Source organism: Thalassococcus profundi (assembly GCF_003344785.1).
Taxonomy (GTDB): domain Bacteria; phylum Pseudomonadota; class Alphaproteobacteria; order Rhodobacterales; family Rhodobacteraceae; genus Puniceibacterium; species Puniceibacterium profundi.
In genome coordinates this window covers 372472-430142 of record NZ_QPMK01000001.1, presented here as the reverse complement: position 1 = coordinate 430142, position 57671 = coordinate 372472, and the positions used below count along the sequence as shown (strand labels likewise).

General features: G+C 65.8%; 52 protein-coding genes (2 of these 52 only partly in view). 41 read left to right on the top strand and 11 right to left on the bottom strand.

Going from position 1 to position 57671, the window contains the following annotated elements; translation table 11 throughout:
* Positions 1-985: the 3' portion of a 15-cis-phytoene synthase gene (crtB, locus tag DU478_RS01955; protein ID WP_114509237.1), read on the top strand. 59 nt of this gene lie to the left of the window's left edge; only the last 985 of its 1044 coding nucleotides appear in the window; its start codon lies beyond the left edge, outside the window; the stop codon is at positions 983-985.
* Between the two features lie 5 nt (positions 986-990).
* On the top strand, positions 991-1449 hold the full coding sequence (tspO, locus tag DU478_RS01950) for a tryptophan-rich sensory protein TspO (protein WP_114509236.1): 459 nt from the start codon (positions 991-993) through the stop codon (positions 1447-1449).
* Here tspO and crtC read toward each other — a convergent pair.
* Both crtC and crtD read right to left on the bottom strand, forming a co-directional pair.
* Positions 1446-2315, bottom strand: coding sequence for a carotenoid 1,2-hydratase (gene crtC / locus DU478_RS01945; RefSeq protein WP_114509323.1), 870 nt, complete (start codon positions 2313-2315; stop codon positions 1446-1448). The genes tspO and crtC overlap by 4 nt on opposite strands.
* Entirely contained in the window at positions 2282-3856 is a 1575-nt protein-coding gene (gene crtD / locus DU478_RS01940) for a 1-hydroxycarotenoid 3,4-desaturase CrtD (protein ID WP_114509235.1), read from the bottom strand. The genes crtC and crtD overlap by 34 nt, the downstream gene beginning before the upstream one ends.
* A gap of 103 nt (positions 3857-3959) precedes the next feature.
* Here crtD and DU478_RS01935 point away from each other — a divergent pair, with 103 nt between their 5' ends.
* From DU478_RS01935 to dxs, 13 genes are all read left to right on the top strand, one after another.
* Complete coding sequence (locus DU478_RS01935) at positions 3960-4832, top strand: polyprenyl synthetase family protein (RefSeq protein ID WP_114509234.1); 873 nt, start codon at positions 3960-3962, stop codon at positions 4830-4832.
* 4 nt (positions 4833-4836) lie between these two features.
* A complete protein-coding gene (locus DU478_RS01930) occupies positions 4837-5988 on the top strand; it encodes a methyltransferase (protein ID WP_114509233.1) in 1152 nt (383 codons plus the stop codon).
* Between the two features lie 125 nt (positions 5989-6113).
* Complete coding sequence (gene bchC / locus DU478_RS01925) at positions 6114-7055, top strand: chlorophyll synthesis pathway protein BchC (RefSeq protein ID WP_114509232.1); 942 nt, start codon at positions 6114-6116, stop codon at positions 7053-7055.
* Positions 7052-8053 (top strand): chlorophyllide a reductase iron protein subunit X, encoded by a 1002-nt coding sequence (locus tag DU478_RS01920; RefSeq protein WP_114509231.1) that lies wholly within the window; start codon positions 7052-7054, stop codon positions 8051-8053. The genes bchC and DU478_RS01920 overlap by 4 nt, the downstream gene beginning before the upstream one ends.
* A gap of 74 nt (positions 8054-8127) precedes the next feature.
* The gene (gene bchY / locus DU478_RS01915) at positions 8128-9705 is read left to right on the top strand and encodes a chlorophyllide a reductase subunit Y (RefSeq protein WP_114509230.1); all 1578 of its coding nucleotides are present in this window, start codon (positions 8128-8130) and stop codon (positions 9703-9705) included.
* Positions 9699-11162 (top strand): chlorophyllide a reductase subunit Z, encoded by a 1464-nt coding sequence (gene bchZ, locus DU478_RS01910; RefSeq protein ID WP_114509229.1) that lies wholly within the window; start codon positions 9699-9701, stop codon positions 11160-11162. Before bchY ends, bchZ begins: the two co-directional genes overlap by 7 nt.
* Positions 11159-11389: a cytochrome PufQ gene (gene pufQ / locus DU478_RS01905; protein WP_114509228.1), complete on the top strand. Its 231-nt coding sequence runs from the start codon at positions 11159-11161 to the stop codon at positions 11387-11389. The genes bchZ and pufQ overlap by 4 nt, the downstream gene beginning before the upstream one ends.
* 127 nt (positions 11390-11516) lie before the next feature.
* Positions 11517-11666: a light-harvesting antenna LH1, beta subunit gene (pufB, locus tag DU478_RS01900; protein WP_114509227.1), complete on the top strand. Its 150-nt coding sequence runs from the start codon at positions 11517-11519 to the stop codon at positions 11664-11666.
* Positions 11667-11680: 14 nt separating this feature from the next.
* Positions 11681-11836: a light-harvesting antenna LH1, alpha subunit gene (pufA, locus tag DU478_RS01895; protein ID WP_114509226.1), complete on the top strand. Its 156-nt coding sequence runs from the start codon at positions 11681-11683 to the stop codon at positions 11834-11836.
* Positions 11837-11991: 155 nt separating this feature from the next.
* The gene (gene pufL / locus DU478_RS01890; RefSeq protein WP_114509225.1) at positions 11992-12831 is read left to right on the top strand and encodes a photosynthetic reaction center subunit L; all 840 of its coding nucleotides are present in this window, start codon (positions 11992-11994) and stop codon (positions 12829-12831) included.
* 3 nt (positions 12832-12834) lie between these two features.
* Positions 12835-13821 carry a photosynthetic reaction center subunit M gene (gene pufM, locus DU478_RS01885; protein ID WP_114509224.1) on the top strand — a complete coding sequence of 329 codons (987 nt, stop codon included), beginning with the start codon at positions 12835-12837 and terminating at the stop codon, positions 13819-13821.
* Between the two features lies 1 nt (position 13822).
* Positions 13823-14938 carry a photosynthetic reaction center cytochrome PufC gene (gene pufC / locus DU478_RS01880; RefSeq protein WP_114509223.1) on the top strand — a complete coding sequence of 372 codons (1116 nt, stop codon included), beginning with the start codon at positions 13823-13825 and terminating at the stop codon, positions 14936-14938.
* A 187-nt stretch (positions 14939-15125) separates the two neighbouring features.
* Positions 15126-17051 (top strand): 1-deoxy-D-xylulose-5-phosphate synthase, encoded by a 1926-nt coding sequence (dxs, locus tag DU478_RS01875; protein WP_114509222.1) that lies wholly within the window; start codon positions 15126-15128, stop codon positions 17049-17051.
* Between the two features lie 107 nt (positions 17052-17158).
* On the opposite strand, the gene idi is transcribed toward dxs, so the two are convergent.
* Genes idi through DU478_RS01845 form a run of 6 tightly spaced genes read right to left on the bottom strand, consistent with a single transcriptional unit; the run spans position 17159 to position 23321 of the window.
* Entirely contained in the window at positions 17159-17695 is a 537-nt protein-coding gene (idi, locus tag DU478_RS01870) for an isopentenyl-diphosphate Delta-isomerase (RefSeq protein ID WP_114509221.1), read from the bottom strand.
* The gene (locus DU478_RS01865) at positions 17692-18867 is read right to left on the bottom strand and encodes a geranylgeranyl diphosphate reductase (RefSeq protein WP_114509220.1); all 1176 of its coding nucleotides are present in this window, start codon (positions 18865-18867) and stop codon (positions 17692-17694) included. The genes idi and DU478_RS01865 overlap by 4 nt, the downstream gene beginning before the upstream one ends.
* Before the next feature lie 2 nt (positions 18868-18869).
* Positions 18870-20150 carry a BCD family MFS transporter gene (locus tag DU478_RS01860; RefSeq protein WP_114509219.1) on the bottom strand — a complete coding sequence of 427 codons (1281 nt, stop codon included), beginning with the start codon at positions 20148-20150 and terminating at the stop codon, positions 18870-18872.
* Positions 20150-21055: a chlorophyll synthase ChlG gene (gene chlG, locus DU478_RS01855; RefSeq protein ID WP_114509218.1), complete on the bottom strand. Its 906-nt coding sequence runs from the start codon at positions 21053-21055 to the stop codon at positions 20150-20152. The genes DU478_RS01860 and chlG overlap by 1 nt, the downstream gene beginning before the upstream one ends.
* A gap of 47 nt (positions 21056-21102) precedes the next feature.
* Positions 21103-22530 carry a transcriptional regulator PpsR gene (ppsR, locus tag DU478_RS01850; protein ID WP_114509217.1) on the bottom strand — a complete coding sequence of 476 codons (1428 nt, stop codon included), beginning with the start codon at positions 22528-22530 and terminating at the stop codon, positions 21103-21105.
* On the bottom strand, positions 22530-23321 hold the full coding sequence (locus DU478_RS01845; RefSeq protein WP_114509216.1) for a cobalamin-dependent protein: 792 nt from the start codon (positions 23319-23321) through the stop codon (positions 22530-22532). Before DU478_RS01845 ends, ppsR begins: the two co-directional genes overlap by 1 nt.
* Positions 23322-23624: 303 nt before the next feature.
* Between DU478_RS01845 and bchF the strand changes: the two genes are divergently transcribed.
* The 14 genes from bchF (at position 23625) to hemA (ending at position 39342) form a co-directional block, all read left to right on the top strand.
* Complete coding sequence (gene bchF / locus DU478_RS01840) at positions 23625-24113, top strand: 2-vinyl bacteriochlorophyllide hydratase (protein ID WP_114509215.1); 489 nt, start codon at positions 23625-23627, stop codon at positions 24111-24113.
* Positions 24110-25396: a ferredoxin:protochlorophyllide reductase (ATP-dependent) subunit N gene (locus DU478_RS01835; protein ID WP_114509214.1), complete on the top strand. Its 1287-nt coding sequence runs from the start codon at positions 24110-24112 to the stop codon at positions 25394-25396. The genes bchF and DU478_RS01835 overlap by 4 nt, the downstream gene beginning before the upstream one ends.
* 142 nt (positions 25397-25538) lie before the next feature.
* Positions 25539-27107, top strand: a complete 1569-nt coding sequence (gene bchB, locus DU478_RS01830; protein ID WP_114509213.1) for a ferredoxin:protochlorophyllide reductase (ATP-dependent) subunit B — start codon at positions 25539-25541, stop codon at positions 27105-27107.
* Positions 27097-30666 (top strand): magnesium chelatase subunit H, encoded by a 3570-nt coding sequence (locus DU478_RS01825; RefSeq protein WP_114509212.1) that lies wholly within the window; start codon positions 27097-27099, stop codon positions 30664-30666. Before bchB ends, DU478_RS01825 begins: the two co-directional genes overlap by 11 nt.
* A 256-nt stretch (positions 30667-30922) precedes the next feature.
* Complete coding sequence (gene bchL, locus DU478_RS01820; RefSeq protein ID WP_233501087.1) at positions 30923-31741, top strand: ferredoxin:protochlorophyllide reductase (ATP-dependent) iron-sulfur ATP-binding protein; 819 nt, start codon at positions 30923-30925, stop codon at positions 31739-31741.
* Positions 31741-32415 carry a magnesium protoporphyrin IX methyltransferase gene (gene bchM, locus DU478_RS01815; RefSeq protein WP_114509210.1) on the top strand — a complete coding sequence of 225 codons (675 nt, stop codon included), beginning with the start codon at positions 31741-31743 and terminating at the stop codon, positions 32413-32415. The genes bchL and bchM overlap by 1 nt, the downstream gene beginning before the upstream one ends.
* Positions 32412-33848, top strand: coding sequence for a PucC family protein (locus DU478_RS01810; protein WP_114509209.1), 1437 nt, complete (start codon positions 32412-32414; stop codon positions 33846-33848). The genes bchM and DU478_RS01810 overlap by 4 nt, the downstream gene beginning before the upstream one ends.
* A 25-nt stretch (positions 33849-33873) precedes the next feature.
* Entirely contained in the window at positions 33874-34638 is a 765-nt protein-coding gene (puhA, locus tag DU478_RS01805) for a photosynthetic reaction center subunit H (RefSeq protein ID WP_114509208.1), read from the top strand.
* Positions 34639-34668: 30 nt separating this feature from the next.
* Positions 34669-35304: a photosynthetic complex putative assembly protein PuhB gene (gene puhB / locus DU478_RS01800; protein ID WP_114509207.1), complete on the top strand. Its 636-nt coding sequence runs from the start codon at positions 34669-34671 to the stop codon at positions 35302-35304.
* A 10-nt stretch (positions 35305-35314) separates the two neighbouring features.
* Positions 35315-35776: a photosynthetic complex assembly protein PuhC gene (puhC, locus tag DU478_RS01795; RefSeq protein ID WP_114509206.1), complete on the top strand. Its 462-nt coding sequence runs from the start codon at positions 35315-35317 to the stop codon at positions 35774-35776.
* A gap of 18 nt (positions 35777-35794) precedes the next feature.
* Positions 35795-36091 carry a hypothetical protein gene (locus DU478_RS01790; protein ID WP_114509205.1) on the top strand — a complete coding sequence of 99 codons (297 nt, stop codon included), beginning with the start codon at positions 35795-35797 and terminating at the stop codon, positions 36089-36091.
* Positions 36088-37212, top strand: coding sequence for a magnesium-protoporphyrin IX monomethyl ester (oxidative) cyclase (gene acsF, locus DU478_RS01785; protein ID WP_114509204.1), 1125 nt, complete (start codon positions 36088-36090; stop codon positions 37210-37212). Before DU478_RS01790 ends, acsF begins: the two co-directional genes overlap by 4 nt.
* A 110-nt stretch (positions 37213-37322) precedes the next feature.
* On the top strand, positions 37323-38138 hold the full coding sequence (gene puhE / locus DU478_RS01780; RefSeq protein ID WP_114509322.1) for a putative photosynthetic complex assembly protein PuhE: 816 nt from the start codon (positions 37323-37325) through the stop codon (positions 38136-38138).
* A complete protein-coding gene (hemA, locus tag DU478_RS01775; RefSeq protein ID WP_114509203.1) occupies positions 38128-39342 on the top strand; it encodes a 5-aminolevulinate synthase in 1215 nt (404 codons plus the stop codon). Before puhE ends, hemA begins: the two co-directional genes overlap by 11 nt.
* A gap of 67 nt (positions 39343-39409) precedes the next feature.
* Here hemA and DU478_RS01770 read toward each other — a convergent pair whose 3' ends face one another.
* Complete coding sequence (locus DU478_RS01770) at positions 39410-40528, bottom strand: polysaccharide biosynthesis/export family protein (RefSeq protein WP_114509202.1); 1119 nt, start codon at positions 40526-40528, stop codon at positions 39410-39412.
* Positions 40529-40782: 254 nt separating this feature from the next.
* Here DU478_RS01770 and DU478_RS01765 point away from each other — a divergent pair, with 254 nt between their 5' ends.
* Together DU478_RS01765 and DU478_RS01760 are read left to right on the top strand one after the other, a co-directional pair.
* Complete coding sequence (locus tag DU478_RS01765) at positions 40783-41481, top strand: NAD-dependent epimerase/dehydratase family protein (protein WP_158545725.1); 699 nt, start codon at positions 40783-40785, stop codon at positions 41479-41481.
* Positions 41478-42089 carry a sugar transferase gene (locus DU478_RS01760; RefSeq protein ID WP_114509321.1) on the top strand — a complete coding sequence of 204 codons (612 nt, stop codon included), beginning with the start codon at positions 41478-41480 and terminating at the stop codon, positions 42087-42089. Before DU478_RS01765 ends, DU478_RS01760 begins: the two co-directional genes overlap by 4 nt.
* Positions 42090-42107: 18 nt before the next feature.
* Here the strand turns inward: DU478_RS01760 and DU478_RS01755 are convergent, their stop codons facing one another.
* Positions 42108-42785 carry a YjbF family lipoprotein gene (locus tag DU478_RS01755; protein ID WP_114509200.1) on the bottom strand — a complete coding sequence of 226 codons (678 nt, stop codon included), beginning with the start codon at positions 42783-42785 and terminating at the stop codon, positions 42108-42110.
* The gene (locus DU478_RS01750; protein WP_114509199.1) at positions 42782-44950 is read right to left on the bottom strand and encodes a YjbH domain-containing protein; all 2169 of its coding nucleotides are present in this window, start codon (positions 44948-44950) and stop codon (positions 42782-42784) included. The genes DU478_RS01755 and DU478_RS01750 overlap by 4 nt, the downstream gene beginning before the upstream one ends.
* Before the next feature lie 247 nt (positions 44951-45197).
* Between DU478_RS01750 and DU478_RS01745 the strand changes: the two genes are divergently transcribed.
* From DU478_RS01745 to DU478_RS01700, 10 genes are all read left to right on the top strand, one after another.
* The gene (locus tag DU478_RS01745) at positions 45198-46037 is read left to right on the top strand and encodes a flagellar motor protein MotB (protein ID WP_114509198.1); all 840 of its coding nucleotides are present in this window, start codon (positions 45198-45200) and stop codon (positions 46035-46037) included.
* Positions 46038-46145: 108 nt separating this feature from the next.
* Positions 46146-47447: a flagellar hook protein FlgE gene (locus DU478_RS01740; RefSeq protein WP_114509197.1), complete on the top strand. Its 1302-nt coding sequence runs from the start codon at positions 46146-46148 to the stop codon at positions 47445-47447.
* A 39-nt stretch (positions 47448-47486) separates the two neighbouring features.
* Positions 47487-48935: a flagellar hook-associated protein FlgK gene (flgK, locus tag DU478_RS01735; RefSeq protein ID WP_114509196.1), complete on the top strand. Its 1449-nt coding sequence runs from the start codon at positions 47487-47489 to the stop codon at positions 48933-48935.
* A gap of 9 nt (positions 48936-48944) precedes the next feature.
* Entirely contained in the window at positions 48945-49949 is a 1005-nt protein-coding gene (locus tag DU478_RS01730) for a flagellin (protein ID WP_114509195.1), read from the top strand.
* 8 nt (positions 49950-49957) lie between these two features.
* On the top strand, positions 49958-51061 hold the full coding sequence (locus tag DU478_RS01725) for a flagellar basal body P-ring protein FlgI (RefSeq protein ID WP_407703142.1): 1104 nt from the start codon (positions 49958-49960) through the stop codon (positions 51059-51061).
* A gap of 101 nt (positions 51062-51162) precedes the next feature.
* Positions 51163-52032, top strand: a complete 870-nt coding sequence (gene motA, locus DU478_RS01720) for a flagellar motor stator protein MotA (RefSeq protein ID WP_114509193.1) — start codon at positions 51163-51165, stop codon at positions 52030-52032.
* 62 nt (positions 52033-52094) lie between these two features.
* Positions 52095-54194 (top strand): hypothetical protein, encoded by a 2100-nt coding sequence (locus DU478_RS01715; protein ID WP_147276311.1) that lies wholly within the window; start codon positions 52095-52097, stop codon positions 54192-54194.
* Positions 54195-54380: 186 nt separating this feature from the next.
* Entirely contained in the window at positions 54381-56405 is a 2025-nt protein-coding gene (gene flhA, locus DU478_RS01710) for a flagellar biosynthesis protein FlhA (protein ID WP_233501080.1), read from the top strand.
* On the top strand, positions 56402-57175 hold the full coding sequence (locus DU478_RS01705) for a flagellar biosynthetic protein FliR (protein ID WP_114509190.1): 774 nt from the start codon (positions 56402-56404) through the stop codon (positions 57173-57175). Before flhA ends, DU478_RS01705 begins: the two co-directional genes overlap by 4 nt.
* A protein-coding gene (locus DU478_RS01700) for an EscU/YscU/HrcU family type III secretion system export apparatus switch protein (RefSeq protein ID WP_114509189.1) crosses the window boundary here: on the top strand, positions 57175-57671 show its start. It continues 592 nt past the right edge of the window; only the first 497 of its 1089 coding nucleotides appear in the window; the start codon lies at positions 57175-57177; the stop codon falls past the right edge of the window. The genes DU478_RS01705 and DU478_RS01700 overlap by 1 nt, the downstream gene beginning before the upstream one ends.

Genomic DNA, 57671 nt, shown 5'->3' with positions numbered 1-57671 from the left:
GTCCTTTCACGCGGCGTCGAAGTTGCTGCCGGCCAAGGTCCGCAATCCGGCGCTGGCGCTCTATGCCTTTTGCCGCCTCGCCGATGACGCCGTGGATCTGCAGGCGCAGAAGGCGGCCGCCGTTCTGTCGTTGCAGGAGCGTCTGGATCTCGTCTATCGCGGGCAGCCCCGCGACACCGCCCCCGACCGGGCCTTTGCCGCCGTGGTCGAGGACTTCGACATGCCGCGCGCCCTGCCCGAAGCCCTGCTCGAAGGTCTCGCCTGGGACGCGATGGGGCGGCGCTATGCGACCTTGCCGGAGCTTTACGGGTATTGCGCCCGCGTCGCCTCTGCCGTGGGGGCGATGATGTGCGTGCTGATGCGGGTGCGCGATGCCGATGCGCTGGCGCGGGCCTGCGACCTTGGCGTGGCGATGCAGCTGACCAACATTTCGCGGGATGTGGGCGAGGATGCGCTGGAACGGCGGCTCTATCTGCCGACCGACTGGCTGGACGAGGCCGGGATCGACGTCGATACATTCCTCGCCAATCCGAAACCCACCCGCGCCATCCGCAAGATGACCAAGCAGCTGGTGATGGAGGCGAACCGGCTCTACATCCGCTCCGAAGCCGGGATCGCAGCGCTGCCGATCTCCTGCCGTCCGGGCATCTTCGCCGCGCGGCACATCTATGCCGGGATCGGCCGCGAGGTGCAGCAAGTGGGCTACGATTCGATCTCGACCCGCGCGCATACTTCGAAGGCGCAAAAAATCGGCTGGCTGATGCTGGCCGCGACGCGCACGGCGACGACGGCGGTGATGCCCCGGTCCGCGGTGCTCTATGCCCGACCCATTGACGAGGTGGCGTTCCTTGTCGATGCCGCCGCGACGCGTGAACCGAGGCGCTGGACGCGGCAGGACGGCCTTATCGACGCTCTTGGGCGCCTTGCGGAAATGGATCGGGAAAGACGCGAGGCCTTGATGACACCACAGGCGCGCTCTAACTGATATCCATGTTCTGGATCCTGTTCCTCATCTTCCTCGGCGCCTGTTTCGCGGCCGGGTCTACCGGCGGGCTGTTCCCGCCCGGGGAGTGGTATCGTAAGCTGGACAAGCCGTCCTGGACGCCACCCGACTGGGTGTTCCCGGTCACCTGGACAACGCTCTACATCTGCATGGCGACGGCGGGAGCGCGCGCCGCGCTGGCGCCGGACAGTAGCATCGCCATGGCGCTCTGGTCGTTGCAGATCGCGCTCAACGGATTGTGGACGCCGGTCTTCTTCGGCCTGAAACGTCTGAAACTGGGTCTGATCGTGCTGTCGGCGCTGTGGCTGTCCGTGGCCGCCACACTGCTTGCGTTGTGGCAGGTGGACTGGATCGCCGGTGCGCTCTTCGTGCCCTACCTTGTGTGGGTCAGCATTGCCGGCGCGCTCAACGCCTCGGTCCTCCGGCGCAACCCGGACAAAGCCTAGAACGTCCACCGCGCCCGCCGGGGCACCCGCACCGCCAGCATCGGCTTCAGCAGGGGCGAGGCGAAGCGGCGCAGGTCCAGCGCTTCGAACACGCCCGTTGTTTTTTCCCCGTCCAGCGTCGTTTCCACCATCGCGCGGGAATAGAACGGCGCATCCAGCATGCTCATCACCTGCCGCGGTTGTGTGCCCGGATCGCCGCGCGTCACGCGCCGCACGGTCCAGAGCGACCGGGGCAGGGGGCGTTTGTCGGGCAGGGGAGTTTCTTCTGCCGTGCCATCCGCGCCGAAGTGTATGCCCGCGCCCAGTTCGGTGCCGTCACGCCGCACGGCATCGTAGAAACAGGTGCTGCCGCCGCGCGCCGGGTAGCGTCCCCAGGTCCAATAGGCGAAATCCTCTTCCAGCGCCCGGGTGCCGAAATTGGCGTCGAAATACCCGTGGCCGTCCCATTGCCAGCCGGGTGCCGCGAGATCGACCGAAATCGACGACACCGGTGCGAAGGGCCGCCAGACATGCGCGCCGTCGGGTGTCAGCAACAGTTCGCGGTCGGTCACGGCGCTGGGCGTCACGCGAATCTGGCCGCGGACGCGGGAAATGATCGGCGGGGCCGACACCTCGTCGATGTCGATCACCAGTTGTCTTCCGTCCCAGTGCAGGCCCGACGGCCCGACTGTCATGCTGTCCTGCGTCTGGCGCAAGGCAGATCGGCCACGGTCGGTCATGGTGAACCGTCCGCCGGGTCCGTAGGTGGCGACGTTGATGCAGACGTGGTTCTCCGGGTCGCGCCGCCCGGACCAGCGATACCAGGGCGAAAACACCGACCCGATGAAGGCGATCACCGAGACGGCGCGCTTTCCGTCTGCACTGATCCCGTCGATGTACCACCAGGCATAGCCGTTGGGCGGGACGGCGAGGGCGAAGTTCGGCCCGCCAAAATCGCCGCGGCCGCGTGCCTGCCGGAAAGCGCCGCCATCGGCACCCCCGCGCCCGGATGCACCCCGCCGCCCGCCAGCACCAGGCCCGGAATGGCCGTTTCCGCCACCGGTCGGGCCAGTGCGGCGGTCATCCCGTGCGGGCTCTGCCCGTAAAGCGATCCGGCGCTCGCCGGAAACAGCGCCTCGAACATCTCCGGCGTCGTGAGCGTGCCGGCCGCCGGCGAGGGGTCGAAGTGCAGCCCGAAACGGGCCAGCGTCCGAAAGGTCTGACGGTGGCATCTGTCTGTCTCCTCGGCGGTTTGCCGATGTCGGGTGAGGGGAGGCGCGTTGGCGATGATCTCGAATCTCTCCGCGCCGGGCGGCGACTGCGGTTTGCCGCGATCTTCCGCGCAGAGGTAGAGCGTCGGATCGGCGGGCAGGCGGCCCCTGGCAATGGCGTCGAATTCGGCTCTCGGGTCGGCGCAGAAAAACACGTTGTGATGCGCCAGTTCCGGCCCGGTCGGCCGGGCGGCGAAGGCCCAGACATTGGCCGAGAGGCTGCGCGGCAGGCGCACGGTCTGTGGCGCGACCGAAGCCACTTCGCGCCCGAGCAGACCTTTGGCCAGTGCACGCGGATCGCCGTTGAAGATCACGTGGCGGGCAGAAAGGACGGCGCCATCGGCCAGGGTCACACCGGCGATGCCGTGACCGTCGGTGAGAATATTTTCGACCTGCGCGTTCAGCCGTATACGCCCGCCGCGCGCCTGGATCAGCGTGGCGATGGCACGGGGCAGCGCCTGCATCCCGCACTCGACACACCAGACACCGGCAGCCTCGGCCTGCCAGATCAGCGCCAGCAGCGCCGGTGATCGGTAGGGCGACCCTCCGACATAGGTGGCGTAACGCCCGAAAAGCTGCCGCAGGCGCGGGTCGGAAAAGCTGTGATCGAGTAGCCCCGCGAGGCTGCGCATCGGCGCCATCGCGCGCAGCAGTCTCGGCGCGCGCAGGACCTGCGCGGCAAGGCCGCTGAAAGCCGGGCGCGGGTTGTGCATCACCGGATCGCGGAACCCGTCGAACAGTGTCTCCGCCTGTTTGCAGAAGGCCGCAAAGGCGCGGGCGTCATGCGGGCCTGACAGTTTCCCGATGGCCTCGGCATTGACGGCCCGATCGGCGCAGAGATCGAGCGTGCCGCCATCCGGCCACCAGTGCCGCGCCAGGATATCCTGCCGAAACAGGGTCACATGCGCCTCGAGCCTTGTGCCTGCCACGGCAAAGAGGTCGTCGAAGACGTCGCGCATGGTCAGAACCGTCGGTCCCGCGTCGACGCCGTTCACCTGGCGCATCTTGCCGCCGACATGCCCGTGCCGGTCCAGCACCGTGACGTCATAGCCGGCATGGGCCAGCGGAAGCGCAGCGCACAAACCTCCGATGCCCGCGCCGATCACTACGATCGGCCCGGCGGGACGGTCTCGGTCGGATGCCGTCGGCGTTGCCATGTCTGGATTGTTGACTCGCGAAGGCAACCTGTCCAGTATGATTTACACTTAGCTGTCTAACAATACTTACATTGCGCCAGGCCCGGCGTGAAGGAGCGACCACATGGATATGCACAAGCGGATCAATGCGGCGGTCGCCCGCGCGGTGGCGTTGGGCCAGACCGGCAAGGCGCCGTCGCAGCTTTCGACCGCGCTGGGATATGCGACCACGCCCGGCGGCGCGCGCATCCGCCCGACAATTCTCATGTCGGTCGCCCTGGCTTGTGGCGACGACCGGCCGGAGCTGTCAGACGCGGCTGCCGCGGCGCTCGAGCTCATCCACTGCGCCAGCCTCGTGCATGACGATCTGCCGTGTTTCGACGATGCCGATTTGCGGCGCGGTAAACCGTCGGTGCACCGCGCCTATTCCGAACCGCTTGCTGTTCTGACCGGCGATTCGCTGATCGTCCTCGCATTTGAAGTGCTCGCCCGCGCCGCACCCCATGCGCCGGATCGCGCCATGCAGCTGGTGCTGACGCTCGCCCGCCAGACCGGGATGCCCAACGGCATCTGCGCCGGGCAGGGGTGGGAAAGCGAAGCGCGGATCGACCTGTCGGCCTATCACCAGTCCAAGACCGGCGCGCTTTTCATCGCGGCGACCCAGATGGGCGCCGTGGCTGCCGGGCAGGAGGCCGAGCCCTGGCACGAGTTGGGTGCCCGCATCGGCGAGGCGTTCCAGGTGGCCGACGACCTGCGCGATGCGCTTTACGATATCGAAACGCTGGGCAAGCCCGCCGGACAGGACGACCTTCACGGGCGTCCCAATGCCGTGGCGTCGCTGGGTGTCGACGGTGCGATCCGGCGGCTCAAGGACATCCTGTCCGGCGCCATCGCCTCGATTCCGTCCTGTCCCGGAGAGGCGAAGCTGGCCGAGATGGTGCGGTTGCAGGCCGAACGTCTGACCCCGGTTGTCGAGCCTGTTCAGGCCAAGGCCTGATCCTATGACCGTGACGGCCGATCCGCCCCCCGTCCCGCGCGCCAAGGCGCCGGGCCTGGGCACGCGGATCGCGCGACTGATCGCCCGGCCCGGATTTCAAAGCTGGGCGGCGCGCAATATTCTCACCCGCCGTATCGCGCGCCGCGAAGGCGCAGAGCTTTTCGATCTCGTGCAGGGCTTCGTCAAATCGCAGGTTCTGTACGCGCTGGTCGAACTGCGGGTGCTGCATCGTCTGATGTCGGGACCACAGACCACGGGCGCGCTCGCCCAGGGCACCGGTATCACCCCCGACCGCATGCTCCGCCTGTTGCAAGCAGGTGCGGCGCTGGGCCTGCTCAAACGCCGGCGCGGCGGAGATTTTGCCATAGCTCGGAAAGGCGCGGCACTTCTCGGTGTGCCGGGTCTCGAGCAGATGATCCGCCATCACGACGTTCTGTATCGAGACATGGCCGATCCCGTGGCGCTTTTGCGCGGCGAGGTCGAGACCGAGCTGGCGGAATTCTGGCCTTATGTCTTCGGTGCGCAGGGTGCCAACGATCCGGACGTGACCTCCACATATTCCGACCTGATGGCGCAAAGTCAGGGACTGGTCGCGCAGGACACGCTGAGGGCCGTGTCGCTTTCAGGCGTGCGCCACCTGCTGGATATCGGCGGCGGCTTTGGCGCCTTCGCGACGGCCGCGGCCCGCGCGGAACCCGGGATGAAGGTGACGCTCTTCGACCTGCCGCACGTTGTCGACGCTGCGCGGCCACGGCTGGTTGAGGCCGGGCTTTCGGACCGGATCATCACGGCAGCAGGATCCTTTCGGGACGACCCGCTGCCCTTGGGCGCCGATGCCGTTTCGCTGATTCGCGTTCTTTACGACCACGAGGACGACACCGTCTCGGCCCTGTTGTCCAAAACCTTTGACGCACTGCCCGACGGCGGGCGGTTGATCGTCTCGGAACCGATGTCGGGAGGAGCGATGCCGGAGCCGGCGGGCGACGTCTATTTCGCCTTCTATACGCTCGCCATGCGGACCGGAACGGTGCGCTCTGCCAGTCGTATCGCCGAGATGTGCAAGGCTGCGGGTTTTGACCAGATCGCGTCGCCACGGCCCGCGCGGCCCTATGTGACCTCCACCCTCACGGCCCGCAAAACTGTCCGCTCCGCATGATCCAGACTGTCCATTTATGTTGACACATAGGTGTGTAAGCTTAAACTGACAGAAGGACAAACCGCCGCGTACAAGGGGAATCGCCCCGTAAACCAACGCTGCGCTCGAACCGGGGGAGGGTCGAAATGCAAACCAAAGCTGTCCTTCTCAATGGACCAAAGGATCTGGCGGTCGCGGATCTTGCGCTGACCGACCCGGCGCAGACCGATCTCGTGATCGAGGTGCGCCACTCCGGCATCTCCACCGGCACGGAAAAGCTGTTCTGGTCCGGTGACATGCCGCCGTTCCCCGGCATGGGGTATCCGCTGGTTCCCGGCTACGAAGCCGCGGGCGAGGTGATCGAGGCGGGCGCGCAGACCGGGTTCAGCCCGGGCGATCATGTCTTCGTTCCCGGCGCCAATTGCTACGATGGCGCCTTCGGACTTTTCGGCGGGGCGGCAAGCCACATCGTGACCGGAAGCGACCGGGTGTGCCGAATCGATTCGGGTCTCGGCGCGCAGGGTGCCTTGCTGGCGCTGGCCGCCACGGCGCGCCATGCAATGGCCGGGTTCAACAAGACCGTGCCGGACCTGATCGTCGGACACGGGGTCCTGGGCCGATTGCTGGCCCGGCTGACCCTGGTCGCGGGTGCGCCCGCGCCGACGGTCTGGGAAATCGACCCGGCGCGCCGCTCCGGGGCCGATGGATATGACGTCATCGACCCCGAAACCGACACGCGCCGCGATTACCAAAGCGTCTATGACGCCTCGGGCAACGGCGCGCTGCTCAACGACCTGATCGGCCGCATCGCCAAGGGCGGCGAGATCGTGCTGGCGGGGTTCTACGCCCAGCCGCTGCAATTCGCCTTTCCGCCCGCCTTCATGAAGGAGGCGCGGTTCCGCGTCGCCGCCGAATGGACGCCCGCGGACCTGACCGCCACCCGGGCCCTGATCGACCAGGGCGCGCTGAGCCTGGCGGGGCTGATCACACATGACGCACGGGCCATCGATGCCCCGGAGGCGTATCGAACCGCCTTCGAGGATCCGGCCTGCCTGAAGATGATACTCAACTGGAAGGACGCCGCGTGAAGGACGATGTACCGAACCTCAAGGATTTCGACCAGCGCCTGCGGGACGAAGCAGGCGAGGATCTGGCCGACGTGATCCCGACCGAGGCCACGAAGAAAACCCAGATCATCGCGATCTACGGCAAGGGCGGGATCGGCAAGTCCTTCACCCTCGCCAATCTCAGCCACATGATGGCCGAACAGGGCAAGCGCGTTCTGCTGATCGGCTGTGACCCGAAATCCGACACGACCTCGCTGCTGTTCGGCGGCAAGGCGTGCCCGACGATCATCGAAACCTCGACTCGCAAGAAACTCGCCGGCGAAGAGGTTGCCATCGGCGACGTCTGTTTCAAGCGCGGCGGCGTCTTTGCCATGGAGCTTGGCGGGCCGGAAGTCGGCCGCGGCTGCGGCGGGCGCGGGATCATCCACGGCTTCGAGCTGCTGGAAAAGCTGGGCTTCCACGACTGGGACTTCGACTACGTGCTGCTGGACTTCCTGGGCGACGTGGTCTGCGGCGGCTTCGGCCTGCCGATCGCGCGGGACATGGCGCAGAAGGTGATCCTGGTTGCGTCAAACGACCTGCAGTCGCTGTATGTCGCGAACAACGTCTGCTCTGCCGTGGAGTATTTCCGCAAGCTGGGCGGCAACGTCGGCGTCGCGGGTCTTGTCGTGAACAAGGACGACCTGTCGGGCGAGGCGCAGGCCTTTGCCAAGGCGGTCGACATCCCCATCCTGGCCGCGATCCCGCAGGACGACGACCTGCGCAAGAAATCCGCCAACTACCAGATCGTCGGCACGGCGAAATCCCCCTGGGGGAGCCTGTTTGCCGAACTGGCCGATGCCGTGAGCCTCGCTCCGCCGGTACGGCCGACGCCGCTGGACCAGGACGGGCTGCTGGGTCTCTTCGACGCCAAGGATACCGGCGGCGATTACCAGCTGGTGCCCGCGACCGATGCCGACATGCGCGGCAAGCATGCCAAGCCGAAAGCCTCTCTTGAGGTGGTCTACGACGACGCCTGAGGGAACGCCGGAGCGGGGGCCAGCCCCCGCACCCCCGAGGGTTATTTTGAACCAGAGAAGAAGACAGGACCGACTTGACTGATGAAGTGACATACGACGCCGCCGCTCAGGCAGAAGTGACCCAGGGCCATCCGCGCGATGCGGAGGTGCCGCAGGATGCCATGTCCGCCGACGGTCTGGGCTGCCATTCCGGGGCGGAGATGCAGAAGGCCGCGCGCCTCGCCGGCAATGCCGAGATGCTGGACAAGTTTGCCGCCGATTACCCGCAAGGCCCGCATGACAAGCCGCAGAGCATGTGCCCGGCCTTCGGCAGCCTGCGCGTCGGCCTGCGGATGAAACGGGTGGCGACGGTGCTCTCGGGATCCGCCTGCTGCGTCTATGGCCTGACCTTCGTGTCGCATTTCTACGGCGCGCGCCGGTCGGTGGGCTATGTGCCGTTCAATTCCGAAACGCTGGTGACCGGCAAGCTCTTCGAGGACATCCGCGAGTCCGTGCACGAGATGGCCGACCCGGATCGGTTCGACGCCATCGTGGTCACCAACCTGTGCGTTCCGACCGCCAGCGGCGTGCCGCTGCGATTGCTGCCCGAGGAAATCAACGGCGTGCGCATCGTCGGGATCGACGTGCCGGGGTTCGGCGTGCCGACCCATGCCGAGGCCAAGGACGTGCTGGCCGGGGCGATGCTGAATTACGCCCGGAAAGAGATCGAGGCCGGGCCGGTGGCGCGTCCCGAAAACGGCCAGTCCGACCGCCCGACCGTGAGCCTGCTGGGCGAGATGTTCCCGGCCGATCCGATGATGATCGGCGCGATGCTGGCGCCCCTGGGCCTGGCCGCTGGTCCGGTCGTGCCGTGCCGCGAGTGGCGCGAGCTTTATGCGGCGCTCGATTGCGGCGCAGTGGCGGCAATCCATCCCTTCTACACCGCTGCCGTGCGCGAATTCGAAGCTGCCGGGCGGACCATTGTCGGATCGGCTCCCGTGGGACATGACGGCACCGCGGCCTGGCTCGCGGCTATCGGCGAAGCCTTTGGCATCTCGAAAGAGCAGGTGGCGGCGGCGCAGAACGCGTTTCTGCCCGCGATCAAGGGTGCGCTGGCCAATGCGCCGATCAACGGCACGATCACCCTCTCGGGCTACGAGGGTTCCGAGCTCCTGGTGGCGCGGCTGCTGGTCGAAAGCGGCGCGGATCTGCGCTATGTCGGCACGGCCTGCGCGAAGTCGCCCTGGTCCGCCGACGATGCCGCCTGGCTCGAGGCGAAGGGCATCAAGGTCAAGTACCGGGCCTCGCTGGAAGACGATTGCGCCGCGATGGAAGCGGTACAGCCGGACCTCGCCATCGGCACGACGCCGGTGGTGCAGAAGGCCAAGCAGCTGGGCATTCCGGCGCTCTACTACACCAACCTCATTTCCGCGCGGCCCCTGATGGGACCGGCGGGGGCCGGGTCGCTGGCCGAAGTCATCAACGCCGCCATCGCCGGGAAAGAGCGGATGGGCAAGATGAAGGCCTTTTTCGAGGGCGTCGGCACAGGTGACACCGCCGGCGTCTGGGAAGGTGCACCGAACCTGCGCCCCGATTTCCGCGCCCAGAACCTCAAGAAGCTCGAACGCGCCGAAAAGGCCCGGGTCGCGGCCAACGGGGGTGTGAAATGCTGATCCAGGACCACGATCGCGCGGGCGGATACTGGGGGGCGGTCTATGCCTTCTGCGCCGTCAAGGGATTGCAGGTGGTGATCGACGGCCCCGTCGGCTGCGAGAACCTGCCGGTCACCTCTGTGCTGCACTATACCGACGCGCTCCCCCCGCATGAATTGCCCATCGTCGTCACCGGCCTTGCTGAGGACGAGATGGGCAAGGGGACCGAAGAGGCGATGGAGCGGGCGTGGAAAGTGCTCGACCCGGCGCTGCCCGCGGTGGTCGTCACCGGGTCCATTGCCGAGATGATCGGCGGGGGCGTCACGCCGCAGGGCACCAACATCCAGCGCTTCCTGCCGCGAACCATCGACGAGGACCAGTGGCAGAGCGCCGACCGCGCGATGACCTGGATCTTTACCGAATTCGGCATGACCAAGGGCCGGATGCCGCCCGAAAAGAAGCGCGAAGAGGGCGCCGCCCCCCGCGTCAATATCCTTGGCCCGATGTACGGCACGTTCAACATGCCCTCGGACCTCGCCGAGATCCGCAGGCTGGTCGAGGGCATCGGCGCCGAGGTCAACATGGTGATGCCGCTGGGCGCGCACCTGGCCGAGATGCGCAACCTGGTGAATGCCGACGTCAACATCTGCATGTACCGCGAATTCGGCCGCGGCCTTTGCGAATGCCTGGGCAAGCCGTACCTGCAAGCGCCCATCGGGGTGGAGAGCACGACCAAGTTCCTGCGCACCTTGGGCGAGATGTTGGACCTCGATCCCGAGCCGTTCATCCAGCGCGAGAAACATTCGACGCTGAAGCCGGTCTGGGACCTTTGGCGGTCGGTGACTCAGGATTTCTTCGCCACCGCGAATTTCGCCATCGTTGCAAACGAGACCTACGCGCGCGGCATCCGCAACTACCTCGAGAACGACCTTGGTCTGCCCTGCGCCTTCGCCGTCGCGCGGACCGCCGGAAAGAAGACCAACAACGAAGAGGTCCGGGCCATGCTGCACAGCAAACGCCCGCTCGTCGTCATGGGGTCGATCAACGAAAAGATGTACCTCGCCGAGATGAAGGCGGGCCACGGGCCGCAGCCGACGTTCATCCCGGCCAGCTTTCCGGGCGCCGCGATCCGGCGGCATACCGGCACGCCGATGATGGGCTACGCGGGTGCCACCTACCTGCTGCAAGAGGTGTGCAACGGGCTGTTCGATGCGCTGTTCCACATCCTGCCGCTGGGCACGGAAATGGACAAGACCGACGCCACGCTCACGCCGCTGCGCCGGGATTTCCCGTGGGACGCGGATGCCCAGGCCGAGCTGGATCGCATCGTCGCCACCCATCCGGTGCTGACCAGGATTTCAGCCGCCAAGAACCTGCGCGACGCAGCAGAGGCGGCGGCACTGAAACAAGGGGACGAACGGGTCGTGATCGAAACCGTTCGCCAGCTTTCGACGTCAACAGGAGGACCGACATCATGACGGACTTTACCTCGAACGGGCCGCGCACCAGTGGCCACCGGACCACGCAGAAGCGCGGCACCGAATTCCTTTTCTACTTCACGCTCATCTTCCTCGTGGCGATCCCCTTCGCCACGGCGTTCTGGGCGCTGGAGGTGTTCCAGAAGCAGACGCTCAACCTGCACGGCCCGCTGGCCCGGGCCTGGGCCGAAGCCGACCGGATCACACCGCTCATTTTCCAGGCCTGACCGCCTGGAATCCGAAACTGACTGTTCGGGGGGCGACCCCCGCGCAGACAGGCCCGAGGGGGCGCGCCTCCGAAGGACCCAGCCGCAGGGGTTGCGGCGTCAGCAATAACATTCCGGAGGAAAGTTCATGGCTGATAATTCCGACCTGTCCTTCACAGGTCTTACCGACGAGCAGGCCCAGGAGCTGCATTCCGTCTACATGAGCGGCCTTTGGCTGTTCTCGGCGGTTGCAGTGGTCGCACACCTTGCGACCTTCATCTGGCGTCCGTGGTTCTGAGGGAGAGATAGAAAATGGCAAAGTTCTACAAGATCTGGCTCGTCTTCGACCCCCGCCGCGTGTTCGTGGCACAGGGTGTCTTTCTCTTCCTGCTGGCAGCAATGATCCACATGGTCGTGCTCGCCAATGGTGTGAACTGGTTCGAAACCGCCGCATCAGCAGGCATGTAAACCGACCCTGCAAGGGGAGGTTCGACATGACCCAAGAGCATCGCTGCGGGCAGCTGACGGCATTCGCCGGTTGCCCGCGGCAAACCAAGCAAAAGTAATTGAAATGACGGTCGCTGTCTCGACAGGACGCACCGCCAAACGCGGAGATCAAGAAGATGGCCTTGCTCAGCTTCGAGAAAAAATATCGCGTCCGCGGAGGGACGCTGATCGGCGGCGATCTGTTCGACTTCTGGGTTGGGCCCTTTTTCGTGGGCTTCTTCGGAGTCACGACCGCCTTCTTCGCCTTGTTGGGAACCATCCTCATCTTCTGGGGCGCGGCTCATCAGGGCACATTCAATCCCTGGCTCATCAATATCGCGCCGCCTGACCTGAGCTATGGTCTGGGTGCGGCCCCGCTGATGGAGGGCGGCCTTTGGCAGATCATCACGATCTGTGCCACCGGCGCGTTCATCTCGTGGGCGCTGCGCGAGGTCGAGATCTGCCGCAAGCTGGGCATCGGGTATCACGTACCCTTCGCCTTTGCCTTCGCGATCCTGGCCTACGTCACGCTGGTGATCTTCCGCCCGCTACTGATGGGCGCCTGGGGGCATGGCTTTCCCTACGGCATTTTCAGCCACCTCGACTGGGTCAGCAACACCGGCTACGCCTATCTGCACTTCCATTACAACCCGGCCCACATGCTGGCGGTGACGCTTTTCTTCACCACCACCCTGGCGCTGGCGCTGCATGGCGGTCTGATCCTGAGCGCGGCCAATCCCGAAAAGGGCGAGGAGATGAAGACGCCGGATCACGAGGATACGTTCTTCCGCGATTTCATCGGCTATTCCATCGGGACGCTGGGCATTCACCGCCTGGGCTTCCTGCTCGCAATCAACGCCGTCTTCTTCTCGGCGGTCTGCATCATCATCTCGGGCCCGGTCTGGACCAAGGGCTGGCCGGAATGGTGGAACTGGTGGCTGGAGCTTCCGCTCTGGGGCACGAACGTGGGGATGTAAGACATGATCGAATATCAGAACATATTCACGCAGGTCCAGGTGCAGGGCGCCCCGGAATGGGGCATGGACGACAGCGGCAATGCCAAGCGCGAGCGTGGCACCTGGGCGCGGTTCTCCACCCTCGCCGGCTGGATCGGCAACGCGCAGCTGGGCCCGGTGTACCTGGGATGGACAGGGCTTATCTCGATCCTCACCGGCATTCTTGCGCTCAACATCATCGGCATCAACATGCTGGCCCAGGTCGACTGGTCGCTGCCGGAGTTCCTGCGCCAGGGTTTCTGGCTGGCGCTGGAGCCGCCCAGCCCCGAATACGGGCTGACCATCCCGCCGCTCTATGACGGCGGCTGGTACATCATCGCCAGCTTCTTCCTGCTGGTGTCGGTGATGACCTGGCTCCTGCGCAGCTACCTGCTGGCGGCAGAGCACAAGATGGGCAAGCACGTCTTCTGGGCCTTCGCCTCTGCGGTCTGGCTGTTCCTGGTGCTGGGTCTCTTCCGGCCGATCCTGATGGGATCCTGGTCCGAGGCGGTGCCCTACGGGATCTTCCCGCACCTCGACTGGACCACGGCGTTTTCCATCCGCTACGGCAACCTCTACTACAACCCGTTCCACTGCCTCTCGATCGTCTTCCTTTATGGCTCCGTCCTGCTCTTCGCGATGCACGGTGCGACGATCCTCGCCGTGACCCGCTACGGTGGCGACCGCGAGCTCGAGCAGATCGTCGACCGCGGCACCGCCTCGGAACGTGCGGCCCTGTTCTGGCGCTGGACCATGGGCTTCAACGCCACGATGGAAGGCATTCACCGCTGGGCGTGGTGGTTTGCGGTACTGACCCCGATCACGGGCGGTATCGGCATCCTGCTGACCGGCACGGTCGTGGACAACTGGTTCATCTGGGCCCAGGAGCATCACTTCGCTCCGATGTATGACGGCAGCTACGGCTACGATGCATACGGCTCCTATGAAGCCTTCATTGGACAGGAGAACTGATATGCTTCCCCAATGGTTCAACAAGTGGAACTCGGAGAACAAGACCGACATCTACGGTCCTGCGATCCTGGTGGGGGCCTGTGGCGCGGCCGTGATCGTGGTGGTGGGTCTGATCAGCTTCGGTCAGCCCTACGCCACCGACAGCCTGCAGACCGGCCCGCGCGGCATCGGGATGTCGGTGCCCGAGTTCAAGGTCGACCTCGCCACCCCCGATCCCACGATCGAGGCGATGTATACCGAAGAACCCTATGTTCCCGAAGGCGGCGAGACCCTCGCCAGCGAAGCCTACGAGAACGTGCAGGTGCTGGGTGACCTGACCGAGGACAACTTCAACCGGGTGATGGCCGCCATCACCCAGTGGGTCGCCCCCGAACAGGGCTGCGCCTATTGCCACGGCGACGTGGGCATCGAGGAATACGGCAACGACGATCTTTATACAAAGGTCGTGTCGCGCCGGATGATCCAGATGACCCAGAACCTCAACGAGGCCTGGGCCGGGCACGTCAACGCCAACAAGGAAGTCGGTGTGACCTGTTACACCTGCCACCGTGGCGAGAACGTGCCGTCTGACATCTGGTTCAAGCTGGGTGAAGTTAGCGCGCCGATGACCGGCTGGGGCGGCGTGCAGAACAAGGTGACGGTGCAAAGCTCCTACACCTCGCTGCCCTCCGACGCGCTCGAGGCCTACCTGCTGAACGGCGAGTCGATCAAGGTGCACGACCTCGAGGCGCATGTTGACGTCAAGCCGACCGCGGTCGACTACCCGGCCTGGCAGGATGCCGAACGCACCTTCTCGCTGATGAACTACGTCAGCAACTCGCTGGGTGTGAACTGCGTCTTCTGTCACAACAGCCGCGCCTTCTACGACGCGGGCCAGGTGACGCCGCAATGGGCGACCGAACTGCTTGGCATCGACATGGTGGTCGAGATGAACACCGAATACCTCGTGCCGCTGCAGGACGTCTATCCGCCGGAACGGCTGGGTCCGGTCTTTGCCGACGCGCCCAAGGCCGCCTGCCGGACCTGCCACAAGGGCTACCAGCAGCCGTTGCAGGGCACCAACGTGATCGGAAACTATCCCGAACTCGCAACGACGGGCGCGCCCGTTTACGAATGACCGGTCGGGGCGGTCTGTCTGCCCCCACCCTCGCCGGATCCGCTGCGTTGTTCCCAAAATCGTGCAGCGGATGTCGGGATCGCATGATCCCGGTTCCCTTCCTGTTGGCTACAGGAGACCGGCGCCACGTTCAGGGCACCCCGCTTATGAACGTGGCGCCAAATCTCCCCTTTGATGGAGGCTCCACATGACCACGACACCGCAAACCCCGACCCTCGACCGCGTCGCCGGTCCCGCCGATCTGCGCCGGATGGACGATCGCACACTCGCGACCCTTGCCGACGAATTGCGGACCGAGGTGATCTCGGCGGTGTCGGAAACCGGCGGGCATCTCGGGTCGTCGCTGGGCGTGGTGGAACTCGCCGTGGCGATCCACGCGGTGTTCAACACGCCGATGGACAAGCTTGTCTGGGACGTGGGCCACCAGTGCTACCCGCACAAGATCCTCACCGGCCGCCGCGACCGCATCCGCACCCTGCGCCAGAAGGACGGCCTGTCGGGCTTCACCAAGCGCAGCGAAAGCGAATACGATCCCTTCGGCGCCGCCCATTCCTCGACCTCGATCTCCGCGGCGCTCGGCTTTACCGTCGGGCGCGACATGGGCCGGCCAACCGGCGACGCCATCGCGGTGATCGGCGACGGGTCGATCAGCGCCGGCATGGCCTACGAGGCGATGAACAACGCCGGCGCCGAGGGGCGGCGGATGTTCGTGATCCTCAACGACAACGAGATGAGCATCGCTCCGCCGGTGGGCGCCATGTCCTCCTACCTCAGCCGGCTTTACGCGAACGAACCGCTGGCCCGGATGAAATCTCTGGCGGAAGGGTTCGAATCCGCGCTTCCCGCGCCGATGCGCGACGGCGCGAAACGCGCCCGCCAGCTGGTGACCGGGGCCCTGTCGGGGTCGGGTACGCTCTTCGAAGAGCTGGGGTTCGACTACATCGGGCCGATCAACGGTCACGACATGGACCAGCTCTTGCCGGTGCTGCGCGCGGCACGGACCCGCGCCACCGGGCCGGTGCTGATCCACGTCTGCACGGTCAAGGGCAAGGGATTTGCCCCCGCCGAGACCAGCGCCGACCGCGGCCACGGCGTTTCGAAATTCGACCCTGTCACGGGCGCACAGGCAAAATCCAAGCCCAACGCACCGAGCTATACCAAGGTCTTCGGCCAGGCGCTGACCGATGCCGCGGCGCGCGATCCGAACATCGTTGCGGTGACCGCCGCCATGCCCTCGGGCACCGGGCTCGATATCCTCGCCGACCGGTTCCCGGCGCGAGTCTTCGACGTCGGCATTGCCGAACAGCACGGCGTCACCTTCGCCGCCGGGATGGCGGCCTCGGGACTGAAACCCTTCTGCGCGATCTACTCGACCTTCCTTCAGCGTGGATACGATCAGGTGGTGCACGACGTGGCCCTGCAGGGGCTGCCGGTGCGCTTTGCCATCGACCGGGCCGGGCTGGTGGGGGCCGATGGCGCGACCCATGCGGGGGCCTTCGATGTGGCCTATCTGAGCAATCTACCGGGCTTCACGGTCATGGCCGCGTCGGACGAAGCGGAGCTGATGCACATGGTCGAAACCGCCGCCGCCCATGACGCGGGGCCCATCGCCTTCCGCTATCCGCGCGGCAACGGCACCGGCGTGACCCTGCCCGAACGGGGCCAGGTCCTGCAGATCGGCAAGGGCCGGGTGCTGCAGGAAGGCGCGGATGTGGCGCTGTTGTCCTTCGGTGCGCATCTCGACGAGGCGCAGGCAGCGGCCCGGCTGCTCGAGGCCGAGGGGTTGAGCGTCACCATCGCGGATGCGCGGTTCGCCAAGCCGCTGGACATGGAACTGATCGGGCAGTTGGCCCGTCACCACGCCGCGCTCATCACCATCGAACAAGGGGCCCGCGGCGGCTTCGGGGCGCATGTGTTGCAGGAACTGGCGGCGCGCGGCGCGCTGGACCGGGGGCTTGCCATCCGCACCATGACGCTGCCGGACCGCTTCATCGACCAGGCGAGCCCGGATCAGATGTATGCCGATGCGGGTCTGACACGGCAGGATATCGCCGCTGTGGCGCTGCAGGCGCTGGGGCGCGAGCAGAAGGTCGTGCCGTTGCGGATGGGATGAGAGCTTTCCGGGGGCTCTGCCCCCGGACCCCCGAGAGTTATTGAAAACCGGAGAAGGGCAGGGCGCCGGGACCGGATCCCGGGCTTTCGTTTTGGATTGCGGGAGTTTCAGGCCTGCGCAAGCATCTCGGGTGTGAAGATCCGCTCGGCATAGGTGTCGAGGTAGATGCGCAGCCAGGGGGTGAAGCGGGACGGGGCCGCCTTCACTTCGGAGAGCAGCGCCGGATAGGCGATCCAGCGTGTCTCCATTACCTCGTCCGGGTCGGCGCGCAGGCGTAGGGCCTCAGGCGCCTCGGCGACGAAAATGTCCACGACTTCGTGCTCGACCAGCCCGCCGCCCACGTCGGCGCGATATTCGACCCGGTCGCGATAGGCCGGGGTCAGGCCGGTGATTCCAAGCTCTTCGTCAAGCCGCCGCACGGCGCAATCGAGGCTGGACTCCTCCCATTCCGGATGGGTGCAGCAGGTGTTCGCCCAAAGCCCCGGCGTGTGATACTTGTCCATCGCCCGGCGCTGGATCAGCACGTCGCGGCCCCGGATGACGAAGACCGACACCGCCTTGTGGCGCAGGCCCTGCACATGTGCTTCGAGCTTGTCCACCGGTGTCAGCGTGCCGTTCACCCATGCCGGAATTTCAATGCTCATACATACGTCTCCCGCACGAGGCCGGTCAGGTGGCCCAGGTTCTTGATGCCAATCCTGATGTGCGCCATCGGCCGCGCCTTGACGAGCTTCTTGTTCATGTAGGCCTCGAAGGTCAAGCGCTGCACGTCGATGTCGTGGCAGAGCGAGACAAAGCGTTCGCGGCGGCTGTCGCTGCGGTAATAGGCGTTCTGCATCGAGGCGAGCACGCGGAACACGGTCTTGTGCTCGCGCATGAAGAGCTTGCGCGCCAGCATCAGGTTCTTTGCCTTGCCGGTGGCCAGTGTCGCGGCGGCGGCGGTGGCAGCGACGCGGCCACCGACCATTGCGTAGTAGATCCCCTCTCCGGAGGAAGGCGCCACAACGCCGGCGGCGTCGCCCGCGAGCACCACGTCGCGGCCATTGTCCCAGCGGTCCAGCGGTTTCAGCGGGATCGGCGCACCCTCGCGGCGCAGGGTTTCGCAGTCGGTAAGCCCCGAGGCCGCGCGCAGGGCGGCGGTGGCGGTCTTGAGGTCGACCGAGCCGACCTCGGTGCCCATGCCCACGGAACAGCTGTCGCCATGCGGGAACACCCAGCCGTAGAAATCCGGGCTGATCTTGCCGTCGTAGATCACATCGCAGCGCATCGGATCATAGGTCGCGTTCGCGGGCGGGGCCTTGATGATCTCGTGATAGGCCAGAACGTATGGAATGGTGTCGCCGCCAGGCACTTCGGCCCGTCCGACGCGCGACCGCGCGCCGTCGGCGCCGATGATCAGCTTGGTCTCGAGGCTGCGTTCCTCGCCGCTGGCCTTGTCGCGATAGACGACGCGGGTGCCGTTCTCGCGGTCGATGCGGATGAAGGTGCCGGTGAAGGGTGTGGCGCCGGCAGCCACGGCGCGGGCGCGCAGGAACGGATCGAAATCCTTGCGGTCGACCATGCCAACAAAGCCGTTCTCGATCGGGATGTCGACCTGGCGCCCGGTGGGCGAGATCATCCGCGCGGTGCTGACCTTGGCGACGAGCTGATCCTCGGTCACGTGGAAGTCGGCCATCAGCCGGGGCGGGATCGCGCCGCCGCAGGGCTTGATCCGGCCTTCGCGGTCCAGCAGCGCGACCTTGTGACCCGAGCGGGCCAGATCTTCGGCGGCTGTGGCACCCGAGGGGCCTCCGCCCACGACGACGACATCGAACATGGTCATTCTCCCGGTACCATCTGGGCCATGGGCGCACGGCCCTGCATGATCCGCATCGCCATCAGGGCGGCGGCTAGAAAGAGCGCGGCTTCGAACAGGAACACCGCGCCGAAGGCGGGGGCGTCGGGCAAGGACCCGCGCATCACATCGACCGCGGCGGCGCCGACAAGTCCGCCAAACCCGGCGGCGATGGCCTGCGCCGCGCCCCAAAGGCCCATCCGTGTGCCTTCGCGGGCATCGCGCCCCTCGCCGGCCAGCGCCATCATCGAGCCGATGGCGGCGACGGCGAACATGCCGTTGAAGAACCCGAGCGCGACGGTGGCGGGCATTAGCGGCGCGCCAGCGCCGAGGCTGCCGAGGTTCGCGATGGCCACGAGGCTGGCGGCGGAGCCGATGCAGCCCGCGACGACCCAGTTGCGCAACGATCCGAAGCGCAGGCCGGTGGCGGCGATGCCGACGGTCAGCATGCCGAGGAAGACGCCGCCGTTCTGCGCGCCGGAAAGGGTCGTGGATTCGCCGGGCGTGAAGGCGAAGACGAGGCCGGCGTAAGGCTCTAGGATCAGTTCCTGCATGAAATAGGCGGTCATCGAGAGGAAGACGAAGAGGGTGAAGTTGCGCGCCTTGGGTTCGGCCCAGATCTCTGCCAGCCCTTGGCGGAAGGGCATCTTTTCGGCCTCGGGCTGGGCGTCGACGCCGCGTTCGATGCCCCAGACGGCAAGCACGGTCAGGACCAGCGCCGTACCGGTGACGATGCCGACGATGCGCAACAGCAGCGCGGGCGTGTAAGGATCAAGGAAACTGCCAACGACGCCGGCGGTCATTGCGATGCCGAAGATCATCATCAGCCAGGTGATTGTCGCGGCGGCGGCGCGCCGGTGCGGCGCCGTGGCTGTGGCGAGCAGGGCCAGAAGAGAGGTGCCCGAGGCACCGACGCCGAGGCCGATCAATGCGTAGGCCAGCACGGAAATCGCGAGCCCGGCGCCGAAGGACGATTGCAGTACAACGACGCCCAGCGCTGCCAGCATCCCGCCCAGCGCAAGCGCCGCCATGCCGCCGATGATCCAGACCGTGCGGTTGCCGCCGGTATCGGACCGGAAGCCCCAGTTCGGCCGGGTGATCTGGATGCCGTAATGCAGCGCCACCAGCAGACCGGGCAGGACGGCGGGCAGGGCAAGTTCGACCACCATCAGGCGGTTCAGGGTCGATGTGGTCAGCACCACGACCGCGCCCAGGGCCATCTGCACGAGGCCAAGACGGACGATCGACAGCCAGGACAGGGTCATCAGAGCACCTCCAGCGAACGCAGGGCAAAGGCGGCGATCATCATGCCGCTGATGTACATCAGCACGCCGGTGCCGTTGTACCAGGGCGCCTTGGCGCGTGGGTCCTGCAGCATCACCGACATGGCCCAGACCTGCGCCAGCACCAGCGCCGCGATGCCGCCCGCATGCCATGGTTGCGCCCAGGCGATCAGCAGCGCGACGACACCCAGTTGCGGCACCAGCATCACCGCGCAGGCAACGCGCGCCGCCTTTTCGGGGCCGAGCGTCACCGGCAGGGAATCGACGCCCATCTGCGCATCGCCTTCGAGCGCCTTGAAATCGTTGAGTGTCATGATGCCGTGCGCGCCGATCCCGTAGAGTATGGCGACCAGGATCACCGGGGTCGCTGGCAACGTCTGCGCCAGCACCGCGGCACCGGTGAACCACGGCAGGGTTTCATAGCTGAGGCCCACCAGCCCCGGCCCCCACCATCCCGACCGCTTGAGCCGCACAGGTTCCGCCGAATAGGCCCAGGCCGCGGCCACGCCGACGCAGGTGGCGATGAATCCCCAAGTGCCGAGAAGCGACCCGACGGCCAGCGACAGCAGCGACATGGCCAGCGCGATCCACAGGCCCCAGCGACCGGGAATCCGGCCCGAGGGAATGGGCCGGTCCGGTTCGTTGATTGCATCGACATGGCGGTCGCACCAGTCGTTGGCGGCCTGGCTCATGCCGCAGACGATGGGGCCGGCCAGGATCACGCCCAGAACCACCAGTGCCGCCTGGTCCGCCAGCGCCGCACCCGAGGAGACGACGCCGCAGAGATAGGCCCACATCGGCGGAAACCACGTCACGGGCTTGATCAGCCGGAGCATCGCTGCGGGTTCGGGAAGGCGCCTGGATTGTAAACTTGTGCTGACACTCATATGTCAACTAGACACGACTAAACGAGTCGTGGCAAGAGCAGCGCCGCTCAATCGGAGCTGTCGGCGTCCTTGTTCAGCAGCCCATACTTGCGCAGCTTAACGTACAGGCTCTGCCGCGAGAGGCCCAGCATTTCGGCTGCCGCGACGCGGTTGTTGCGGGTCAGGGCGACCGCCGTTTCGATGCACATCTTTTCCACCACATCCGTGGTTTCCGACACGATCTCTTTCAGAGACGCCGACCCGACCAACTCCATCACGTTGCGGTTGCTGTCGTCTCCTGCCTGCGCCGGTGCCGGCTTGCGCACTGCGTCGACCCGGCTGGCATCGCGAATGACGAAACCCAGCTCCGGCTCCGACCGGTCGTTGAGATAGGTCGCCGACATCTCGACCGCGGTCTTGGCACCGAAATCGTTCATCATCTTGGTGGCATACATGCGCATCTGCCCGGACCGCCGGGCGTTCTCGATCAGTACCGACATGTCGATCTGTCCGCGACCGAGGTACTCGGCAAGGTTGCGGCCCTTGACGTCGCCCAGATGCGCAGCGTCGACAAGGTCGAGAAAGCTGTCGTTGCAGGTCAGAACGGTGCCGTCGATGCTGGTAAAGACCATGGCATCGGCGCCCTTGTCGAACAGCACGCTCAGGTTCAGGCTCAGACCGTCGTATTTGACCGACGTGCCATCGTCGCCGGACAGGCGGCAGATCAGCACCCGCTCTCCAGCGGCGCGGAATATATGCGGCGTCACGGTCACGCGGCTGCGGCTGCGGCGGGTCTGAACCTCGAGCCCCGCGGCATTTTCAGAGATAGCGGCGTTGACCAGCCCCTCGATGAACTCCTCGCCGCGCCGGTCGCGGAACTCCTGGAAAAACGACGACCCCACCAGATCTTCGCGCGTCGTCCCGAGCAAGGCCGCCGCCGGTTCGTTGATATCCCGGACCCGGCCGTCGCCGACCGATACAAAGGCGATAGGATCGTGCACCGTGCGCAACAGCAACCGGTAACGCGCGTCGAATTCCCGACGCGCCTCGTAGCCCTGTTCCAGCGACATCTGCGCCTGCACAAGCTGTTGCTGGGTCTCGGCGATAGGGCGCAGGTCGCGGCCCAGCATCAGCAGCGACTTGTCGTTGCCGAAGGGATGAAAGCTGTAGCGAATCGGGAATTCCCAGATCGCGTTGTCGGAATGGTTCAGCTCGACCGCCTTCCTCGGGGCATCTCCACGCGCAAAGGCCGCCAGAACCGCATTGAGCTTGGGAATGCTTTCGGTCGTGAGAAAGTTGCGGATCGACCTGCCTTCCCAGTGATCGAGCTTGCCGAAAGAGGTGTCCTGCTGGTTTATCAGCACCGACAGAATGTCGCCATCCTGGGTGATCACCAGCGCGATGTCGGAAGCGACGGCGATGATGCTCGACAGGAATTCCGGCTCGATCAGCGGGACCGATCCGTTACTCCAGAAGCTTGATCCGCCTGATTTCATTACCCTGCCAACGATCTCGTTTTCTGTTTTTCGCGCTCGCACAACCTGAGCGCCGCCCTGACATCCGTCGTTACGAGATCGACGCCCGTTCGCTCCTGAACTTTCTCGGCCAGATCCTGCACCAGCCCGCCCAGAACCACCGGCGGCACCCGTGACAATTCAGCGCGCATGCGTTTAACCATCTGAGCGATGGGCGCAAGGGCTTCGGTGCGGGATGTGGAGAAAAGAATTAGATCAAAGCAGTCTTCTTGCAACATTCGCAGGACAATTTTTGCGTCCTGATTGAAAAGAATGCGCACTCCAACACCCAGGCGCCGCATCTGCGATGCGGCCACATGCGGGCCCAGCGTGTGCGCGTCGTCGCCCTGAAGGACAAGAAGCGCCTCGATCCTCGACCGTGTGCCGGACGTTCCTGCGGACCAGGGCGCGGCCAGCAGCGCAAGCAAGCCCTGCAAGCGCGCCGAGCCGATGGTGACGCGGGCGAAACTCAGGTCGTCGGCAACCCACATCGCGCCCATTCGCCGCGCTGCTTCGGGAATGTAGATATCGACGATCTCTTCCGCGCCAAGCCGCCCCCGAGCCAGCGCATCGAGCACCAGCTTGCCGTCGAACTGACCCGGAGCGAGCGTGGCGTCGATGAGCGCATCGACCATGCTGGATCGTACCTGTCTGCAGCCCTGATCGCCCTTGTCGCCGAGCACCGATAAGACCGTCGTGGCCAATACGCTGATATCCGGCCGCTCCCGCTCGTGATGCGGGGCACGACCATGGAATGGTGGGTCGCTGTCCATCGGTTACCTCGCTGCCTAGCAGCACCCGGAGGGACTCGGGATGTCCGGGACGTGAAAAACAGACACAGTCTCTGAAACCCATCGGAAAATGTCAAAGAGAATTGACACAGACATTGGTTTCGGCCCGGCGTCATCCACCTTGAACTCGAAAACCGTCAATTTTCTCTGAGAAATCGTCAACCCACCGGCACGCTCCGCCCGTGTCAGTTTTCAATATGGTGTCAGATTGCAATGTGTAAGTTTGGATTGACACTTTTGAAGGCCAAGCGTTACGCTTCCAGACATGCATTTACGGAATCGCCCATGACGTTCGCTGCCCATACCGCGACCCCGGCCGGTGCGCTCTACACGCCCGAGCAACGCCAGCGCCGTGACGCGACTGTCTGGACGCTGGTCCAGGGCGTGCTCGCGCCGGTCCAGTTTCTGGTGTTCCTGATCTCGCTCGCGCTGGTGCTGCGCTTCCTTCTGACGGGCAGCGGCTACGAAGCCGCGACGCTGTCGATCCTGATCAAGACCGGCTGTCTCTACCTGATCATGGTCACCGGCGCGATCTGGGAGAAAATCGTGTTCGGACAGTACCTTTTCGCGCCGGCCTTTTTCTGGGAGGACGTGTTTTCCTTCGGGGTCATCGCGCTGCACACCGCCTATCTCTGGGCGCTCTTCAGCAGCGCGCTCAGCCCCGCCGGGCTGATGGTTCTCGCCCTGGCGGCCTATGCCGCCTACGTCATCAATGCGGGCCAATTCCTCTACAAGCTGCGGCAGGCGCGCCTGCAGGCCGGGGGTGCGGCATGACCGGCCATTTCCCCCCGCCACCCGCGCGCGGCTGCTCTGATACGCCCGTGCTGAAAGAGCGCGGCCAGCACGAGGTCTTCTGCGGGCTGACCGGAATCATCTGGCTGCACCGCAAGATGCAGGATGCCTTCTTCCTCGTCGTTGGGTCGCGCACCTGCGCGCACCTTCTGCAATCCGCCGCCGGGGTGATGATCTTCGCCGAGCCGCGCTTCGCCACGGCGATTCTCGAAGAGACCGACCTCGCCGGCATGGCCGACGCGCAGGAAGAGCTCGACCGCGTGGTCACGCAACTTCTGGAACGGCGCCCGGACATCCGCCAGCTGTTCCTTGTCGGCTCCTGCCCGTCCGAGGTGATCAAGCTCGACTTGGGCCGCGCTGCCGAGCGGATGAGCGCGCAATTCGCCCCGCGCGTGCGGGTGCTGAACTATTCGGGTTCCGGGATCGAGACAACCTTCACGCAAGGCGAAGATGCCTGCCTCGCCGCCATGGTCCCGGTGCTGCCGGACACCGATTCGCGCGAACTGCTGCTCGTCGGCGCGCTGCCGGATGTGGTCGAACAGCAGGCGCTGGACCTGCTCGAAGCGATGGGAATCGGCCCGGTTCGGGTCCTGCCCGCGCAGAGCGTCGAGGACGACTACGGTATCGGTCCGAACACTGTCTTCGCCCTGACCCAACCCTTCCTCTCGGACACCCACGCTGCCCTGACCCGCCGCGGCGCGCGTCACATCGCGGCGCCCTTCCCGTTCGGGGAGGAAGGCACCACCGCCTGGCTGTCGGCCGTGGCCGCCGAATTCGACGTGCCGCAAGACCTCTTCGAGAGTGTCACCGCCGCCCCGCGCGCCCGTGCCCGCAAGGCGGTGAGCCAGGCGTCCGAGGGGTTGCGCGACCGGTCGGTGTTCTTCTTCCCCGACAGCCAGCTGGAGATTCCGCTGGCCCGCTTCCTGACCCGCGAATGCGGTATGGCGGCGGTCGAGGTCGGCGTGCCCTTCCTGCACCGCGCGATCATGTCGCCCGATCTCGACCTGCTGGCCGAGGGCCCGACCCTCGCCGAAGGTCAGGACGTCGACAAGCAGCTCGCCCGCTGCCGCGCCGCCCGGCCCGACCTCACGGTCTGCGGCCTCGGCCTTGCCAACCCGCTCGAAGCCGAGGGCATGGCGACCAAGTGGGCCATCGAGCTGGTCTTCACCCCGGTGCATTTCTACGAACAGGCGGGCGACCTCGCCGGCCTCTTCTCGCGCCCGCTGCGCCGCCGCGGCCTGCTCAAGCTGGAGGCGGCGGAATGAGCGCTCGATCCTTCCTTCATCTTGCCCCTAAACCTCCGGGGGTGCGGGGGCTGGCCCCCGCTTTGAAGAATGTGCCGGGGCTCGTCCCCGCTCCGGCGCAACAGGATCGATCATCCGTCCGCGCATCTCATGAGGTGGCCTCATGAAACTGACGGTCTGGACATACGAAGGCCCGCCGCATGTCGGCGCTATGCGCGTCGCCACCGGCATGAAGGGTCTGCACTACGTACTGCACGCGCCGCAGGGCGACACCTATGCGGACCTGCTCTTCACCATGATCGAGCGGCGCGATCACCGTCCGCCGGTGACCTACACCACCTTCCAGGCGCGTGACCTCGGTGCCGACACGGCGGACCTGTTCAAGACCGCCTGTCTCGACGCCTACGACCGCTTCCAGCCCGAGGCGATCATCGTCGGCGCCTCCTGCACGGCAGAACTGATCCAGGACGATCCCGGCGGCATGTCCGAAACGCTGGGCCTGCCGGTGCCGGTCATTCCGCTGGAGCTGCCGAGCTATCAGCGCAAGGAGAATTTCGGCGCCGACGAGACGTTCTTCCAGATCTGCCGCCACCTCGCTCGGCCCGTCGAGAAGACCGCCCGCATCACCTGCAACCTGATCGGGCCGACGGCGCTGGGCTTCCGTCACCGTGACGACATCACCGAACTCACCGGCCTGCTGCTGGAGATGGGGATCGAAGTGAACGTCGTGGCGCCGATGACCGCGCGCCCGTCCGACATCGCCCGTCTGGGGGCGGCGCATTTCAACGTGCTGATGTATCCCGAAACCGGCGAAAGCGCCTGCCGCTGGATGGAACGCGAATTGGGCCTGCCGTTCACGAAGACCGTGCCGATCGGCGTCGGCGCGACCCGCGATTTCGTCGCCGAGGTGGCGGCGCTGACAGGTGTCGCGGCGACTTTGGACGACACGCGCCTGCGTCTGCCCTGGTACTCGGCCTCGGTCGATTCCACCTACCTCACCGGCAAGCGGGTCTTCCTGTTCGGCGACGGCACGCATGTCGCCGCCGCGGCCCGCATTGCCCGCGACGAGATGGGGTTCGAGGTGGTGGGCATGGGCTGCTACAACCGTGAACAGGCGCGGCTGATCCGGAGCCTCGCGAAGGACTACGGCGTCGAGGCGCTGATCACCGACGACTATCTCGAAGTCGAGCGCCGGATCGAGGACCTCGCGCCCGAGATGATCCTCGGCACGCAGATGGAGCGCCATATCGGCAAGCGCCTGGGCATCCCCTGCGCTGTGATCTCGGCGCCCGTGCACGTTCAGGATTTCCCGGCGCGCTACTCCCCGCAGATGGGGATCGAGGGCGCGAACGTGATCTTCGACACCTGGGTGCACCCGCTGGTCATGGGGCTCGAGGAACACCTGCTGCACATGTTCCGCGCGGATTTCGAATTCCACGACGACGCGGGGGCCTCGCACCACGGTGGCAAGGCAACGGAACTTGCGGATACGGAGACTGGGGGGCCAGCCCCCCAAACCCCCCGGAGGTTTAACGGCAAGATGAAGGAGGATCGGGCTGCGTCGTCGGTCGAGGTGGTCTGGCTGCCTGCCGCCGAGAAGGAACTGAAGAAAATTCCGTTCTTCGTGCGCGGCAAGGCGCGGCGCAACACCGAGGTCTTCGCCGCCGAGCGCGGCGTGGAAGAGATCAGCGTCGACACGCTTTACGAGGCAAAGGCCCATTATGCGCGATGACTTCGGCATAACCGGCCCTGCGCCCTACCGGATCGTCATCCTGACGCTGGATTCCCATGCGGCGGGCCCCATCGACCGCGCCCGTGACCGGCTGGCCCGGGATTTTCCGGGGCTGGTCATCACCGTACATGCCGCCGCCGAATGGGGCGAAAACCCGGCGGCGCTAAGCATGGCGCGGGCCGATATCGCCTCGGCCGACATGATCCTCGCCAACCTGCTGTTCCTTGAAGAGCATGTGCGCCCGATCCTGCCGGACCTCGCGGCGGCGCGGGACCGCGTGGACGGGATGATCGGCATCATCGCCGATGCCGAAATCGTCAAGCTGACCAAGCTCGGCAACCTCGACATGTCGGCACCGCAGTCGGGCATGATGCAGCTGATGAAGCGGCTGCGCGGGTCGTCAAAGCCCTCGACCGAGAGCGGCGAGAAGAAGATGCAGATGCTGCGCCGCCTGCCGCGCATCCTGCGCTTCATTCCCGGCAAGGCGCAAGACCTGCGGTCTTGGTTCCTGGTCATGCAGTACTGGCTGGGCGGGTCGGACGACAATATCGAGGCGATGATCCGTTATCTGCTGGGCCGCTATGCCAGCCGCACCGAATGGCGCGGCGGGTCGGCGCCCGCACCGCTGGAATACCCCGATGCGGGGCTTTATCACCCCGACCTGCCGGGGCGGATCGTTACCGATATCGACGCGTTGCCTGGACCGAAGAACCCGGTGGCCACCGTCGGCCTGTTGCTGATGCGCTCTTACGTCCTGAGCTCGGACACGGCGCATTACGATGCGGTCATCCGGTCGTTCGAGGCGCGCGGGATGCGGGTCATCCCCGCCTTTGCCGGCGGTCTCGATTCGCGGCCCGCCATCGACGGGTTCTTTCATGATGCCAGGGGCGTGAAGATCGACGCGATGGTGTCCCTGACAGGCTTCAGCCTTGTGGGCGGGCCGGCCTACAACGACAACGGCGCGGCGATCGAGGTTCTGAAAGGGCTCGATATCCCCTATCTCGGCGCGCACCCTCTGGAGTTCCAGACGCTTGGGCAGTGGGCCGCGTCGCCGCAGGGGTTGGGCCCGATCGAGACGACGATGCTGATCGCGCTGCCGGAGCTGGACGGCGCCACCAATCCCACCGTCTTTGCCGGGCGTCACGGCGAGGACGGCTGCGACGGGTGCCGCCTTGCCTGTCGCGCGGGCGACGCGCAGAAGGCCATGGCGCCCTGCCCCGAACGCATCGAGAAGTTGGCGGAAAAGACCCTGCGGCTGGCCCGCCTGCGCCGGATGCAGAACGCCGAGCGCAAGGTCGCCATCGTGCTCTTCGGTTTTCCGCCCAACGCAGGCGCCGTCGGCACCGCCGCCTACCTGTCGGTCTTCGAATCGCTGCACAACACGCTCAAGCGCCTGCAGTCCGAGGGCTACGCGGTCGAGGTGCCCGAAACCGTGGTGGAACTGCGCGCCGCGGTACTGGAAGGCAATGCCGCGCGCTATGGGCAGGAGGCCAATGTCGCCGCACGGGTCGACGCCGAAACCATGGTGCGCGACACGCAGTACCTCGAAGAGATCGAGGCGGTCTGGGGTCCGGCGCCGGGCCGCGTGCAGTCCGACGGGCGCAGCGTCTTCGTGCTGGGCCGGCAGTTCGGCAACGTCATGGTCGGCGTGCAGCCCGCCTTCGGCTACGAGGGCGATCCGATGCGGCTCTTGTTCGAGCGCGGTTTTGCCCCGACCCACGCCTTTGCCGCATTCTACCGCTGGCTGCGCAACGACTTCGCCGCCGACGTGGTGCTGCACTTCGGCATGCACGGTGCGCTGGAGTTCATGCCGGGCAAGCAGGCCGGGCCGGGACCCGCGGACTGGCCAGACCGTTTGATCGGCGAGATGCCGAACGTCTATCTTTACGCATCGAACAACCCGTCCGAAGCGACGCTGGCCAAGCGCCGGTCGGGCGCTGTGACCGTGACGCATCTGACGCCGCCGCTGGCGCAATCGGGACTCTACAAGGGCCTCGCCGAACTCAAGGACAGCCTGACGCGCTGGCGCGAGGCTGATGCCGATGACGACAGCCGCAGCGATCTGGAAGCGCTCATCGCCGAGCAGGCCGAAGCGGTGGACATGGGCGGCACACCTCCGCAGGCGCTGTGGCTGAAGCTGCTCGAGACCGAGGAGGCGCTGATCCCGGACGGTCTGCACGTTTTGGGCCGCTGCTATTCCGACGCCGAGCGCGCCGATTACCTGGCGCTGATCGACGGCGCGGATGACGACACGCGCACCCGCGTCGATGCGATCCTGCGGCAGGAGACCGAGCTGCCGGCGCTGATGAGGGCGCTGGGCGGGCATTACATCGAACCGGTGCCGGGCGGCGATCTGATCCGCTCCACCGATGTGCTGCCCACCGGTCGCAACATCCATGCCTTCGATCCGTTCCGTATGCCCACCGCCTTTGCCTGCCGAGAAGGCGCGCGCCAGGCGCAACTTCTGATCGACATCCATCCGAGCCTGCCGCGTACCGTGGCGCTGGTGCTCTGGGGATCCGACAACATAAAGTCCGACGGCGCGCCGCTGGCGCAGGCACTGGCGCTGATCGGGGCCAAGCCGCGGTTCGACAGTTTCGGGCGGCTCTCCGGCGCCGACCTCATCCCGCTGTCGGAACTGGGCCGTCCGCGCATCGACGTGGTGATGACCCTGTCCGGCATCTTCCGCGACCTGCTGCCGCTTCAGACCCGGATGCTGGCGCAGGCGGCACTGGCGGCCGCGACCGCTGACGAGCCGGTGGAGATGAATTTCATTCGCGCCCATGCGCTGGAGTACGCGGCGCAGATGGGCTGCGACATGGAGATGGCGGCGCTGCGGGTCTTTTCCAACGCCGAAGGGGCCTATGGCTCCAACGTCAACGGGCTGGTGGACAGCAGCGCCTTCGGCGACGAGGACGAGCTGGCCGATGCCTACGAGGCGCGCAAGTCCTTTGCCTACGGCGTGTCCGGCAAGGCGAGCGCCAATCCGGCGCTGCTGCAGCGGGCGCTGCGGGACGTGGACCTGGCCTACCAGAACCTCGAATCGGTCGAGCTGGGCGTGACCACGGTGGATCATTACTTCGACACGCTGGGCGGGATTTCCCGCGCAGTGAAGCGCGCGCGCGGCGGTCAGGAGGCGGCGGTCTATATCTCCGACACCACGCGCGGGGCCGGAAAGGTGCGTACGCTGAAGGACCAGGTGGCGCTGGAAACGCGGTCGCGGTCGCTGAACCCCAAGTGGTTCGAGGGCATGCTGAAGCACGGCTCCGAGGGCGTGCGCCAGATCGAGGCGCAGGTCACCAACACCATGGGCTGGTCGGCCACCACCGGCCAGGTCGATCCCTGGGTCTACCAGAAGATTTCCGAGACCTTCGTGCTGGACGCGGCGATGCGTGCGCGGCTGGCCGATCTCAACCCGACCGCGTCGTCGCGCATGGCGAACCGGCTGCTGGAGGCGCATGACCGCGCCTACTGGCAGCCCGACGCGGCGACCCTGGCGGCGTTGCAGGACGCGGCCGATGCGCTCGAGGACCGGGTGGAAGGGGTGGCCGCGGAATGAGCACGCGTCGCGATACACCGATCGCCGGACCGGGGCTCTGCCCCGGACCCCGGAGGTTTACTGGCAAGATGAAGCAGGGGCGCAGCGCCCGTGCCGAAAGGAGTCTCTCATGAGCCCGCTCGATACGAAGCAACCGCCCAGCCACCGCGCCAATCTGCGCGAAGCCGCCGGGCTGGAGGCGCGCCGGGTCTCGGCGCCGCCGGTCCTCAGGGGCCAGGACGGCGAGGGATCGGTGCAGGTGCACCAGGACGAGTCGATGAAGATCGAGGGCGCGCAGGTCTTCGCGATCTACGGCAAGGGCGGCATCGGCAAGTCGACCACGTCGAGCAACCTGTCGGCGGCCTTTTCGACCCTGGGCAAGCGGGTGCTGCAGATCGGTTGCGACCCGAAGCACGACTCGACCTTCACCCTGACCGGGCAGTTGCAGCCGACGGTGATCGATATCCTCAAGGACGTGGATTTTCACGCGGAGGAGCTGCGCCCCGAGGATTTCGTGACCGAAGGTTTCAACGGTGTGAAATGCGTGGAAGCCGGCGGCCCGCCGGCGGGCACCGGCTGCGGCGGCTATGTCGTGGGGCAGACCGTGAAGCTTTTGAAGCAGCACCACATGCTGGAGGACACCGACGTGGTGATCTTCGACGTGCTGGGCGATGTGGTCTGCGGCGGATTTGCAGCGCCCTTGCAGCATGCGGACCGCGCGGTGATCGTCACCGCCAACGATTTCGACAGCATCTACGCGATGAACCGGATCATCCAGGCGGTGGGTGCCAAGTCGAAGAACTACAACGTGCGGCTGGCCGGCTGCATCGCCAACCGGTCGCGCGAGACAGACGAGGTGGATCGCTACTGCGACGTGGTGGGGTTCAACCGCATCGCGCATATGCCCGATATCGACGCCATCCGCCGGTCGCGGCTGAAGAAGAAGACGTTGTTCGAGATGCCGGACGAAGAGGACATCGTGCTGGCCCGCGCCGAATACGTGCGCCTGGCGCAGCTGCTTTTCGCCGGGACCGAGGGGCTGGCGCCCGAGTCGCTGCCGGACCGCGAGATCTTCGAGCTTTTGGGATTCGATTGATGCAGACCTATGACGCCACACGCCAGCGGGTCGAGCACTACTTCGACCGCACCGCGACCCGGGCCTGGGAGCGTCTGACCTCGGACGCGCCGGTGAGCCGGATTCGCGAGACCGTGCGGCAGGGGCGGGACCGGATGCGGAGCGTGCTGATGGACGCGCTGCCGACGGATCTGACCGGGCTGCGGGTGCTGGACGCCGGCTGCGGCACGGGGTTGGCGACGCAGGCTTTGGCCGAACGTGGCGCGCAGGTGACGGCGGTGGACATCTCTCCGGCGCTGATCGGGATCGCCGAGGCGCGCCTGCCCGAGCGGCTGCGCGACCGGGTGACCTTTGCCAGTGGCGACATGCTGTCGGCCTTCCTGGGCGAGTTCGATCATGTCTTCGCCATGGACAGCCTGATCTACTACAACGCATCGGATATCCGCGCATCCCTGCAGGCGCTGCGGGATCGCACCAGCGGGTCGATCGTCTTTACCGTGGCGCCGCGCACGCCGCTGCTGATGAGCATGTGGTACGCGGGCAAGCTCTTTCCGCGCTCCGACCGGTCGCCGGTGATGATCCCGCATGCGCCCGTGACGCTGGCGCGGCAGGTGGCGGATGTGGGCCAGTTGCGCGACCTGGGCCGGGTCAATTCCGGGTTCTACATCAGCCAGGCGCTGGAGGTCATGCCATGACGCAGCGCGCCGGCCTCAAGCAGATGACGTTGAAGATGCTGCCGTTCTCGGACGCGGCGTCGGACGAACTGCCGCTGGGGCAGCTGCTGCGGCTGGCGCTCTTCCAGATCTCGGTCGGCATGGCCGGGGTGATGCTGCTGGGTACCCTTAACCGGGTGATGATCGTCGAACTCAGCGTGCCCGCGACGCTGGTGGCGCTGATGGTGGCGCTGCCGGTACTGATCGCGCCGTTCCGGGCGCTCTTGGGCTTCAAGTCAGACAACTACCGCAGCGCCATCGGCTGGAAGCGCATCCCGTACCTGTGGTTCGGCACGCTGTGGCAGATGGGCGGCCTCGCGATCATGCCGTCCTGCCTGCTGGTGCTGGGCGGCGACGTGGTGCACGACGTGCCCTTCGCCGGAGAGGTGCTGGCGGCGCTGGCCTTCATCATGACCGGGTTCGGCATGCACATGACCCAGACCGCGGGTCTGGCGCTGGCCGCCGACCGGGCGAACGACGAGACGCGGCCGCGGGTCGTGGCGCTGCTTTACGTGATGTACCTGGTGGGCATGGGCGTGTCGGCTATCGTCATCGGGTGGCTCTTGCGCGATTTCACCGGTCTGCTGCTGATCCAGGTGGTGCAGGGCACCGCCGTGGCGACCGTGGTGCTGAACGTGCTGGCACTGTGGAAGCAGGAGCGGGTGCGCGCCATGACCAAGGCCGAGCGCGAGGCGCCGCAGCCGTCCTTTGCAGATGCCTGGGCCGACCTGATGGCGGGTGGCACCGCGGGGCGTCTGCTGGCGGTGGTGTTCCTCGGAACCATGGCCTTCAACATGCAGGATGTGCTGCTCGAACCCTATGGCGGCGAGATCCTGGGCCTGTCGGTGTCGGCGACGACCTTGCTGACGGCAAGCTGGGCGGCGGGCGCATTGGTTGGTTTCGCGCTTGCGGCGCGCTGGCTGGCGCGCGGCATCAACCCCTATCGCATGGCCGGGCGCGGCATCCTTGCCGGGATCGCGGCCTTTTGCATGGTGATCTTCGCCGATCCGATGGGGTCGACCGCGCTCTTCTTCGCCGGCGCCACCAGCATCGGCTTCGGCGGCGGGCTCTTTGCCGTGTCGACCCTGACGGCGGCGATGACCATGCCGGCGCAGGGACTCGCGGGCCGCGGCTTGGCGCTGGGCGCCTGGGGTGCGGCGCAGGCGACGGCGGCGGGGGTGTCCACGCTGATCGGCGGGGCCACGCGTGACGCCGCCAACGCGGCGGCGACCAGCGGCGCCTGGGGGCCCGCGCTCAACGATCCGGCCACCGGCTACAGCCTCGTCTACCATGTCGAGGTCGGGCTGCTTTTCGTCACGCTCATCGCCTTGGGTCCGCTCGTGACCATGGCGCGGCGTCTGTCCCATTCTCAGCAGAAACCGACAGGGCTGGGCCTTGCCGATTTCCCAACATGACCAAGGCCCATAGGAGGAACGTACAATGACCGAAGACTATATCCTGGGTAATCTCGACATCGCGAGCATAGCGCTCTGGCTGTTTTTCTTCTTCTTCGTCGCACTCGTCGTCTGGATCCAGCGCGAGAACCAGCGCGAGGGCTATCCGCTGGTGGACGAGGACGGCAGCCAGGCCGATGCGGGCAGCGTCTTTCCGAACCCCGCCGACAAGACCTTTGTCCTGCCGCACGGGCGCGGCGAGGTGACCGTGCCGTCGGGCCAGAACCCCGAGCGCGCCGATATCGCGATGAAGGCCACCGCCGGTTCTGGAGGTTTTCCGTTCGAACCGACGGGTAACCCGATGGCCGACGGCGTCGGTCCGGCCTCTTGGGCCAATCGGCAGGACGTGCCGGAACTGGACGGCAAAGGCCATCCCAAGATCGTGCCGATGTCGGCCATCGAGGGCTTCGGCGTCTCGGCGGGACGCGATCCGCGCGGGTTGCCGGTGGTCGCGGGCGACGGTGCCATCGTCGGCATGATCTCTGACATGTGGGTGGACGAGCCGGAACAGCTGGTGCGCTATCTCGAGGTCAAGCTCGAGGGCGGCGGCGGATCGCGGCTCATCCCGATGACGTTGGCGCGGATCTGGGGCGAGAAGGTCCTGGTGAAGTCGATCTTCGGCGAGCATTTCGCCGGTGTGCCAAAGCACGCGGCACCGCGCCAGGTTACCAAGCTCGAAGAGGACAAGATCAGCGCCTACTTCGGCGGCGGTCACCTCTATGCGGGCAAGCGTCAGGAAAACCTGATCTGACGCAGGCGACGACAAACGAGGGGAACAGCGATGTCACATGACGACTTTCAGATCGAACCGGTGCCGGGCCTGCCCGAACGCCCGCCCGAGGGCGAGGTGATCCTCTGGCAGGGCAGGCCGGACTGGCTGGCGCTCAGCTGGGACGCGCTGAGCCTGCCGTGGGTCGCCGGGTACTTCCTGTTCCTTGCGGGCTGGCGCTTTGTCGCTGTGTCGGACCTGATGCCCTTCGGCCAGGCGGTGGGGGCGTCGGTGCCGTTCCTGATCCTGGGCGGGCTGGTGATCGCGATGCTGCTGATCGTCGGCTACGTGCAGGCGCGGGCGACGCTTTACACCGTCACCAACCGCCGCATCGCCATGCGGATCGGGGCGGCGCTGACGGTGACGCTGAACCTGCCCTACACGCAACTGGGCAGCGCCGATCTTGCGCTGCGCCGCCGTGGGACCGGCACCATCGCGCTGTCGCTCCTCGGCGACACGCGGCTGGGCTATCTGGTCTGCTGGCCGCATGTGCGCCCGTGGCGCATGCGCAAGACCGAACCGTCCCTGCGCTGTATCCCGGAGCCGCAGAAAGTGGCGGAGCTGATCGCGGATGCTGCACGGGCGCGCATCACGACCCCGCAGGTCGCGCGGACGGCGCCACACTCCGCTGCCGTCGCCGCGGAATAGGAGCACCGCCATGACCCAGACAGCCACCCCACGTATCCACGCAACGCCGCGCGACCTCGTGCCGCGCCGGATGGTACGGGCAATGTTCGGCCTCGTGGCGCTCTGCCTCGTGCTCGTGTCGATCGCGGTCTGGAGCGGACGGCCGGTGACCTCGGTGCCGCCCGACTCCGAGGTGGTGCGGGAACGCTTCGTCTACCTCTCCGGCGATCTGGCCGGTGCCGCGATGGTGCTTGATGCCACCGGCTCCGTGATCGCCGACCTCAGCCCCGAACAGGGGGGATTCATCGCCGGGATCGCCCGTGTGCTCGACCGCGAGCGCACCAAGGCCCGGCAACCGCTGGACGGTCCCGTGAGGATCGTCCGCACCGCGAACGGACGGCTGGCGATCTTCGATCCCAGCACCGGCTGGCGCGCGGACCTCATGGGGTTCGGCGCCGACAACGCAGCGGCCTTCGCCAGGCTGCTGGACTAGCAACAGGGAACCGGAACCATGGGACTACTGACGAAAGATATCGAGAGGGCGCCTTGCACGGTCGAGGTCAGCCACTGTTTCGAAAGTCTGCACGCGCATGTGCGCTTCAACAACGGTGCGGTCATCTACCCCGGAGACGAGGTCAAGGTGCACGGCCCCGAGATCATGGCCCCCTTCGGTCAGGTCGTGTCCGAGGACCGCGAGGCGACGATCTTCCGCGCCTCAAAGCTCGAACAGCTCTGGACCCGCCTCACCGGCGATTTCGAGGTGATGGAGCTCTGCGAGTTCTCCTTTTCCGAGGAGGTCACGCTATGAATATGCAAACCAAGCACACCGCCGACATCACCAATGCCGAGGAAAGCCTCGCCGTCCAGCAGGCGCAGTCGAAATTCGACAGCCAGGCGGCCACCGACCTTGCCATGCAGAACACGCTGCTGACGCCGCGGTTCTACACCACCGATTTCGACGAGCTCGACGCCATCGACGTCAGCCCCGTGCGCGCCGACTGGGATCAGCTCATCGCCGAGATGGAAGCCGACCCCAACAAGGGTCATTTCAAGAAGAACGCAGATTGGGACACCGTCGACTGGGATGGGATGGAGCCGGAACTGAAGAAGGAATTCATCGACTTCCTGATTTCCTCCTGCACGGCCGAATTCTCGGGCTGCGTGCTCTACAAGGAAATGAAGCGACGCGGCAGCAATGCCGACATCACCAAGCTCTTTCAGCTGATGGCGCGGGACGAGGCACGGCACGCGGGGTTCATCAACGATGCCCTGCGCGAGGCGGGCGTGGCGGTGAACCTCGGCTTTCTGACGCAGAAGAAGAAATACACCTACTTCCGGCCCAAGTTCATCTATTACGCCACCTACCTGTCGGAAAAGATCGGCTACGCCCGGTACATCACCATCTTCCGTCATCTCGAGGCGCATCCCGAACATCGGTTCCACCCGATCTTCAAATGGTTCGAGGAATGGTGCGGCGACGAGTTCCGCCACGGCGAGGCCTTCGCGCTGCTGATGAAGACCGACCCCAAGCTGACGGCGGGAAAGAACGTGCTGTGGATCAAGTTCTTCCTCACGGCGGTCTATGCCACGATGTACGTGCGCGACCACCAGCGCCCGGCCTTCCACAAGGCGCTGGGCGTCGATCCGGACTGGTATGCCCACGAGGTCTTTACCAAGACTTCGAAACTGACCGAGCAGATCTTTCCGATCACGCTGGATATCGAGCATCCGCGTTGGCAGCCGACGCTCGAGGCGCTGCAGGCGGCCAACGTCCAGATCGCGGCAGGCAAGAAAGCCGGCGGTTTCGGCGGCAAGCTGACCGAGCTTGGCGGGTCGCTGAAGGCGGCGCTGGCCTTCGTGAAGCTCTATACCATCCCGACGGTGAAACACCGGGTGCCCGAAAGCACGCGGCTGGAACCGGCCTACTGACACCGGTTCGGGGGTCAAGGCCCCCGACCCGACCGACCCATTTGGGGGGCCAGCCCCCCAAACCCCCCGAGGGTTATTTTGAACCAGAGAAGACAAGGACCCGGGACGTGCTGACAGACCCATGGATCGCTGCGCTGGTCGCGCTGTTTGCCTGGTGGTTCTCCACCGGGGCGATCCTGTGCCTTGTCCGCTTTGCCGATCACCGGGGGCCGGGCGCGGCGCGGGTCGCGGTGATCCTGTGCCTGCCGTTTCTGGCGCTCGGCGTCTGGGGGGCGGTGGCGGAGACGGGCCTGTCCGGCGCGGTCGCGCCCTACGTCGGGTTCGGATCGGCGCTGCTGATCTGGGGCTGGATCGAACTGGCCTTCCTCACAGGGATCATCACCGGGCCCAACGTCCATCGTTGCCCGGATCGTGTGCCCGAATGGGAACGCTTCCTGCGCGCCTGGGGCACCATCGCCTATCACGAGATGCTGCTGGCGGGCACGCTGGCGGCGCTCTGGCTGTTGACGCGGAGCGAGGGGCTGTCCTTTGCCTTCTGGACCTTTGCGGTGCTGTTCTTCGCCCGCATCTCGGCCAAGCTGAACCTGTTCCTGGGGGTGCGGAAGGTGAATACCGAATTCCTGCCCTCGGCGCTGGCGCATCTGCCCAGCCATTTCCGCATCGCCGCGATGAACTGGCTCTTTCCGATGTCGATCACCGCGCTCAGCTTTGCTGTCGCCTGCTGGCTGGAACGCCTGGCAGGCGCGGCCAATCCCGCGGAGGTGGCGGGTTTCGCGCTGCTTGCCGCGATCACCGCCCTTGCTCTTCTGGAGCACTGGTTCATGGTCCTGCCTTTGCCGGACGAAAAGCTCTGGCGCTGGATGCTTCCGGCGCCCAAGAACATAACCCAGAAAAATACACGACCGGAGGACGCCCATGGACTTTGACACGCTGTTCAACGCCCAGCTCGACACCCTGAAAAAAGAGGGGAACTATCGCATTTTCGCGGAGCTGGAACGCAACTGCGGCGCCTTTCCGCGCGCCCGGTGCCATGACGTCGACACGCCGGACGAGGTGACGGTCTGGTGCTCCAACGACTACCTCGGCATGGGCCAGCATCCCAAGGTGATCGCGGCCATGAAGACGGCCATCGACAGCTGCGGCGTTGGCGCCGGCGGCACGCGCAACATCTCGGGCACCAACCACGAGCACAAGCTGCTGGAGCGGGAACTCGCGGACCTGCACGGCAAGGACGATGCGCTGCTGTTCACCAGCGGCTACGTGTCGAACTGGGCCGCCCTGTCGACGCTGGGCAGCCGACTGCCCGATGCGGTGATCCTGTCGGACGAGCTGAACCACGCCAGCATGATCGAGGGCATCCGCCATTCGCGCGCCGACAAGGTGATCTGGCGCCACAACGATCCCGAGGACCTGGACCGGCGGCTGGCCGCGCTGCCGTCCAACGCGACCAAGATCGTGGCGTTCGAGTCGGTCTATTCGATGGATGGCGACATCTGCCCGATGAAAGAGATCGTCGAGGTGGCGGAAAAGCACGGCGCGATGACCTACCTCGACGAGGTACACGCGGTGGGCTTGTACGGTCCGCGCGGCGGCGGCATCAGCGAACGCGAGGGGCTGGCTGACCGGATCACCCTGATCGAGGGCACGCTGGGCAAGGCCTACGGCGTCGTCGGCGGCTATGTCTCAGGCTCGCGCGCCATGTGCGATTTCATTCGCTCCTTCGCCAGCGGCTTCATCTTCACCACGGCGCTGCCGCCCGCGGTGGCTGCCGCGGCGCGCACATCGATCGCGCATCTGAAGGATAGCCAGGCCGAGCGTCTGCGCCAGCGCGACCGGGTCGCGACGCTGCGGCAGCGGCTCGATCAGCTGGGCATCCCGCATCTGCACAACGACAGCCACATCATCCCGGTGATGATCAAGGATCCGGTCAAGTGCCGGCAGCTGGCGGATATCCTGATGCAGGATTACGGAATCTACGTGCAGCCGATCAATTATCCGACAGTACCGAAGGGAACGGAGCGGCTGCGCTTCACCCCCGGTCCGCTGCATTCGGATGCGGATATCGAGCACTTGGCGCAGGCCCTGTCGACCCTGTGGCGGCGCTGCGCGATTTCCCACGCGGTTGCCTGACGTACACTCGATCGGCCAACATGAAAAAGCGCCCCACGGGGCGCTTTTTCATGTGCAACGAAGAGCGTCAGTTGCTGACAGCGGTCACTTGCCGGGTCAGACCGAACGTGCTTCCGACAAGGCCAAAGATCGTCTGCGCCTTGGTGACTGGCGATTCCGTGGCGAGGACAGTGTCGTCCGGGTTGATCTGGAACTGCTTGGCGGCAAAGAGGCCGTCCGCCGAGGTCAGGTCGAAGGCAAAGATCACCTGCGGCAGATTCGGGCCGCTGCCGTCCAGCCGCACATGGCGATGATCGTATTCACGCAGCACGAGAACGCCCTTGGGATCGGCGCGGCTGTCCGACAGCCCACCCATGAGCGAGATCGCCTCAAGCGCTGTGACATGCTGCTTGGGGAAATAGATCAGGTCTTCGGTGCCCGAGGCCCCGAGCGCGATGAAGCTGCGGTCGTCCTCTTCGACGACGACGGTGTCGCGCGGCTGAAGCGTGGTGTTGCGGGCGCCGGATTCATAAAGGTCGGCGGCGGGAATTTCATAGGACGCGCCGCCGCGGTTCAGCCGCACCACCGGATTGCGCAGACTGGGAGACACACCGCCGCCTGCGGCCAGCAGAGACATGATCGAGTAGTTGCGCGACGGCAGCGGAAAATTTCCGGGGCTGGCGACACCGGCGACGAGGTCGACGGAGTTTTCCAGCCCTTGCACAAGGCTAAGCTGCACCTGCGCGGATGGCGCGATGGATTCGAGCTGCGACTGGATTCGCGCGCGGGCGCTCGCGGGCGTCAGTCCACGCACGAAAACCTCGTTGACGTAGGGTAGAAAGATTGCACCGTTGGGGCCGACCTCGACGCCGCTGATCGTGGTGGCCTTTTCGGAGGTGCTGGTCAGAAGCGAATTCTCCTGGCTGTCCCAGATCACCACATCAACCTTGTCGCCCGCCTGAATGACCGAAGAGGATGACCCGCCGGTGGCGTTCAGCCAGCGGAAATTCCTGTGATTCCCCGTAGTTGGCCAGCGTGACACCGCGGGCATGTTGGCACGGGTGACCGCGACGACCTGGATTGTCGGAGTGTCGGACCGTGCTTCCTGCAGGACTTCCGATTGCAACGCCGCACCGCGGGGCAGGCTGCAGGCTGCAACAAAAAGCAAAACGGCGCAGAACGCGCCAAAGCGGGTCCGGTAATTCATGGCTCTCCCCCAGAGAAAGACACTCGACTTCAGCTTTCTAGCCTGCGGCCGCGATGATAGACAGGGCAGAAGCAAATTTTTTCGGTAGGGATACCTGGCACGTGGCTCAGAAACCGCACCCTGTCCGCGCTTTGGTTCTGGGGGCAAACGGCAAACTTGGCAACATGATTTGCGCGGTGTTCGGGGCGCAGGCGGCGCCCCGCTTAGAACTCCATCCGGTCAGCCGGGACGGCAGCATCGGTTTGGGTTGGTCCGTGGGACAGTCGCCAGACCTGCTGCCGCGGGTCGATGCGGTTGTGGCGCTTTGGGGTGTCACTCCGGCGCATGGCGCGCCCTTATCGGACAATTCCGGGCTTGCCTTGGCAGCGATGGATCTTGGCCGCAGATTGGGGGCGGATCGGGTGTTGCACTGTTCCAGCGCGGCGATCTACGGCTCGAGCGACCGGCCGCTGCATGAAGAGGATACGCCGGCGCCCGCGTCGGCCTATGGCGCCGCAAAGGCCGATATGGAAACGGTGTTGCGCACGCCGCAATCGGGTGACGGGCCGGTGCCGGTGATCCTGCGCATCGGCAATGTCGCCGGCGCGGAAAGCCTGTTCGCGGCACTGGGCCGGGACGGGCCGGTGACGCTGGACCGGTTTTCCGACGGTCACGGGCCCGACCGCAGCTATATCGCGCCAGGCGACCTGGCGAAGGTACTGGAGGTGTTGTGCACCCTGCCGCGGAACCGGTTGCACCGCGTCTACAACGTCGCGGCGCCGCGGGTCACGGCGATGGCCGATATCGTGAGGGCTGCGGGGCGGGACCTGCACTGGCGTCCGGCGCCCGATGGCGCCTTGCGGCGCGTGGCGCTGGACACCGCCCGGCTGGCGGAGGTATGCGCGATGCCGGACCGCAGCTCGGACGCATCCTGGCTGGTGGCGGATTGGCAAAGATGGAGCGGACGCGGGTGACACCGTCAAAACGGATCTTCGATGTGCTCGTTGCCATCGGTCTCACGGTCCTTCTGGCACCGCTGATCGCCGGGGTGGCGCTGGCGATCCTCCTGCGGGACGGACGGCCGGTCCTCTACCGGGCCGAGAGGATGAAAACACCGGATCAGGGCTTTTTGCTGTGGAAATTCCGTACCATGAAACCCGCGGGCGTCGACAGCGGCGTTTCGGGCGGCGACAAGGCCGACCGGGTGACCCGCACGGGCCGCGTTCTGCGGCGGTACCGGCTGGACGAGCTGCCGCAGCTTTGGAATATCCTGCGGGGCGACATCAGCTTTGTCGGACCGCGCCCGCCGCTGCGCCGGTATGTCGAGATGTTTCCCGAGCTCTATGCACAGGTCCTGAAGGCGCGACCGGGCATCACCGGCATGGCGACGCTGGCCTTTCACCGCCGCGAAGAGGCGCTGCTTGCACCCTGCAAGACGGCAGCCCAGACCGAGGCGGTCTATTGCCGCCGCTGCGTGCCCCGCAAGGCGCGGCTCGACCTGATCTATGCGCCGAAGCGGACGCTGTGCAGCGATGTGAAGCTGATGTTCGCGACGATCTTCAAGCGCATCTCGCTGCACTGACCGCACGGCGCGGGCGCGCTATCTCCGCAGCATCTGGATCGATACCCGGCCCAGAAAATCCCCAAGGTACTGCGTTGCCTTGAGAATTTGGCCGGACCGGTCGATCACGAAGGTGTTCTCGAACGACGGTCCGGTTCCGGTGCAGACCACGGCCAGTTTCCGCCCCTGAATGTCGATCACCCCGCCCGCCACGCGCTCGGTTCCGGCGTCGCGAACCGAACAGGTGTAGCGGAAGACCTCGGTCTGGTCGTCGCCGGTCAGGTAGCGCGTCACGTAGGGCACAGTCCCGCCGCGGCCCGCCTGGATCAGCGCCAGCAGCGGCTCGGCCTCGGACGACATCAGGTCGCCGCCCAGTCCGCGCGTCGCGGTGATCATGCCGCCCCGAACGGTGAGGCTTTGCCGGGACGACGTGGCGAAGGTCTCGTAGGGGCCATTGGATTCGATGCGCAGCACCAGCGCCTGGTTTGTCCTGTCGAGCAGCGACACCAGCGCAATCGGCTCGGTCGTGGAACCAAGCGCCGTGGCGATCTGCTGCGTCGTGATCGGCTGAACCTCGGGCCCGCCCGAGATTGCGGCCTGCAGCGTCTGGCTCAGGATCTCCGTCGGGTTTCTTTCGCCCGTGTTGCTGCCGCAGGCGGCAAGCAGGGGAAGGGCGCCGACCAGCGCGGCGGCCATCGCACGTTTGCGCAGGCTCATCTCCAGAATCTCCCCCAGGTTTTCGCCATTTCCGGGCGGTGACTGTTGCGGACCTGGTCATAGAGCCGCCCGTCGACATCCAGCCGCGCGCCGCCGTCCCTTGTCAGGGACTTGATGCTGACGGAGTTCACCCGCTTGGTCGCGGTGCCCAGGGCCCAGCCCAGCGGCACGCTGACGCGGATGCCCTTGTCGAAGGACCCTTCGCCGAAATCCTCGAACGGCACGTCGGTGACGGTGGCATAGGCCCCGACTTTCCAGCCGTTGGCGAATTCGCGGTCGACCGTGATCGTGGCGCCGTAATCACCGGCCAGGTAGCGGCCCACGTCCAGCTGACCGTGGAAGCCGTTGCCGAAGTCGTAATAGGCCGACAGGTGACCGTTGAGGTTGGGAATCTCGCGCTGCACACCCGAAACCGGGTCGGTGGTGACCATGCTCTGCACGCCGAAAAGCTGGTCGTAATCGCGCAGCTGCACGTAGTTGAGCTCTGCCCCGAGGGCGAGCCGGCTGTTCACCGGTTTCCACAGCAGCTCGGCCGAGGCGCCGGCGTACATCTTTTCAAGATAACCGACGGTCAGGCGCGAGTAGAAATCCTTGGCCGGCCGACCGTAGGCCGCGAGGGTCAGGTGCTCGATCGCGGGATCGCCCTGGCGGCTGAACTCGGCATACTGGGTGCGCACCAGCGGCAGGCTCGATTCGTCCTCGCGTTCGACTGAATCGAGGTTGCCGGTCAGTTTCTTGGTGACCGAGCCGGACACGATGATCCCCGGGCTCAGCCGCAGGTTGCCGCGCAGGCGCAGGCCGCCATCGGCGCGCAGCGGATTGTCGGGGTCGAAGACGCTGAGCGCCACGTAGGGCGACAGCGACCAGGTGAAATCCGGATAGAGGCCGGGCTCGACCGGTGGAACCGCGGCGATGCCGTCGGTGAACCGCGTCCGCGCGAACATCTCCGTCGCCGCCTCGTTCTCCAGCGCCTCCAGATCGCTGCGCCGCATCGTCACGGCCGACAGGGCCATGCCGTTTTCCGTCGGGACGATCACGAACTCCTCGACCGAGGCGGGCAGGTTTCGTGTCATCGCGCGGGCGGCGCGGCCCACGGCCTGCGACACGGCATAGTAGCGGTTGTTCTTCAGGCGCAGCGTTGCCCGTTGTGCCGTGAGGTCCAGGCCTTCGAGCTTGAGCCCTTCCTGCTCCAGCGCCTCCGACAGCGCGACCTTCGACGACGGCACGGCGGTCGGGTCTGTGGTCCAGCCCAGGTCCGCCGCGCTGCCGCGGGGGCGCACGTCGACTGGCAGCGGCGCCGGGTCCAGCCCGCCCGGTACGGCCGCCTTGCGCGGGTTCAGGACCAGCGTGAGCTGCGCCCCGACCTCGGTTCCGTAAGCCGAATACAGCGACAGCTGCGACCCGTTCTCGAAATGATAATCGAGCCCGAAATTCCAGGGCGAGGTGCCGTCGAACTCGCCGATCCGCCGTTCCTGGTCGTAATTGTCCGAGGAATACTCGGCCTTGAAGGTCCAGCGGTCGTTGGGCGAATAGCTGACCCCGCCAAAGGCCGCGACGTCGCCGCGGAACCAGCGGTCATAGGTCGGCAGACCCCCTTCGCCCAGCAGTTCCTCGGGGCGGGTTCCGGTCGATGCAAAGGCGTTGCGGCTGGCGAGCCGGCCCCAGCCCAGACCACCGGTGACCGTGAGGCCCGGCGCAACGGTCTTGGTGGCCACGAGGTATTCGCCGCCGTAAAGCCCGGTGCCGATGAAATCCTGAAAGCCGACGACCAGTGACGGGCGGTACAGCCCTTCGGTCAGAAGCTGGAAACGCATATCGAAGCTGCGGTCGTAGTAGACGCCATCGACCGATGCCACGGTGTCGAAATTGTCGATGGCCGAATATCGGAAGCTGCCAGACAGCCGGGGCGTGATCTGGAAGGTCAGCGTCGTGCGTGTGTTGTTGCCGAAGCGAGAGATGGTCGTGCCGATCTCGGAATCGGGGGCGACCCCTGCCGAAGGCATGTCGATCAGGCCGGGCACGCCGTAGAGGTTGTAATTCGTCTGGCTTTGCGCCTCGGCGCGGTGCGGCATGGCCACCAGCGCCCCGGTGGCGAACAGTCCGAGCAGGCAGGCACGGGCAACCGATCCTTTGGCGCCACGGATCACGGAGGGTCTGGCGGGCATCTTTAGCGGTTCCACAAGGTCATCGAGCTTCTACACCGTGCTACGCACTTTGACGCGGCCTGTCCATCATGACGCGGCATGGCCGCCACCGATGTGGGATATTTTGACCACGTTTCCGTCCGGGGAACTCTATCCCGGCAATGACCGGGCCGATCGCGGATTTTTACGGAACATTTTGAATCGTTAAGGCAACGGTAACGCCGCAACTGCTATCGCTCGTCCCGGGTGGGAAAATGAGGTGGTGAATATGAAGGCCGACAGCAATGTCGCGCCAGTCATCATCAAACGGAAAAAGGTCGCTGGCGGTGACGGACATCACGGCGGCGCGTGGAAAGTCGCCTATGCCGACTTTGTCACGGCCATGATGGCCTTTTTCATGTTGATGTGGCTGCTGAACGCGACGACGGAAAAACAGCGCAAGGGTATTGCGGATTATTTCAGCCCCACGATCGCGATCAGTCGCGTGTCGGGCGGCGGTGACGGCAGCTTTGGTGGCGACAGCGTGTTGGCCGAAAATACCCTGCCCAGGGTCGGAACCGGCGCCACGAGCCTGCGCCCGACCGAAGCGGACCGGTCGCGCGGCACCGAAACCACCGGTCCCGAGACGGCCGAGGCGGGCAGCGAGCAGGAATCCTTCGAAAAGGTCGAGGATCTGCTCATGGGGCGCGGCGGTGAAAGCATGGTCGCGGACGATCTGATGGTGCACATCATCACCAGGGTCACGGACGAGGGCCTTGTGATCGAACTGTCCGACGCACAGGGCGCGCCGCTTTTCGACGCCGCCGACCGCCCGACCCGCACGCTGGAGCGGCTGGCGGGCGTGATCGAACGGGTGTCGGATCTCGTGACGAATTCCGTCGCCATAGAAGGCCATGTCCGCTCTGCGCCCATCGTGCTCGCCAGCGACCGCAGCTGGGATGTGTCCGCTCGCCGGGCCGGCACCATGCGCGACCTGCTGATGTCGGAGGGCATGGCCACCCAGAGGGTGACCCGCGTCGCCGCCCATGCGGACCGCGAACCGGTGCGGGACAACCGCATGGACCTGCGCAACAACCGGATCGAGGTGATCTATCTGCGCGACAACTGAACCTTGGCGGCAGGCAATTCTGTCAGATTTTATCTGTTAGCCTGCCGTTAAACCGACGCGCGTAACTGTTGCCTCGAAACGGGTTCGATACAGCAGAAAGGCGTGTCCATGACAATTTCCTCTTCCCTCAATGCCGGTGTCGCGGGGCTTGCGTCCAATGCCAGCAGGCTGGCGACGATTTCGGACAATATCGCAAACTCCGCGACCTTCGGATACAAACGGGTCGAGACGGATTTCGAGGCGATGGTCATGTCCTCCACGGGCGGGACCTATTCGGCCGGTGGCGTGCGGGTGACCACCCAGCGCCTCATCGACCAGAGCGGTTCGCTGGTGGCCACCACCAACGCCACCGACCTCGCCGTACGCGGCCGCGGCTTCCTGCCCGTCGCCCGCGCCACCGAGGTCGAGAACAACAACGGCGACCCGCAGATGCTGCTGACGACGACAGGATCGTTCCGCACCGATTCGGATGGCTACCTGCGGACCGAATCCGGATTGATGCTGCTGGGCTGGCCGGCCACCGCCGACGGCACCATTCCGTCGATGCCGCGCGACACCGACGACGGGCTGGAACCGGTGCGTATCAACGTCAACCAGTTCTCCGGCGAACCGACCACCAGCATGACGCTGGGTGTCAATCTGCCCGCGACAGAGACGTATTTCGATTCACAAGGCACGCCGCTCGATTTGTCGGTGGAATATTACGACAACCTCGGCGTGTCCGAGAATGTGCAGGTGACCTTTACCCCGACGATCCCGGCGACAGGCACCTCGAACACCTGGACCATGACGCTGATGGATACGGCGACGCCTGGCACGGTCATCGGCGAATACGAACTGACCTTCGACGATTCGCGCACCAGCGGCGGCACGCTCAATTCCGTGACCACGCTCTCCGGCGGCACCTATGATGCCACCACCGGATCGATCATCGTCAACGTCGCCGGCGGCCCGATCGAGATCAACATCGGTGTGCCGGGTGAAAGCGATGGTTTGACCCAGCTGTCCGACAGTTTCGCGCCGCTCAACATCTCCAAGGACGGATCGCCGGTCGGCAACATGACCTCGGTCGAGGTCGATGAAAACGGCATGGTCCACGCCTTCTTCGACACCGGCATCACGCGCACGATCTTCCAGGTGCCGCTGGTCGACCTGCCCAATCCCAATGGCATGGTCGCGCTCGACCGGCAGGTCTACATGCCGTCGCCCGAAAGCGGCAGCTTCTTCCTGTGGGATGCGGCGGACGGGCCGACGGGCGACATCGTGGCCTATGCGCGCGAGGAATCCGCAACCGACGTGGCGAGCGAGCTGACCGACCTGATCCAGACCCAGCGCGCCTATTCCTCGAACGCGAAGGTTATCCAGACCGTCGACGAGATGCTGCAGGAAACCACCAACATCAAGCGCTGATCCCGTCATCTGAAATCGACATTCTGAAGGAGCCGCGCCATGTCTCTGACCGGAGCCCTGTCCAATGCGCTGAGCGGATTGACCGCCAATACCCGTGCCGCCGGTATCGTCTCGGCCAATATCTCGAACGCGCTGACCGAAGGTTACGGGCGTCGGTCGCTGGAGATTTCGCCCAATCGCATCGGCACCCACGGCGGCGTCTGGGTGGATGGCGTGATCCGCCATGGCGACCCGGCGATCCTGTCGGACCGGCGCCTTGCCGACGCCGGACTTGGGCTGGCCGACGCACTGCAATCCCATGCCGCGAGGACCGAACGGCTGCTCGGCCCCGGCGACGATCCTTCCTCTCTGACCGGGCGCATTACCGCGCTTGAAAACGCCTTGGTTACCGCCGCCAGCAATCCGGCGTCGGATCAGCGCCTGGCAGCGGTTTCGCGGTCGGCCGGCGCCATTGCGACCAAGCTGAACGCGCTTTCGGGCGCGGTGCAGGAGGCGCGGTCGGACGCGGACCGGACCATCACCCGCCAGGTCGGAACGATCAACCAGGCGCTGGCAGACGTGGCACAACTCAACGATCAGATCGAAAGGGCGGTTCGGCTTGGCCGCGACGCCTCCACGCTCATGGACACACGCCAGCGGGCCGTGGACGAAATCGCGTCGCTGGTGCCGCTGCGCAGCGTCGCCCGGGACAACGGCGTCGTCGCACTTTTCTCGACCGGCGGCACCGTTCTGCTCGACGGGTCACCGGTTACTTTGGACTACACGCCCAACGCGATCATCGCGCCGCACATGACACAGGACAACGGCTTGCTGTCCGGCATCACCATTCGCGGCCGCGCCGTGGATACCTCGCCCGACGGTCCGCTGGCCGGCGGCGCCCTGGCCGCGCAGTTCCAGATTCGCGACGAAGAGACGGTGATCCTGCAGGCGCAACTCGACGGGCTTGCCCGGGACCTGATCGAACGCTTCGGTGCTGGCGGGCCCGACATGACCGTCACCGCTGGGCAACCGGGGCTCTTCACCGATGGCGGCCTGGATTTCGCCCCCGCCGACGAGGTGGGTCTGTCCGGCCGCATCGCGCTCAACGCCCTGGTCGATGCGGACAGCGGCACGCCTGCGCTGCTGCGGGACGGGCTCTATGCGGCGACGCCGGGCGATGTCGGCGACGCGCGTCTGTTGCAGGGGCATTTCGACCGGTTGGGCGCCGCTCTGCCCGCCGCCTCTGCCGCGCTCGGAACGACAGCCCGAAGCGTCGTCGGTCACGGCGCCGAACTCGGCTCGATCGCCGCGTCCCGGCGGGTACGCGCCGACACCGAACTCAGCTTTGCCCAGTCACAGACCCTTGCGCTGAAGGAACTCGAACTGTCCCAGGGTGTCGATACCGACCGGGAACTGCAACTGCTCTTGCAGATCGAACAGAACTACGCCGCGAATGCCCGGGTCATGTCCGTAGTCGACGACATGATGCAGGCGATCCTCGCGATATAAGGAGGTCCCATGCGATCCATCGGCGATATGGCGCAGGCCCTTGTCCTGCGAAACCGCAACGTGCAAATCCGCCAGCAGATCGACAGGCTTGGTCTCGAGTTGTCCACCGGCGTGGTGGCGGACAAGGCCCGGCACCTGTCCGGCGATCTCACCGCCCTGGCGGCGATGGACCGGAGCCTGTCGGTGCTCGACGGATTTCGCATCGCCACCACCGAGGCGGCGCAGACCACAGGCGTGATGCAGACGACGCTGGGGGCCATCCAGACGCGCACGGAAGATGTCTCTGTCACGCTCCTGCAAACCGACATCATGGTCTCCGAAAGTCTTCGGTCCACCGTCGCGAAGGACGCTTTATCCGCACTGACATCCGTCATGTCCGATCTCAACCGGACAACGTCCGGGCGCAGTCTCTTCGGAGGCACGGCCACCGATCGCGCGCCGCTGGGGACCAGCGACACGCTGATTGCGGACTTGCGCGGCCTGCTGGCCGGGGAAACGACGCTTGCGGACATCGAGGCGCAGCTCGACGCCTGGTTCGACACACCCGGCGGCGGGTTCGAGACCCAGACATACCAGGGGTCCACAACCAATCTGGCCCCCCTCCAGCTCGGCCCGTCCGAACGCGCAGCACTTGACGTGCGTGCCGACGACCAGGTGTTTCGCGACATGATCCGCGGCCTTGCACTGGCCGCGATGTCCGACGACGACATCCTGGATTTCGATCAGGGTCTCAGGGCCGAAATGCTTGCCTCCGCGGGCAACCAGCTGTTGCAGACCCAGGTGCCGCTGACCGAACTCCGTGCGGGCCTCGGCGCGCTCGAGGCCCGGATCGAGGAAACCGTGACCCGCAACGCCGCCGAAACCACCGCAACGCGTCTGGCCCGTCTCGACCTCATTGCCGTCGATCCCTACGAGACTGCGACCCAGCTTGAAAATGCCCAGCTGCAACTCGAAAGCCTCTACACCGTGACCGCCCGGGCGGCGCGCCTCTCCTTCACGGAGTACATGAGATGAACCGTCTGATGATCTTCTGCACGGTTTTGGGCATGATGATCGCGGCACAGCTTCAGCCGGCCGCCGCGCAAAGCGTCCGCATCAAGGACCTTGTGGAATTCGATGGGGTCCGGTCCAACGACCTGGTCGGATACGGCCTTGTCGTCGGTCTGGATGGCACCGGCGACGGGTTGCGCAACGCGCCTTTCACCGAAGAGATCATGACCAATATCCTCGAACGGCTGGGCGTCAACGTGACGGGCGAACAGTTCCGGCCCAAGAATGTCGCGGCGGTGTTCGTCACCGGGCGATTGCCGCCCTTTGCACGCAGCGGCGGCCAGATCGACGTCACGGTCTCCGCCATCGGCGACGCCAAGAGCCTGCTGGGCGGCACGCTCATCATGACACCGCTGAACGCCGCGGACGGCCAGATATATGCCGTGGCCCAGGGCACGGTGATCGCCGGCGGCGCCGCGGCCGAAGGTGACGCGGCCCGCGTCGTCCAGGGTGTACCGACCTCTGGCATGATCCCGGCCGGCGCGCGGATCGAGCGCGAGGTCGACTTCGACTTTTCCGAACTCTCCAGCCTGCGCCTGGCGCTGCGGGAGCCGGATTTCACCACCGCCGCTCGGATCGAGCAGGTGATCAACCGCGCCTTTCCCGGCCGGATCGCGCGCATGTCCGACTCCGGCACGATCAGCGTCGACCTTTTCAACGCCGGTACGCGGTCTCCGGCCCACGCGGTGGCGCAGATCGAGAACCTGGCCGTTGAACCCGAACGTCGCGCCCGGGTCGTCGTCGATCAGCGCTCCGGCACCATCGTGATGGGGCGCGACGTGCGCATTTCGCGCGTGGCCGTGTCGCAGGGAAACCTGACCCTGCGCATCGAGGAGGCGCCGATCGCCGTCCAGCCCAACCCGTTTTCCGAGGGCGAAACGGTGGTGATCCCCCGTACCGAAGCCGAAGTCGCGGAAGAGCCGGGCATCGGACTGGCCGAAGTACCGGGCGGAACCTCTCTGTCAGAGGTGATCGCGGGTCTGAACGCGCTCGGCGTCAGCCCGCGTGACATGATCGATATCCTGAAAAGCATCAAGGCCGCCGGGGCGTTGCATGCCGAATTCGTCGTCATGTGATCGCGCGCCAGGCGTGGGTTTCAACTCTCTGGCCCGGATCAGAAACAAGGTTTTTTAAGATCTGAGTGGCACGGTCCACAGGTCAGGAAAAGGAGTGCCGAATGTTCGGGCTTATCGGGATTGCCGTGATTTTCGGAATGGTCTTTGGCGGCTACCTGCTGGCGGGTGGCAAGATGGGAATCATTCTCAAGAGCCTGCCGTTCGAAATGATGATGATCGGCGGCGCCGCCGCAGGGGCCTTCCTGATCGGCAATGACATGAGCGTCGTCAAACATACGCTCAAGGATGTGGGCAAGGTTTTCAAGGGAGCGAAGTGGAAACCGCAGGACTACCGTGACCTTCTGTGCCTGCTCTTCGAACTGGTGCGCCTGGCCCGTCAGAACCCCGTCGCCATCGAAGAACACGTTGAGTCGCCTCAGGAGTCGTCGATTTTCGGCAAATATCCGAAGATCCAGAGTGATCGAGAGGCGGTGGAACTCATCTGCGATACGCTCAGGTCGATTTCCATGAACTACGACGATCCGCACCAGGTCGAGGAAGTGCTGGAAAAACGCATGGAGGCGACGCTTCATGAACGCATGCATTCCAGCCATGCCCTACAGACGGTCGCGGACGGACTTCCGGCGCTGGGCATCGTTGCGGCGGTGCTGGGTGTGATCAAGACGATGGGGTCGATCGACCAGCCGCCCGAAGTGCTGGGCAAGCTGATCGGCGGCGCGTTGGTGGGAACGTTTCTGGGCGTGTTCCTGGCATACGGTCTGGTTGGGCCCTTCTCTGCCAAGGTCAAGGCGGTGGTCGAGGAGGACAGCCATTTCTACCAGTTGATCCGCGAGGTCCTGGTGGCGAACCTGCATAACCATTCCACCAACATCTGCATCGAGGTTGGACGCCAGAACACGCCTCTGCATTACCGGCCCAGCTTTGTCGAACTGGAAGAGGCTCTGAAGGCCGTCAAGCAGGACGCGGCGTGATGCGGCATCTCTGGCCTGTCGCATGTCTTTGGATACTGGCCTCCGGTGCCTTGGCGCAGACCTTGCCCGTGCGCTCCGGCGAGCATGGCGGCTTTACCCGCCTGGTGGTCGATCTGCCTGGCGAGGTTGCGTGGCAGCTCGATCCGCAAAAAGAGGCCGCAGGCTACCTTTTGCGCTTCCCTGACCGCGGCTTCGGCTTTGACACTGGGACGGTCTTTGACAGGATCGGCACCGGCCGCGTTGCCGCGGTGACGTCGCCGACCCCAGGCACGCTTGCGATCGACCTTGCGTGCGATTGCGTGATCGCGGCGCAGTTGGTCGGACAGCGCATGCTGGCGATGGATATCTCCGCCGCCGACCAGCCAGAAGACACCGAGGCTGCAACGGCAATGCCTCCACAACCGGATTGGGCCAGCCTGCCAAGGCGCCCCGATCCGTTCGAGCGGTTGTTGGTGCAAGAGCTCGAGGCTGCCCTGCCGACCGAGGAGGAACGCGCAATCGAACAAGCCTTTGCCGAGGAGATCGCCTCGGCCGCGACATACGGGCTTTTGTCGCTGAACCGCCGGCCCGCCCCTGCACCTGCGCCGGCCGCGCCTGTCGGCTCTTCCGATGCAACGGTCGCGCCGCAAATGCACGAGACGACCATGGAGGATGTCGCCAGGATGTTCCTGGACCGCGGCGGCGCAGACCGGCGCATCCGGCTCAACGGCGACAGATGCCTACCGGAAACGAGTCTGTCCATCGGCGACTGGGGAGGTGAAGGCTCCTATCCGCAGCAGATCGGCGCCCTTCGCACGCGACTGACCGGCGAATTCGACCGCCCGCACCCCGAGACTGTCGCGGCGTTGGCCCGGCTGTACCTGCACGTCGGCTTCGGTGCCGAAGCCCGGTCGGTCCTCGACATGGCTGACGTGCCCGAGGCCGCGACACTGTCGTCACTGGCGCGGATCATCGACGACGAAGATGCGGGGTCCGGCGTCTTTGCCGGTCAAGCCCATTGCGACACGCCCGCTGCCATGTGGGCCGTTCTCGGCGCCGAACCCGGGGCTGTTCCGGATGAGGTCAACGAAAACGCGATCCTCAACGCCTTCGAGTCGCTTCCCCCGCATCTGAAACAGCTTCTGGCTGCGCGCCTGTCGGACGGTTTGCACGCCGCCGGCGCGACAAAGGCGGCGCGCAGCGTGCTTGCACGGGTCAAACGCGGGATCGATGCGCTGCCCCCCGACATCAAGCTGGCCGAAGCGCAGATCGACGCGCCCGAAAAGGACGTGACGGAAACGATGGCGCAGCTGGAGGAGATCGCGGAAACCGCCGGACCTGAAACCTCTGCGGCGGCAGTGGAATCGCTGATCTCGCTGGCCGCGCGCGAGGACCGGCCGGTCGCGCCCGGCATGACCGAATTGGCCTCGGCATATGTCACGGAATACCGCGGCACGGAAGAAGCGGCCAAGCTCTGGCGTGCGCATATCCGCGCCTTGCTGAGCCAGGTGAGAATAGGCGAGGCGCTGTCTGAAATCGCGACGTCCGCGGATATCGACGCACAGACGCGGGATGACATGCGCAGCGAGGTCTTCAGGGCGCTGGTCACGCGGGCGGACGACGTGACCTTCCTGCGCCATGTGGTCACCGATCTGCGCCCCGGCACGGCCGACAGCAGCGACCAGGTGCTCGCGGCTGCCATTGACAGGCTGTTGACCCTCGGACTTGCCGACGAGGCAATGGCGGCGATTACGCAACTGGACATGCCGGCCTCCGACCGTATGCGCCAGCTTCTGACCGCGCGGGCACATCTGGGGCTGGCCCAGCCGGAGGAGGCGGAACTGACCCTGTTGGGATTGCAGGGGGACGAGGCGCAGGCGCTTCGGATCGAGGCTCGCTTGCAGATGGGTGACTACGCCTATGCCGCTGACGTCTACTCCGCCGAAGGCCAGGCCGACGATTTGCGCCAAGCCGCCTGGATCGCCGGAGATTGGCAGCGATTGCCCGCGGACGGCGAAGACGATCCGCTGAGCGAAGCTGCGCAGCTTGCCGTTCAGCCGACGGTGGTTCCCGACAACACCCTGTCCGCAACAGGTGCCTTGGCGGACGAAGCCGCGCAATCGCGAAAGACTCTCCGCGCGCTTCTGGACAGCACCGCGCTTTCTCCGGAGGCGGCGAATTGACCGGTGCTCATGGAATCGTAACGGCCTTGGCTTAACCCTGCGCGGCAGACAGAAACGAGGGAGGGGCAGGATGCTCCGTTTTAGGATCCGGTCCGGCGCCGTCACCCGGCGGGGATGGTCCGCGTGATTTCCGGCTGGACGGTTCGGGGGCTTTTCCGCCCAACGGTGCTTTTGGCGGTCGCGTTGATGGCGGTGATCGTCATGATGATCCTGCCCGTGCCCTCCTGGGTTCTGGATATCGGTCTTGCCGCGTCCTTCGCGCTGGCGATCCTGATTTTCACGGTCACGCTGTTCATCGAACGACCGCTCGATTTCTCGGCGTTTCCGACAATCCTTCTGGCGTCCCTGATGCTGCGTCTGTCGCTGAACGTCAGCTCGACCAAGCTGATCATCGGTGAGGGTCACACCGGGCCCCAGGCGGCGGGCGACGTGATCCAGGGCTTCGCCAGCTTCGTCATGGGCGGCAGCGTTTTCATGGGGCTCGTGGTGTTCGGCGTGCTCTTGATCGTGAACTTCATGGTCATCACCAAGGGGGCCGCGCGCATGGCCGAAGTCGGGGCGAGGTTCGCTCTCGACGGCATGCCGGGCAAGCAGCTGGCCATCGACAGCGACATGTCCGCCGGCGCCATCGACCATGCCGAAGCCAAGCGCCGCCGCGAACAGGAACTGCAGGAAACCACCTTTTTCGGTTCTCTCGACGGCGCCTCGAAATTCGTCAAGGGCGATGCCGTGGCGGGTCTGCTGATCACGCTTCTGAACCTGGTGATGGGCATGATCATGGGCGTGCTGGTGCATGGTATGGCCATGGGCGACGCGTTCGAAACCTATGCGATCCTCACCGTCGGGGACGGGCTCGTCAGCCAGATCCCGGCGGTCATCATTTCCATCGCCTCGGCGCTGCTGCTGGCCCGCGGCGGTGCCACCGGCTCCACCGATCTCGCAATCCTCGGGCAATTGGGCCGGCATCCCGCGGCGCTGGGCACGGTGGCCGTTCTGATGGCCCTCTTCGCACTGGTGCCGGGGCTGCCGTTCGCGCCTTTCATGGCCGGGGCGCTGGTGCTGGGGGCGGCGGCTCTGTTCATGCTGCGCAAGCGGTTGACAGAGAGCGCGCCCGCTGCCGCAGAGGTGACGGACCCGGTGCCGCGGGAGAAACCCATCGGAGACGTTCTGGACATCGACGACATCCACGTGGAATTCGCCCCCGACTTGGTGAACATGGTGCTGGACCCGGGCACCGGGCTGGACGTGCGCATCGCCAACATGCGCCGCCACATCGCCTCGACATTCGGCCTGATCATGGCCGAGATCCGGTTGACCGACGCGGCCGACCTGCCCACTGGCACCTACGTCATCCGCATCCACGGGGTGGAGCTTGCGCGGGGCGAGCTGAACCCCGACCTGGTGCTGGCGCTGCTGCCCGACGGCCAGTCGCGCATGCCCGAAGGCAAGGATGTCACCGAACCGGTCTACGGCGCCCCGGCCCGCTGGATCAAACCCGAAGACCAGGACCGCGCGGCGCTGTCGGGCGTCACGATCGTCACGCCGACCGAGGTGCTCGCGACGCATCTGCTCGAGGTGATCAAGCGCAATTTCGGCCGCCTGCTCAGCCTGCGCGCTCTACGCCGTCTCCTGGACGAGATGGTGACCCTGTCCAATACGGACCGGGCGGAGGCGAACCGGCGGCTGCTGGACGAGCTGATCCCCGACAAGGTGCAGATCGACACCCTGCATGCCGTGCTGCGACTGCTGCTCGAGGAACAGGTGTCGATCCGCAACCTGCCGCTGATCCTCGAAGCCATCGCCGAAACCCGCGGCCAGGGCGCCCGGCCCGAGGCGATCTGCGAACACGTGCGCCAGCGGCTGGGGTTCCAGATGGTCGCCAACATGCGCCGCAACGATGGAACGATCCCGCTGATCCAGCTCGACCCGGAATGGGAGACGATCTTTACCACCTACCAGGTCGACGGCGACCGCGGCGGCGTCGACGTGGCACTGCCCCCCGAGGCGTTCGAGACGCTGACCAACGGTGTCTCCAGGGAAGTCAGCGACGCCGGATCGCGCGGCGTCTTTCCCGCCGTGGTGACCTCGGCCCGCCGCCGCCGGTTTTTGCGCACCATCCTGTCGGCCAAGGGCATCAGCAACCCGGTCCTGTCCTTCGAGGAAATCGGCCTCGAGGCACGGCCCTCTCTGGTCGGGACGGTGGCGGCATGAGCCCGCTGACCGCCCTGACCGAGCTTTTGCCGCCCCTGGCCTGGTTGACGCTGGGGGTGTTGCTGCGCGTCGGTGCGGCCATGGCGGTCCTGCCCGGCCTTGGTGAACGGTCGGTGCCGGTGCGCGTGCGGCTTTTGGCCAGCCTCGCGCTCACCGCCGTGATCGCGCCGGCTGCCGCGCCGCTGATCGAGATGCCGGAACCTACTTTGGCCAGCCTTGCCTGGATAACGGCAACCGAAACCGTGGCGGGGCTTGCCATCGGCATCGGGCTGCGGCTCTTCATGCTGGCGCTGCAGACCGCGGGCACCATGGCTGCGCAGGCGACCTCGCTGTCGCAGCTTGCCGGCAACTCCGCCGCCGATCCAATGCCCGCGATCGGCAACCTGCTGGTGATTTCGGCATTGGCCCTGTTGATGATCACCGGTCTGCACGTGAAGGTCGCGGCGCTTTTCATTCTGTCTTACGATATCCTGCCGCTGGGGGTGTTTCCCGACAGCGGCGTGATCGCCGACTGGGGCCGTGGCCATGTCGCCCGGGCCTTCGCGCTGGCCTTTACCCTGGCCGCGCCCTTCGTGATCCTGTCGGTGCTCTACAACCTCACGCTCGGCGTCATCAACCGCGCCATGCCGCAACTGATGGTCGCCTTTGTCGGGGCGCCGGTCATCACCTTCGGGTCCATCGCGATGCTTCTGGTCGCGGCGCCGCTGATCCTGTCGGTCTGGCTGGGCGCGATGGACGGGTTTCTGTCGAACCCCTTCGCGGTGCCCTGATGTCGGAAAGTGACGACACCGAAAAGACCCACGAGCCGTCGCCGCACAAGCTCGAAGAGGCGCGAAAGAAAGGCGAAATCGCGCGCAGCCCGGACACGCTGGTCGCGGTCGGCTACGCCGGGATGGCGATGATTGCGCTGATGCTCGGGAAGGCGTCTCTGACCGCATTCGGCGACGCGCTGCTGCCGCTGATCGACCATCCGGAGCGGCTGGTTGCCGATTTCTTCGACGGCCCGTCCGACGGGCCGACCGCGGCGCTGGCCGGGGGCGTTCTGACCGCGGTTCTGCCCTGGTTTCTGGTGCCGGGCATCCTTGTCCTCGCGACCCTGCTGGCCACCCGCGGACTGCTCTTCACCCCGTCCAAACTGGCATTCAAGGGATCGCGCCTGTCGCTGATCCAGAACGCCAAGAACAAGTTCGGGCGGGGCGGTTTGTTCGAATTCGCCAAGAGCTTTACCAAGCTCGCGGTCTACTCCGCCGCATTGGCGCTCTTTCT

Bases quoted from the DNA above. Each gene is read 5' to 3' on its own strand.
- tspO (WP_114509236.1), top strand. From the start codon at position 991: ATGTTCTGGATCCTGTTCCTCATCTTCCTCGGCGCCTGTTTCGCGGCC.
- crtD (WP_114509235.1), bottom strand. From the start codon at position 3,856: ATGGCAACGCCGACGGCATCCGACCGAGACCGTCCCGCCGGGCCGATC.
- DU478_RS01935 (WP_114509234.1), top strand. From the start codon at position 3,960: ATGGATATGCACAAGCGGATCAATGCGGCGGTCGCCCGCGCGGTGGCG.
- DU478_RS01930 (WP_114509233.1), top strand. From the start codon at position 4,837: ATGACCGTGACGGCCGATCCGCCCCCCGTCCCGCGCGCCAAGGCGCCG.
- bchC (WP_114509232.1), top strand. From the start codon at position 6,114: ATGCAAACCAAAGCTGTCCTTCTCAATGGACCAAAGGATCTGGCGGTC.
- bchZ (WP_114509229.1), top strand. From the start codon at position 9,699: ATGCTGATCCAGGACCACGATCGCGCGGGCGGATACTGGGGGGCGGTC.
- pufQ (WP_114509228.1), top strand. From the start codon at position 11,159: ATGACGGACTTTACCTCGAACGGGCCGCGCACCAGTGGCCACCGGACC.
- pufB (WP_114509227.1), top strand. From the start codon at position 11,517: ATGGCTGATAATTCCGACCTGTCCTTCACAGGTCTTACCGACGAGCAG.
- pufA (WP_114509226.1), top strand. From the start codon at position 11,681: ATGGCAAAGTTCTACAAGATCTGGCTCGTCTTCGACCCCCGCCGCGTG.
- pufL (WP_114509225.1), top strand. From the start codon at position 11,992: ATGGCCTTGCTCAGCTTCGAGAAAAAATATCGCGTCCGCGGAGGGACG.
- pufM (WP_114509224.1), top strand. From the start codon at position 12,835: ATGATCGAATATCAGAACATATTCACGCAGGTCCAGGTGCAGGGCGCC.
- pufC (WP_114509223.1), top strand. From the start codon at position 13,823: ATGCTTCCCCAATGGTTCAACAAGTGGAACTCGGAGAACAAGACCGAC.
- dxs (WP_114509222.1), top strand. From the start codon at position 15,126: ATGACCACGACACCGCAAACCCCGACCCTCGACCGCGTCGCCGGTCCC.
- idi (WP_114509221.1), bottom strand. From the start codon at position 17,695: ATGAGCATTGAAATTCCGGCATGGGTGAACGGCACGCTGACACCGGTG.
- DU478_RS01865 (WP_114509220.1), bottom strand. From the start codon at position 18,867: ATGTTCGATGTCGTCGTCGTGGGCGGAGGCCCCTCGGGTGCCACAGCC.
- DU478_RS01860 (WP_114509219.1), bottom strand. From the start codon at position 20,150: ATGACCCTGTCCTGGCTGTCGATCGTCCGTCTTGGCCTCGTGCAGATG.
- chlG (WP_114509218.1), bottom strand. From the start codon at position 21,055: ATGAGTGTCAGCACAAGTTTACAATCCAGGCGCCTTCCCGAACCCGCA.
- ppsR (WP_114509217.1), bottom strand. From the start codon at position 22,530: ATGAAATCAGGCGGATCAAGCTTCTGGAGTAACGGATCGGTCCCGCTG.
- DU478_RS01845 (WP_114509216.1), bottom strand. From the start codon at position 23,321: ATGGACAGCGACCCACCATTCCATGGTCGTGCCCCGCATCACGAGCGG.
- bchF (WP_114509215.1), top strand. From the start codon at position 23,625: ATGACGTTCGCTGCCCATACCGCGACCCCGGCCGGTGCGCTCTACACG.
- DU478_RS01835 (WP_114509214.1), top strand. From the start codon at position 24,110: ATGACCGGCCATTTCCCCCCGCCACCCGCGCGCGGCTGCTCTGATACG.
- bchB (WP_114509213.1), top strand. From the start codon at position 25,539: ATGAAACTGACGGTCTGGACATACGAAGGCCCGCCGCATGTCGGCGCT.
- DU478_RS01825 (WP_114509212.1), top strand. From the start codon at position 27,097: ATGCGCGATGACTTCGGCATAACCGGCCCTGCGCCCTACCGGATCGTC.
- bchL (WP_233501087.1), top strand. From the start codon at position 30,923: ATGAAGATCGAGGGCGCGCAGGTCTTCGCGATCTACGGCAAGGGCGGC.
- bchM (WP_114509210.1), top strand. From the start codon at position 31,741: ATGCAGACCTATGACGCCACACGCCAGCGGGTCGAGCACTACTTCGAC.
- DU478_RS01810 (WP_114509209.1), top strand. From the start codon at position 32,412: ATGACGCAGCGCGCCGGCCTCAAGCAGATGACGTTGAAGATGCTGCCG.
- puhA (WP_114509208.1), top strand. From the start codon at position 33,874: ATGACCGAAGACTATATCCTGGGTAATCTCGACATCGCGAGCATAGCG.
- puhB (WP_114509207.1), top strand. From the start codon at position 34,669: ATGTCACATGACGACTTTCAGATCGAACCGGTGCCGGGCCTGCCCGAA.
- puhC (WP_114509206.1), top strand. From the start codon at position 35,315: ATGACCCAGACAGCCACCCCACGTATCCACGCAACGCCGCGCGACCTC.
- DU478_RS01790 (WP_114509205.1), top strand. From the start codon at position 35,795: ATGGGACTACTGACGAAAGATATCGAGAGGGCGCCTTGCACGGTCGAG.
- acsF (WP_114509204.1), top strand. From the start codon at position 36,088: ATGAATATGCAAACCAAGCACACCGCCGACATCACCAATGCCGAGGAA.
- hemA (WP_114509203.1), top strand. From the start codon at position 38,128: ATGGACTTTGACACGCTGTTCAACGCCCAGCTCGACACCCTGAAAAAA.
- DU478_RS01770 (WP_114509202.1), bottom strand. From the start codon at position 40,528: ATGAATTACCGGACCCGCTTTGGCGCGTTCTGCGCCGTTTTGCTTTTT.
- DU478_RS01755 (WP_114509200.1), bottom strand. From the start codon at position 42,785: ATGAGCCTGCGCAAACGTGCGATGGCCGCCGCGCTGGTCGGCGCCCTT.
- DU478_RS01750 (WP_114509199.1), bottom strand. From the start codon at position 44,950: ATGCCCGCCAGACCCTCCGTGATCCGTGGCGCCAAAGGATCGGTTGCC.
- DU478_RS01745 (WP_114509198.1), top strand. From the start codon at position 45,198: ATGAAGGCCGACAGCAATGTCGCGCCAGTCATCATCAAACGGAAAAAG.
- DU478_RS01740 (WP_114509197.1), top strand. From the start codon at position 46,146: ATGACAATTTCCTCTTCCCTCAATGCCGGTGTCGCGGGGCTTGCGTCC.
- flgK (WP_114509196.1), top strand. From the start codon at position 47,487: ATGTCTCTGACCGGAGCCCTGTCCAATGCGCTGAGCGGATTGACCGCC.
- DU478_RS01730 (WP_114509195.1), top strand. From the start codon at position 48,945: ATGCGATCCATCGGCGATATGGCGCAGGCCCTTGTCCTGCGAAACCGC.
- DU478_RS01725 (WP_407703142.1), top strand. From the start codon at position 49,958: ATGATCTTCTGCACGGTTTTGGGCATGATGATCGCGGCACAGCTTCAG.
- motA (WP_114509193.1), top strand. From the start codon at position 51,163: ATGTTCGGGCTTATCGGGATTGCCGTGATTTTCGGAATGGTCTTTGGC.
- flhA (WP_233501080.1), top strand. From the start codon at position 54,381: ATGGCGGTGATCGTCATGATGATCCTGCCCGTGCCCTCCTGGGTTCTG.
- DU478_RS01705 (WP_114509190.1), top strand. From the start codon at position 56,402: ATGAGCCCGCTGACCGCCCTGACCGAGCTTTTGCCGCCCCTGGCCTGG.